Source organism: Pseudomonas sp. NBRC 111119, assembly GCF_001320125.1.
Lineage (GTDB): Bacteria > Pseudomonadota > Gammaproteobacteria > Pseudomonadales > Pseudomonadaceae > Aquipseudomonas > Aquipseudomonas parafulva.
Genome location: NZ_BCAV01000047.1, coordinates 1 through 57,040, shown reverse-complemented (window position 1 = coordinate 57,040; position 57,040 = coordinate 1). Strand labels below are relative to the sequence as shown.

53 protein-coding genes and 2 tRNA genes (1 of these 55 cut by a window edge) are annotated in these 57,040 nt (G+C 60.7%); 36 read left to right on the top strand and 19 right to left on the bottom strand.

The annotated features are described in order from the left end of the window. On the bottom strand, positions 1-765 hold the 5' portion of the coding sequence (locus APH25_RS17730) for a dipeptidase (RefSeq protein ID WP_028635289.1). It extends 213 nt beyond the left edge of the window; 765 of the gene's 978 nt are visible here — the first part of the coding sequence; it begins with the start codon at positions 763-765; the stop codon falls past the left edge of the window. Between the two features lie 283 nt (positions 766-1,048). On the opposite strand from APH25_RS17730, the gene APH25_RS17725 reads away from it, so the two are divergent. Then, on the top strand, positions 1,049-1,450 hold the full coding sequence (locus tag APH25_RS17725) for a lysozyme inhibitor LprI family protein (RefSeq protein ID WP_060482831.1): 402 nt from the start codon (positions 1,049-1,051) through the stop codon (positions 1,448-1,450). Between the two features lie 53 nt (positions 1,451-1,503). On the opposite strand, the gene APH25_RS17720 is transcribed toward APH25_RS17725, so the two are convergent. Further along, a complete protein-coding gene (locus APH25_RS17720) occupies positions 1,504-2,448 on the bottom strand; it encodes a GlxA family transcriptional regulator (protein ID WP_028635291.1) in 945 nt (314 codons plus the stop codon). Positions 2,449-2,595: 147 nt separating this feature from the next. Between APH25_RS17720 and choX the strand changes: the two genes are divergently transcribed. From choX to APH25_RS17695, 5 genes are all read left to right on the top strand, one after another. Beyond that, positions 2,596-3,540 carry a choline ABC transporter substrate-binding protein gene (gene choX, locus APH25_RS17715; RefSeq protein ID WP_028635292.1) on the top strand — a complete coding sequence of 315 codons (945 nt, stop codon included), beginning with the start codon at positions 2,596-2,598 and terminating at the stop codon, positions 3,538-3,540. Between the two features lie 123 nt (positions 3,541-3,663). Beyond that, positions 3,664-4,548, top strand: a complete 885-nt coding sequence (locus tag APH25_RS17710; RefSeq protein WP_028635293.1) for a 3-keto-5-aminohexanoate cleavage protein — start codon at positions 3,664-3,666, stop codon at positions 4,546-4,548. Positions 4,549-4,566: 18 nt separating this feature from the next. Then, positions 4,567-5,532: an L-carnitine dehydrogenase gene (locus APH25_RS17705; RefSeq protein WP_060482830.1), complete on the top strand. Its 966-nt coding sequence runs from the start codon at positions 4,567-4,569 to the stop codon at positions 5,530-5,532. Between the two features lie 10 nt (positions 5,533-5,542). Next, a complete protein-coding gene (locus APH25_RS17700) occupies positions 5,543-6,010 on the top strand; it encodes a thioesterase family protein (RefSeq protein WP_060482829.1) in 468 nt (155 codons plus the stop codon). A gap of 265 nt (positions 6,011-6,275) precedes the next feature. Next, a complete protein-coding gene (locus tag APH25_RS17695) occupies positions 6,276-6,533 on the top strand; it encodes a hypothetical protein (RefSeq protein WP_028635296.1) in 258 nt (85 codons plus the stop codon). Between the two features lie 60 nt (positions 6,534-6,593). Here the strand turns inward: APH25_RS17695 and APH25_RS17690 are convergent, their stop codons facing one another. Then, positions 6,594-7,700 (bottom strand): GlxA family transcriptional regulator, encoded by a 1,107-nt coding sequence (locus APH25_RS17690; protein ID WP_060482828.1) that lies wholly within the window; start codon positions 7,698-7,700, stop codon positions 6,594-6,596. Between the two features lie 450 nt (positions 7,701-8,150). After that, positions 8,151-9,527, bottom strand: coding sequence for an L-serine ammonia-lyase (locus tag APH25_RS17685; RefSeq protein WP_028635298.1), 1,377 nt, complete (start codon positions 9,525-9,527; stop codon positions 8,151-8,153). Between the two features lie 451 nt (positions 9,528-9,978). Between APH25_RS17685 and APH25_RS17680 the strand changes: the two genes are divergently transcribed. From APH25_RS17680 to choV, 3 genes are all read left to right on the top strand, one after another. Next, entirely contained in the window at positions 9,979-10,926 is a 948-nt protein-coding gene (locus tag APH25_RS17680) for a choline ABC transporter substrate-binding protein (RefSeq protein ID WP_060482827.1), read from the top strand. Positions 10,927-11,008: 82 nt separating this feature from the next. Then, entirely contained in the window at positions 11,009-11,857 is an 849-nt protein-coding gene (gene choW / locus APH25_RS17675; RefSeq protein WP_174435893.1) for a choline ABC transporter permease subunit, read from the top strand. Next, a complete protein-coding gene (choV, locus tag APH25_RS17670; protein ID WP_060482826.1) occupies positions 11,854-13,032 on the top strand; it encodes a choline ABC transporter ATP-binding protein in 1,179 nt (392 codons plus the stop codon). Before choW ends, choV begins: the two co-directional genes overlap by 4 nt. Before the next feature lie 79 nt (positions 13,033-13,111). Here choV and hisF read toward each other — a convergent pair whose 3' ends face one another. From hisF to APH25_RS17645, 5 genes are all read right to left on the bottom strand, one after another. Further along, the gene (hisF, locus tag APH25_RS17665) at positions 13,112-13,882 is read right to left on the bottom strand and encodes an imidazole glycerol phosphate synthase subunit HisF (protein ID WP_028635302.1); all 771 of its coding nucleotides are present in this window, start codon (positions 13,880-13,882) and stop codon (positions 13,112-13,114) included. 109 nt (positions 13,883-13,991) lie between these two features. Continuing rightward, positions 13,992-14,723 (bottom strand): 1-(5-phosphoribosyl)-5-[(5-phosphoribosylamino)methylideneamino]imidazole-4-carboxamide isomerase, encoded by a 732-nt coding sequence (hisA, locus tag APH25_RS17660; RefSeq protein ID WP_060482825.1) that lies wholly within the window; start codon positions 14,721-14,723, stop codon positions 13,992-13,994. 112 nt (positions 14,724-14,835) lie between these two features. Then, on the bottom strand, positions 14,836-15,474 hold the full coding sequence (hisH, locus tag APH25_RS17655; RefSeq protein WP_060482824.1) for an imidazole glycerol phosphate synthase subunit HisH: 639 nt from the start codon (positions 15,472-15,474) through the stop codon (positions 14,836-14,838). Next, a complete protein-coding gene (hisB, locus tag APH25_RS17650) occupies positions 15,475-16,068 on the bottom strand; it encodes an imidazoleglycerol-phosphate dehydratase HisB (RefSeq protein ID WP_028635305.1) in 594 nt (197 codons plus the stop codon). A gap of 205 nt (positions 16,069-16,273) precedes the next feature. Then, positions 16,274-17,935 (bottom strand): OFA family MFS transporter, encoded by a 1,662-nt coding sequence (locus APH25_RS17645; protein WP_028635306.1) that lies wholly within the window; start codon positions 17,933-17,935, stop codon positions 16,274-16,276. Between the two features lie 257 nt (positions 17,936-18,192). Here APH25_RS17645 and APH25_RS17640 point away from each other — a divergent pair, with 257 nt between their 5' ends. From APH25_RS17640 to ppk2, 5 genes are all read left to right on the top strand, one after another. After that, a complete protein-coding gene (locus APH25_RS17640) occupies positions 18,193-20,445 on the top strand; it encodes an AsmA family protein (protein WP_060482823.1) in 2,253 nt (750 codons plus the stop codon). Continuing rightward, positions 20,442-21,506 (top strand): A/G-specific adenine glycosylase, encoded by a 1,065-nt coding sequence (gene mutY, locus APH25_RS17635; protein WP_060482822.1) that lies wholly within the window; start codon positions 20,442-20,444, stop codon positions 21,504-21,506. The genes APH25_RS17640 and mutY overlap by 4 nt, the downstream gene beginning before the upstream one ends. Then, on the top strand, positions 21,506-21,778 hold the full coding sequence (locus APH25_RS17630) for an oxidative damage protection protein (RefSeq protein ID WP_028635309.1): 273 nt from the start codon (positions 21,506-21,508) through the stop codon (positions 21,776-21,778). The genes mutY and APH25_RS17630 overlap by 1 nt, the downstream gene beginning before the upstream one ends. 90 nt (positions 21,779-21,868) lie before the next feature. Then, positions 21,869-21,944 (top strand) — tRNA-Phe (locus tag APH25_RS17625). 221 nt (positions 21,945-22,165) lie between these two features. Further along, entirely contained in the window at positions 22,166-23,137 is a 972-nt protein-coding gene (ppk2, locus tag APH25_RS17620) for a polyphosphate kinase 2 (protein WP_060482821.1), read from the top strand. An 11-nt stretch (positions 23,138-23,148) separates the two neighbouring features. On the opposite strand, the gene APH25_RS17615 is transcribed toward ppk2, so the two are convergent. Beyond that, a complete protein-coding gene (locus APH25_RS17615; protein WP_028635312.1) occupies positions 23,149-23,685 on the bottom strand; it encodes a hypothetical protein in 537 nt (178 codons plus the stop codon). 126 nt (positions 23,686-23,811) lie between these two features. On the opposite strand from APH25_RS17615, the gene APH25_RS17610 reads away from it, so the two are divergent. Next, the gene (locus APH25_RS17610) at positions 23,812-24,255 is read left to right on the top strand and encodes a hypothetical protein (protein WP_028635313.1); all 444 of its coding nucleotides are present in this window, start codon (positions 23,812-23,814) and stop codon (positions 24,253-24,255) included. A gap of 120 nt (positions 24,256-24,375) precedes the next feature. On the opposite strand, the gene gabP is transcribed toward APH25_RS17610, so the two are convergent. Beyond that, positions 24,376-25,761: a GABA permease gene (gabP, locus tag APH25_RS17605; protein WP_028635314.1), complete on the bottom strand. Its 1,386-nt coding sequence runs from the start codon at positions 25,759-25,761 to the stop codon at positions 24,376-24,378. 639 nt (positions 25,762-26,400) lie between these two features. Between gabP and APH25_RS17600 the strand changes: the two genes are divergently transcribed. From APH25_RS17600 to APH25_RS17580, 5 genes are all read left to right on the top strand, one after another. After that, positions 26,401-27,174 (top strand): ABC transporter ATP-binding protein, encoded by a 774-nt coding sequence (locus APH25_RS17600; protein WP_028635315.1) that lies wholly within the window; start codon positions 26,401-26,403, stop codon positions 27,172-27,174. 11 nt (positions 27,175-27,185) lie between these two features. Continuing rightward, positions 27,186-27,941, top strand: a complete 756-nt coding sequence (locus APH25_RS17595) for an ABC transporter substrate-binding protein (protein ID WP_060482820.1) — start codon at positions 27,186-27,188, stop codon at positions 27,939-27,941. A 54-nt stretch (positions 27,942-27,995) separates the two neighbouring features. Beyond that, complete coding sequence (locus APH25_RS17590) at positions 27,996-28,691, top strand: ABC transporter permease (RefSeq protein ID WP_028635317.1); 696 nt, start codon at positions 27,996-27,998, stop codon at positions 28,689-28,691. Then, positions 28,688-29,377, top strand: coding sequence for an ABC transporter permease (locus APH25_RS17585; RefSeq protein ID WP_028635318.1), 690 nt, complete (start codon positions 28,688-28,690; stop codon positions 29,375-29,377). The genes APH25_RS17590 and APH25_RS17585 overlap by 4 nt, the downstream gene beginning before the upstream one ends. A gap of 126 nt (positions 29,378-29,503) precedes the next feature. Further along, the gene (locus APH25_RS17580) at positions 29,504-30,709 is read left to right on the top strand and encodes a methyltransferase (protein ID WP_060482819.1); all 1,206 of its coding nucleotides are present in this window, start codon (positions 29,504-29,506) and stop codon (positions 30,707-30,709) included. A 289-nt stretch (positions 30,710-30,998) separates the two neighbouring features. On the opposite strand, the gene APH25_RS17570 is transcribed toward APH25_RS17580, so the two are convergent. Beyond that, positions 30,999-31,295 (bottom strand): DUF3077 domain-containing protein, encoded by a 297-nt coding sequence (locus tag APH25_RS17570; RefSeq protein ID WP_060482817.1) that lies wholly within the window; start codon positions 31,293-31,295, stop codon positions 30,999-31,001. A 470-nt stretch (positions 31,296-31,765) separates the two neighbouring features. On the opposite strand from APH25_RS17570, the gene APH25_RS17565 reads away from it, so the two are divergent. From APH25_RS17565 to APH25_RS25070, 5 genes are all read left to right on the top strand, one after another. Further along, positions 31,766-32,014 carry a hypothetical protein gene (locus APH25_RS17565; RefSeq protein WP_028635322.1) on the top strand — a complete coding sequence of 83 codons (249 nt, stop codon included), beginning with the start codon at positions 31,766-31,768 and terminating at the stop codon, positions 32,012-32,014. 98 nt (positions 32,015-32,112) lie between these two features. Next, positions 32,113-32,188, top strand: a tRNA-Thr gene (locus tag APH25_RS17560). 162 nt (positions 32,189-32,350) lie between these two features. Beyond that, complete coding sequence (locus tag APH25_RS17555) at positions 32,351-33,670, top strand: integrase arm-type DNA-binding domain-containing protein (protein WP_023047074.1); 1,320 nt, start codon at positions 32,351-32,353, stop codon at positions 33,668-33,670. Positions 33,671-34,599: 929 nt separating this feature from the next. After that, positions 34,600-35,580, top strand: coding sequence for an integrase domain-containing protein (locus tag APH25_RS17550; RefSeq protein WP_031311649.1), 981 nt, complete (start codon positions 34,600-34,602; stop codon positions 35,578-35,580). Further along, complete coding sequence (locus tag APH25_RS25070) at positions 35,577-35,852, top strand: hypothetical protein (RefSeq protein ID WP_082428363.1); 276 nt, start codon at positions 35,577-35,579, stop codon at positions 35,850-35,852. Before APH25_RS17550 ends, APH25_RS25070 begins: the two co-directional genes overlap by 4 nt. A 118-nt stretch (positions 35,853-35,970) precedes the next feature. On the opposite strand, the gene APH25_RS25065 is transcribed toward APH25_RS25070, so the two are convergent. Genes APH25_RS25065 through tmk form a run of 3 tightly spaced genes read right to left on the bottom strand, consistent with a single transcriptional unit; the run spans position 35,971 to position 39,441 of the window. Then, complete coding sequence (locus APH25_RS25065; protein ID WP_082428362.1) at positions 35,971-36,657, bottom strand: HIT family protein; 687 nt, start codon at positions 36,655-36,657, stop codon at positions 35,971-35,973. After that, on the bottom strand, positions 36,644-38,362 hold the full coding sequence (locus tag APH25_RS25525; RefSeq protein WP_177331197.1) for a hypothetical protein: 1,719 nt from the start codon (positions 38,360-38,362) through the stop codon (positions 36,644-36,646). Before APH25_RS25525 ends, APH25_RS25065 begins: the two co-directional genes overlap by 14 nt. Before the next feature lie 32 nt (positions 38,363-38,394). Next, on the bottom strand, positions 38,395-39,441 hold the full coding sequence (tmk, locus tag APH25_RS17545) for a dTMP kinase (protein ID WP_023047072.1): 1,047 nt from the start codon (positions 39,439-39,441) through the stop codon (positions 38,395-38,397). Positions 39,442-40,278: 837 nt separating this feature from the next. Between tmk and APH25_RS17540 the strand changes: the two genes are divergently transcribed. The 4 genes from APH25_RS17540 to APH25_RS26010 all read left to right on the top strand — a co-directional run bounded on the left by APH25_RS17540 (position 40,279) and on the right by APH25_RS26010 (position 42,434). Then, the gene (locus APH25_RS17540; protein WP_060482816.1) at positions 40,279-40,602 is read left to right on the top strand and encodes a helix-turn-helix domain-containing protein; all 324 of its coding nucleotides are present in this window, start codon (positions 40,279-40,281) and stop codon (positions 40,600-40,602) included. Positions 40,603-40,763: 161 nt separating this feature from the next. Continuing rightward, positions 40,764-41,210 carry a GNAT family N-acetyltransferase gene (locus APH25_RS17535; protein WP_060482815.1) on the top strand — a complete coding sequence of 149 codons (447 nt, stop codon included), beginning with the start codon at positions 40,764-40,766 and terminating at the stop codon, positions 41,208-41,210. A gap of 123 nt (positions 41,211-41,333) precedes the next feature. Then, positions 41,334-42,110: a class I SAM-dependent methyltransferase gene (locus tag APH25_RS17530; protein WP_060482814.1), complete on the top strand. Its 777-nt coding sequence runs from the start codon at positions 41,334-41,336 to the stop codon at positions 42,108-42,110. A gap of 75 nt (positions 42,111-42,185) precedes the next feature. Continuing rightward, positions 42,186-42,434 carry a DUF3079 domain-containing protein gene (locus APH25_RS26010; protein WP_060482813.1) on the top strand — a complete coding sequence of 83 codons (249 nt, stop codon included), beginning with the start codon at positions 42,186-42,188 and terminating at the stop codon, positions 42,432-42,434. On the opposite strand, the gene APH25_RS17520 is transcribed toward APH25_RS26010, so the two are convergent. Further along, complete coding sequence (locus tag APH25_RS17520) at positions 42,431-44,728, bottom strand: TonB-dependent siderophore receptor (RefSeq protein WP_060482812.1); 2,298 nt, start codon at positions 44,726-44,728, stop codon at positions 42,431-42,433. The genes APH25_RS26010 and APH25_RS17520 overlap by 4 nt on opposite strands. Before the next feature lie 139 nt (positions 44,729-44,867). On the opposite strand from APH25_RS17520, the gene APH25_RS17515 reads away from it, so the two are divergent. Both APH25_RS17515 and APH25_RS17510 read left to right on the top strand, forming a co-directional pair. Next, positions 44,868-45,590, top strand: a complete 723-nt coding sequence (locus APH25_RS17515; protein ID WP_060482843.1) for a response regulator — start codon at positions 44,868-44,870, stop codon at positions 45,588-45,590. 1 nt (position 45,591) lies between these two features. Then, positions 45,592-46,959: an ATP-binding protein gene (locus APH25_RS17510; RefSeq protein WP_060482811.1), complete on the top strand. Its 1,368-nt coding sequence runs from the start codon at positions 45,592-45,594 to the stop codon at positions 46,957-46,959. Positions 46,960-47,029: 70 nt separating this feature from the next. Here the strand turns inward: APH25_RS17510 and APH25_RS17505 are convergent, their stop codons facing one another. After that, on the bottom strand, positions 47,030-48,349 hold the full coding sequence (locus APH25_RS17505) for an OprD family porin (RefSeq protein WP_028635332.1): 1,320 nt from the start codon (positions 48,347-48,349) through the stop codon (positions 47,030-47,032). A 468-nt stretch (positions 48,350-48,817) separates the two neighbouring features. Here APH25_RS17505 and APH25_RS17500 point away from each other — a divergent pair, with 468 nt between their 5' ends. Further along, on the top strand, positions 48,818-50,920 hold the full coding sequence (locus APH25_RS17500) for a TonB-dependent siderophore receptor (protein ID WP_060482810.1): 2,103 nt from the start codon (positions 48,818-48,820) through the stop codon (positions 50,918-50,920). Positions 50,921-51,024: 104 nt separating this feature from the next. Here the strand turns inward: APH25_RS17500 and APH25_RS26005 are convergent, their stop codons facing one another. After that, positions 51,025-51,222: a hypothetical protein gene (locus APH25_RS26005; RefSeq protein ID WP_060482809.1), complete on the bottom strand. Its 198-nt coding sequence runs from the start codon at positions 51,220-51,222 to the stop codon at positions 51,025-51,027. A gap of 145 nt (positions 51,223-51,367) precedes the next feature. Then, the gene (gene aguA / locus APH25_RS17490) at positions 51,368-52,474 is read right to left on the bottom strand and encodes an agmatine deiminase (RefSeq protein WP_060482808.1); all 1,107 of its coding nucleotides are present in this window, start codon (positions 52,472-52,474) and stop codon (positions 51,368-51,370) included. Between the two features lie 264 nt (positions 52,475-52,738). Between aguA and rfbC the strand changes: the two genes are divergently transcribed. The 4 genes from rfbC to APH25_RS17470 are packed head-to-tail and all read left to right on the top strand — an operon-like array spanning position 52,739 to position 56,999. Then, entirely contained in the window at positions 52,739-53,284 is a 546-nt protein-coding gene (rfbC, locus tag APH25_RS17485; protein WP_060482807.1) for a dTDP-4-dehydrorhamnose 3,5-epimerase, read from the top strand. 42 nt (positions 53,285-53,326) lie between these two features. Further along, on the top strand, positions 53,327-55,141 hold the full coding sequence (locus APH25_RS17480) for an ATP-binding protein (RefSeq protein ID WP_028635337.1): 1,815 nt from the start codon (positions 53,327-53,329) through the stop codon (positions 55,139-55,141). After that, the gene (locus tag APH25_RS17475; protein WP_060482806.1) at positions 55,138-56,544 is read left to right on the top strand and encodes a sigma-54 dependent transcriptional regulator; all 1,407 of its coding nucleotides are present in this window, start codon (positions 55,138-55,140) and stop codon (positions 56,542-56,544) included. Before APH25_RS17480 ends, APH25_RS17475 begins: the two co-directional genes overlap by 4 nt. After that, positions 56,544-56,999, top strand: coding sequence for a YiiD C-terminal domain-containing protein (locus tag APH25_RS17470; RefSeq protein ID WP_028635339.1), 456 nt, complete (start codon positions 56,544-56,546; stop codon positions 56,997-56,999). The genes APH25_RS17475 and APH25_RS17470 overlap by 1 nt, the downstream gene beginning before the upstream one ends. Positions 57,000-57,040 lie beyond the last annotated feature (41 nt).

Here is a 57,040-nt window from a genome sequence, read left to right as displayed (position 1 = left end):
GCCGTGACCCTGGGTGAAGTCGGTACCGATACCGATGGCATCTTCACCAACGATGTTCATGGTGTACTCGATGGCCTCGGCGTAGTCGTCGATGGTGGAATCGATACCCTTGGCCAGGAACGGTGCAAACATGGTCACACCCACGAAGCCGCCGTGGTCGGCGATGAACTTCAGCTCTTCATCGGACTTGTTGCGCGGGTGCTCCTTGAGCCCGGACGGCAGGCAGTGGGAGTAGCACACCGGCTTTTTCGATTCGAGGATGACTTCTTCGGAGGTTTTCGAGCCAACGTGGGACAGGTCGCACATGATGCCCACGCGGTTCATTTCGGCAACGATCTCGCGACCAAAGCCAGACAAGCCACCGTCACGCTCGTAGCAGCCGGTGCCTACCAGGTTCTGGGTGTTGTAGCACATCTGCACGATGCCCACGCCCAGCTGCTTGAAGATCTCGACGTAGCCAATCTGGTCTTCGAACGCATGGGCGTTCTGGAAGCCGAAGAGGATGCCGGTCTTGCCCAGTTCCTTGGCCTTGCGAATGTCGGCGGTGGTACGCACCGGCATCACCAGGTCGCTGTTCTCGCGGATGAGCTTCTGGCTGGCGGCAATCTGGTCGACGGTCGCCTTGAAGCCTTCCCAGACCGACACGGTGCAGTTGGCGGCGGTCAGGCCACCTTTGCGCATGTCCTCGAACAGCTCGCGGTTCCACTTGGCGATGATCAGGCCATCGATGACGATGCTGTCGGCGTGTAATTCGGCTGGGCTCATCAGGCGTCCCCTTTTATTGAATGGGTGGCGCCAAACCTTGTGCCGGCGCTTTGGGGCCAGCATATGCCTGCGGCCCGAGGCGCCCCGATGCAAAAACGACAGGGGGTTTGCCGAAAGCGTCAATGCGCGACAAGCCGCCCTCTGGCGGGGTTTTCGGCAATGAGAGACAGTCTCGATAACAACCTGGACAGCCCTGTTGATGAACATTTTGCCGAAGAGCTATCGCCCGGCGAGCGGCTGAGCGAGAATCCGGCCATTCATCAGTTTGGCGAGGAGAATACGGATGAAAGCAATGGCATGGATGGTACTGCTGGCGGCGGTGTCTGGCGCACACGCAGCGGAAGAAGAAAGCACCCCTTGCGACAACGTCGAAACCGACCAGCAGACCTACGCCTGTGCAGCCTTCAGCAAGCAGGCCGCCGAGCGGGAACTGCAAGCGGCTTACGATGACCTGATCCAGCGTGTGCGCGACCAGTACGCCGACCAGGGCACCCAGGTGAGCGCCTTGGTAGGGCAACTGGACGCGGCGCAGAAGCTATGGGCTCAGTTGCGCGATGCCGACTGCAAGGTGGAAACCTTTGCCGAGAAGAAGGGCAGCAAGGCGTTCCAGGCGGCGTGGGATACCTGTGTGGCGCAACGCAGCGATGACCGGTCAGAGTACCTGCAGTCCATTGGTCAGCAATGAGGCTGGTCTGACCTTATTGTGGATAAATCCGCGATGCGGCTCTCACGCGGAAATCACACTGCCCTGCCCGCCCGATCCGTGCGCGGGCAACGCTGGTACCGCGCCCGGTAACAGCGGGTAAAGTACGAAGCCGATTCAAACCCGCAAGCCACCCCCACCTCCAGCACGCTCATGTCGGTCTGGCGCAACAACTGCCGCGCTTTTTCCAAACGCAAACGCAGGTAGAAACCGCTGGGGGTATCGCCCAGATGCAGGCGAAACAGCCGCTCCAGTTGCCGACGCGTCACCTGGACGCTTTCAGCCAGCACCTGTGTATTGAGCGGCTGTTCGGTGTTGCGCTCCATTTCGCCGATCACCTTCACCAGCTTGCGGTTGCTGATGCCATAGCGGCTGGCAATCTGCATACGCTGGTGGTCCTGTCGCTGACGGATACGCCCGAGCACGAACTGTTCAGACACCTCCACCGCCAGCTCGGCACCATGGGCCTGTGCGATCAGGTCGAGCATCATGTCGATCGACGCCGTGCCGCCAGCGCAGGTGATGCGCCGCCGGTCGATCTCGAACAGCTCCTGGGTGGCTTGCAGGTCTGGGTAATTCTCGCGAAACGCATCCAGCGCCTCCCAGTGCACCGTGGCGCGATGCCCGTCGAGCAGGCCCGCCTGGGCCAGCACCACGGCGCCGGTATCAATACCGCCCAACACCACCCCGCCGTGGTCCAGGCGGCGCAGCGCCTGCTGCAGCGCCGTGCCATAGCGGGCCAAGGGTTCGAACCCGGCCACGATCAACAGCATGGCGCAGGGCTCACCTGCCCCCAGTGCTGCGTCGGCGTTCACCGACATGCCGTTGCTGGCCTGCACTGGCCCACCATCCAGGCTCAGCACCTGCCACCGGTACAACGGCCCGCGGAAGCGGTTGGCTACCCGCAGCGGCTCCAGCGCACTGATGAACCCCATGGCCGAGAAGCCGGGTAGCAATAGGAAATGAATGATTTGCGGCATTGCATGCTCCACGGCAAAGGTGGTCGCCTCCGTGCAACTGTTGGTCGCCAGGGTGCGATTTTCCACCCTGCCAGCAGCGTAGCGTGTTCACACCGCCCCAAAGAGGCCGGCCCCCATAAAAATATGCACTGCCGATGGAGAGCCACCATGCACAGCTTGATCCGCCGCAGCTTGTTAACACTCGCTCTGAGCAGCATCGCCGTTGCCCCCACTTACGCCGCTGACGCTGCAGCCTGCAAGAACGTGCGCCTGGGCGTGGTCAACTGGACCGACGTCATCGCCACCAGCGCCGTCGCCCAGGTGCTGCTCGACGGCCTTGGCTACCAGACCAAGCAGACCAGCGCGTCACAGCAGATCATCTTCGCCGGTATCCGCGACAAGCGCCTGGACATGTTCCTGGGTTACTGGAACCCGATCATGACCCAGACCATTACGCCTTTCATCGACGCCAACCAGGTGAAGGTACTGGCCAAGCCAAGCCTGGAGGATGCTCGCGCCACGCTGGCGGTGCCCAAGTACCTGTACGACAAGGGCCTGAAAACCTTCGCCGACATTCATAAATACGAGAAGGAACTGGGCGGCAAGCTCTACGGCATCGAGCCCGGCTCCGGCGCCAATACCCAGATCAAGGCGATGATCAGCAACAACCAGTTCGGCCTGGGCAAGTTCCAGCTGGTGGAGTCCAGCGAGGCCGGCATGCTCGCGGCGGTAGACCGCGCCGTGCGCCGCAAGGAAGCGGTGGTGTTCTTTGGCTGGACGCCCCACCCCATGAACGTGAACATCGACATGGCTTACCTGGGGGACAGCCAGGGCGCACTTGGGCCTGATGAAGGCCGCGCGACGGTATGGACCGTAACCGCACCCGACTACGCAGAGCGCTGCCCCAACGCCAACCGCCTGCTGGCCAACCTCACGTTCAGCGCCGAGGACGAGAGCCGCATGATGCAACCGCTGCTCGACCACAAGGACGCGCTCGAATCGGCCCGCCAGTGGCTCAAGGACCATCCCGAAGACAAGGCCCGCTGGCTTGAGGGGGTGACCACCTTCGACGGTAAGCCGGCTGCGGACAACCTCAAGCTTACCGCCAACTGATCCAGTCCCTTCGCGGCTAAACCCGCTCCTACAGGTTACGCATAGTCCAGGAGACCAAACGGCCCCCTGTGGGAGCGGGTTTACCCGCGAAAAGACCAGCACAGACAACACAAGGAACACGCCATGAATCACGACGTCATCATCACCTGCGCCCTCACCGGCGCGGGCGACACCGCCTCAAAAAGCCACCTGGTCCCCGTCACCCCGCAACAAATCGCCGCTGCTGCCGTGGAAGCCGCCAAAGCCGGCGCCACCGTCGTGCACTGCCACGTCCGCGACCCGCAAACGGGCCGCTTCAGCCGTGACGTGGCGCTGTACCGCGAAGTCATGGAGCGCATTCGCGAAGCGGATGTGGACATCATCGTCAACCTCACCGCCGGCATGGGCGGCGACCTGGAAATCGGCCCCGCTGAAAACCCCATGGCCTTCGGCCCGGGCACCGACCTGGTCGGCCCGCTGGAGCGCCTGGCCCACGTGGAAGCCCTGCTGCCGGAAATCTGCACCCTGGACTGCGGCACGCTCAACTTCGGCGACGGCAATTCGATCTACGTGTCCACCCCAGCCCAGTTGCGCGCCGGGGCCAAACGCATCACCGAGCTGGGGGTAAAAGCCGAGCTGGAGATCTTCGACACCGGCCACCTGTGGTTTGCCAAGCAAATGATGAAGGAAGGCCTGCTGCACGACCCGCTGTTCCAGCTGTGCCTGGGTATCCCATGGGGCGCGCCCGCAGACACCACCACCATGAAGGCGATGGTCGACAACCTGCCGGCCAACGTCACCTGGGCCGGATTCGGCATCGGCCGCATGCAGATGCCCATGGCGGCGCAGGCGGTGCTGCTGGGTGGCAACGTGCGGGTGGGGCTGGAAGACAACCTTTACCTCGACCGGGGCGTACTGGCCAGCAACGGCCAGTTGGTCGAGCGCGCGGTGGAGATCATCTCCCGCCTTGGCGCCCGCGTGCTGACCCCTGCCGAAGGCCGGGAAAAGATGAACCTCAAACGCCGCTGACTCTATTGGGAGACAACCATGACCTTCATCACCGAGATCAAGACGTTTGCCGCCTTGGGCAGCGGCGTAATCGGCAGCGGCTGGGTGGCCCGCGCCCTCGCCCACGGCCTGGATGTGGTCGCCTGGGACCCGGCGCCGGGTGCCGAGCAGGCCTTGCGCAAACGTATTGCCAATGCCTGGCCTGCATTACAGCAACAAGGCCTGGCGCCGGGCGCGTCACAGGCCCGCCTGCGATTTGTGAGCACTATCGAAGCGTGCGTGCGGGACGCTGACTTTATCCAGGAAAGCGCCCCCGAGCGCCTGGACCTCAAGCTAGACTTGCACGCCCAAATCAGCGCCGCCGCCAAACCCGATGCCATTATCGGCAGCAGCACATCGGGCCTGCTGCCCAGCGAATTCTATGAATCGGCCAGGCACCCCGAGCGCTGCCTGGTCGGCCACCCCTTCAACCCGGTCTACCTGCTGCCGCTGGTAGAAATCGTCGGCGGCAAGCACACCTCCCCTGCGGCCATCGACGCGGCGAAAACCATCTACACCGCCCTCGGCATGCGCCCCCTGCATGTGCGCAAAGAGGTGCCAGGCTTTATCGCCGACCGCTTGCTGGAGGCGCTATGGCGCGAAGCCCTGCACCTGGTCAATGACGGCGTGGCCACCACCGGGGAGATCGACGACGCCATACGCTTTGGCGCTGGCCTGCGCTGGTCGTTCATGGGCACCTTCCTCACTTACACCTTGGCGGGTGGCGACGCCGGCATGCGCCATTTCATGTCGCAGTTCGGCCCGGCACTCAAGCTGCCCTGGACCTACCTGCCAGCGCCAGAGCTCACCGACAAGCTGATCGACGATGTGGTGGAAGGCACCTCGGAGCAACTGGGCGAGCGCAGCATTGCAGCCCTCGAGCGTTACCGGGATGACACCCTGCTGGCGGTGCTGGGCGCCGTCCAGGCCAGCAAAGCCCGCCATGGCATGGCTTTTGGTGATTGAGGAGAATTCGATGCCGGCACTGATCACCTACCGCACCCAAGTCCGTGAGGAATGGGTCGATTACAACGGGCACCTGCGCGATGCGTTCTACCTGCTGATTTTCAGTTACGGCACCGATGCGTTGATGGAACGCATCGGGCTGGATGCCGACCACCGAGAACAGAGCGGTAATTCGCTGTTCACCCTTGAGGCCCATATCAATTATCTGCATGAGGTGAAGCTGGGCACAGAGGTGTGGGTGCAAACGCAGATCATCGCTTTTGATCGCAAGCGCCTGCATGTGTATCACAGCCTGCACCGATCAGGGTTCGATGAAGTGTTGGCGGCCAGTGAGCAGCTACTGCTGCATGTGGACTTGGCAGGCCCACGATCTGCACCTTTCAGTGAGCAGAGTATCGGGCTACTGCAGGGGCTCGCTCTAGGGCAGCAGGATCTGCCAGCCGCAGTCTACGTACAGCGGGTGATTGGCATTACATGACCAAAAAAATAACCCCGGAAAGCCGTGAGCATCCGGGGCCAAGAGCGAGCAACATCCACTGTGCACGTGTGAGGGTGACCAAACCCTCCGCTTCGGTAGATGGCTTGAGTGTGCGCACTTCATGGCGGGGGGATTTAGCCGGAAACGACCTGTTCTTAGCCAAAGCGGCCACCCCTGCATTCTGAGGTTGCGGGCGTGTCGTACCCGTCACAGAATCGGTCGTAAATCACGCAGCACTCTCTTCGCGATAAAAGGGATAACAGCCATGATGCATGCCGATTTGATTGACCAGGACGACCTTGCAGGCCACCTGCGCGCACGCGGGTTCGACATACCAGCCGGGGCTACCGCGGAGCAGGCTTGCGAAGCTGTGGTGCGCGGGCTCACGGAACCCAATGCACGGGCGTTGAAAGGGATGGTAGAGCAGATGTACACCGGGAGCGCGACCATTTTGCCGGCGGTGCGCCAGGCAATCGACAAGCAGCTGCTGCCGGCCTTGGCACAGTTCAGCAAGCGCGCCTGAGGGACCTTTTCTCCGTACTGGCCCATTCGCGGGCAAACCCGCGAAAGAGCCAGTGCCGTGTCAAAGCCTTACGCTGGCAAACGTCGACTCGTTGCGCGCCTGGCTCAAGGCAGCCATCGGCCCGCTGTGGGGCGACAGGGTAATCGCCTGCGGGATCGGCATCATCGCCACCTGTTGGGTGGTGTTGGAGCCCACACGCTCGTCACGCGGCGGAATGCCGAAGTACTCGCGGTAGCACTTGGAGAAGTGCGGCGTGGAAACGAAGCCACACACCGACGCCACCTCGATGATCGACATGGGCGTCTGCTTGAGCAGCTGCCGGGCGCGGATCAGGCGCAGCTTCAGGTAGTAGCGTGATGGCGAACAATGCAGGTACTTCTGGAACAGCCGCTCCAGCTGTCGCCGCGACACCGCCACGTAAACCGCCAGCTCGTCCAGGTCGATCGGCTCTTCGAGGTTGGCCTCCATCAGGGCGACAATTTCCTGCAGCTTCGGCTGGTTGGTACCCAGCATGTGCTTGAGCGGTACGCGCTGGTGGTCCTGCTCGTTACGAATACGTTCGTACACGAACATCTCGGAAATCGCCGCCGACAGCTCACGGCCATGATCGCGGCTGATCAGGTGCAGCATCATGTCCAGGGGCGCGGTACCGCCAGAGCTGGTGAAGCGGTTACGGTCGAGGGTGAACAGGCGGGTGCTCATGTTCACCCGTGGGTAGGCTTCCTGCATGGCGGCCAGGCATTCCCAGTGCACGCTGCAATCGAAACCATCGAGCAGGCCGGCACAGGCCAACGCCCAACTGCCGGTGCACACCGCACCCAGGCGGCGCGACTGGCGGGCCTGGGCTTGCAGCCAGGTGACATGCTCACGAGTAACAGTGCGCTGGATGCCCACGCCGCCGCAGACGATCACGGTGTCGATGGGGGGCGCGCTGTGCATGGCCGCGTCCGGGGTAATCTGCAAGCCATCGCTGGCCCAGACCTGGCCTCCGTCCACAGTGAGCGTGTGCCAGCGGTACAGCTCACGGCCAGACAGCTGGTTGGCCATGCGCAGCGGCTCTACCGCCGACGCCAGTGAAATCAGGGTGAAGTTGTCCAATAGAAGAAACCCGATGGACTGGGGTGCTGTGCGGTTCTGGGCTGGGTTCCCGGAGGTGTACGACGTCATCGCGGTTTCTCCTCACACAAATGCAGGGTGTGCCTCAGGCGGGCACTGATTTCTTGTTATTGCCCCGCTTGATGGTGTGCAGGGCCTGTTGACCAATATCTACGCAAACGCCGTGCCTGAAATTGAACGGCTATTCGAAAAAACCTGAAAACGACCTATTGAGTCGGCAAAATCAGGCGTTTCCTACAAGTTGGCGGCTGCGCCAAAAGCGGCGAGCTAGGCGCCATGCGTGTAACCCCTGAGCAGTTTGGTGACACGGAATGTGCAGGCTGCCCAGAAACGACACTTTTAAGTGTCACCGACAATGCCAACATCGATTGCGACATCTGACGATCGGTAGGGGTAGCGCCGCGCCGAAATGGGGCAGGAAGGGTGCTTTTGCACCTTGTTAAAACGCTTTGGGTCCATTGCGGACTTGCCCGCAATGGCCCGTAACGCCAGGCTGGATACTCAGCACTCGATTGCGCTGACCGCCAGGCCACCGCGCGAGGTTTCCTTGTACTTGTCGTGCATGTCGGCGCCTGTATCGCGCATGGTGCGTATAACCTGGTCCAGCGAAATGAAGTGCTCACCGTCGCCGCGCAGGGCCATTTGCACCGCATTGATGGCCTTGACCGCAGCAATGGCATTGCGCTCGATGCACGGCACCTGCACCAGCCCCCCCACCGGGTCACATGTGAGGCCCAGGTTATGCTCCAGGGCGATTTCTGCAGCGTTCTCCACTTGCGGAGGGGTGGCGCCCAGCACTTCGGCAAGGCCCGCCGCCGCCATGGCGCAGGCCGAGCCCACTTCGCCCTGGCAGCCCACTTCGGCGCCCGAGATGGACGCGTTTTTCTTGCACAGGATGCCCACCGCTGCCGCTGCCAGGAAGAAGTCGACAACGTTGGACTCGTTCACTTCATCGCTAAAGCGCATGTAGTAGTGCAACACCGCCGGGATGATACCGGCGGCACCGTTGGTGGGTGCCGTAACCATACGCCCGCCAGCGGCGTTCTCTTCGTTGACCGCCAGGGCGAACAGGTTCACCCACTCCATGGCGCTCATGGTGGAGCCAATCACATTGGGCTTGCCGATTTCCTGCAGGCTGCGGTGCAGCTTGGCGGCACGGCGGCGGACGTTCAGGCCACCGGGCAACGTGCCTTCGTACTTCAGGCCATTGTTCACGCATTCCTGCATGGCAGCCCACAGCTTGTGCAGGCCCGCGTGGATCTCTGCCTCGCTGCGCCACACCTTCTCGTTGGCCATCATCAATTGCGACACGCTGAGGTCGTTTTGCTTGCACAGGCTGAGCAGTTCGGCAGCGCTGTTGAAATCGTACGGCAGCACCGTCTGGTCGGCGTCCAGCACGCCGCTGGCAGCCTGGGCCGCATCCACCACAAAGCCGCCGCCTACCGAGTAGTAGGTGTCGCGGTGCAGCTCGCCCTGCTCACCTTCGGCGACCAGGGTCATGGCATTGGGATGGTAGGGCAGGTTCTCGTCCAGCAGCAGCATGTCCCGGGCCCAGACGAATTCGATGGGGCGGCCATTGTCGAGCTGCAGGGTATTGGTTTCACGCAGGTCGGCGATGCGCGGGGCAATCTGGGTAGGGTCGATTGCATCGGGCCATTCGCCCATCAGCCCCATGATGGTGGCGCTGTCGGTGCCGTGCCCCACACCGGTGGCCGACAGTGAGCCATACAGGCGCACCTCGATCCGTTTCACGTGGTCCAGCTCGCCACGCTCGCGCAGCCCCTGGACGAACAGGGCGCCGGCACGCATGGGGCCGACGGTGTGCGAGCTGGAAGGCCCGACACCGATCTTGAACAGGTCGAACACGCTGATGGCCATTGTTGAATCACCTCTTGCTGGGCTTGTCTCTGCGCGCCATGCGCAGGGTGGGGCAACTGCTAGGCTCAAACAGCGGCCCACCTTGAATGCACGCATCATCGGGCTTTTACCGCCCCCCTCGCCGTCTGCAACCGACGTAGTTTTGTCCGCCAGCGCCGCGCTGTTCTGGCCTGGTAACAGCGCCCGCTACGCCGTTTTCCAGCGGCCTGGTGACGCAAAAATACGGCTGGAGGGGGAGAAGAACCTATAAGCGACATCGCCAATACTGGATACGACCCGTTGCGTACTGGATACGACCCCACCAGTAGGCGATTGCCCGGCGCTGGAGGATTATCGAAAGCGACTCGTAAAGCACGGCCACGCAACCTGCCCTCTGCAGGCCTGATCGACCGGTCCCTCAGAAGCCCGGCGAAACACGCGAACCCGAAGACAAAATCACAGGAGTCCATCCATGAAAGGTTCACCCTCGCTGTTGCTGGTGGCGTTGCTGTCCGCACCACTGCTGGCCCAGGCTGCAGAGCCCGAACAGTGTCAGACGGTCAGGTTTTCGGATGTCGGCTGGACCGACATCACGGTAACCACGGCTACCACCAGCGCTGTGCTCGAAGCCCTGGGTTACAAGACCCACACCACGATGATTTCGGTGCCGGTGACATACAAGTCGCTGGCAGCCGGCAAAGACCTGGACGTGTTTCTCGGCAACTGGATGCCGACCATGGAAAACGACATCAAGCAGTACCGCGATGCCGGTACCGTCGAGACCGTGCGCGCCAACCTGGAAAACGCCAAATACACCCTGGCCGTGCCGCAAGCCCTGTATGACAAGGGCCTGAAGGACTTCAGCGACATTCCCAAATTCAAGGATGAGCTCAAGGGCAAGATCTACGGCATCGAACCGGGCAACGATGGCAACCGCACCATCCAGAGCATGATCGACAAGAATGCCTTCGGCCTGAAGGACGCCGGCTTCACCATCGTCCAGTCCAGCGAAGCCGGCATGCTGTCCCAGGTCGACCGTTCGCAGAAGCGCGGCGAGGCCATCGTGTTCCTGGGCTGGGAACCCCACCCCATGAACACCCGCTTCAAGATGCAGTACCTCACCGGTGGGGACGACTTCTTCGGCCCTGAATTCGGCAAGGCAACGGTGTACACCAACACCCGCAAGGGCTACGTGCAGGAATGCAGCAACGTGGGCCAGTTGCTGAAGAACCTGGCTTTCGACCTGAAGGACGAGAGCACCATGATGGGCTACGTGCTAGACGACAAGATGAAGCCCGATGCAGCCGCCAAGAAGTGGATCAAGGACAACCCCGGCAAGCTGGATACCTGGCTGGCGGGCGTGACCACCGTGGATGGCAAGCCTGGCCTGGAGGCGGCCAAGGCAAAACTCACTCAATAGAAGAACTACGCAGTAGCGCTACCTCGGGGCAGGACCGTGCCCGCCCCGGGTTGATTTCAATCTACGCAGGTGGAAGCTCGCTATCATGCTTATTGATCAAAAAATACCGCTGGGCCAGTACATGTCCTCGTTCGTCGAGTGGCTGACCCAGCATGGCGCGAATTATTTCGACGCCATTGCGCAGGGCCTGGAATTCATGATCCATGGCGTCACCAGTGCCCTGACCTGGTTCAACCCGCTCGTTCTCATCGCCCTGTTCGCCGCCCTGGCCCACCTGATCCAGCGCAAGTGGTCGCTGACTGCATTCGTTGCCCTGTCGTTCCTGCTGATCCTCAACTTGGGCTACTGGCAAGAAACCATGGAAACACTGGCACAGGTCTCGTTCGCCACGGTGGTGTGCGTGGCCATCGGCGTGCCGCTGGGCATCGTCGCGGCGCACAAGCCGATGTTCTACACCGCCATGCGCCCGGTCCTGGACCTGATGCAGACGGTACCCACCTTCGTCTACCTGATCCCTACCCTGACCCTGTTTGGCCTGGGCGTTGTGCCGGGGCTGATCTCCACCGTGGTGTTCGCCATCGCGGCGCCCATCCGCCTTACCTACCTCGGCATCTGCGACGTCCCGCAGGAGCTGATGGATGCCGGCAAGGCATTTGGCTGCTCGCGCCGCCAACTGCTCACCCGTATCGAACTGCCGCACGCGATGCCGAGCATCGCCGCTGGCGTCACCCAGTGCATCATGCTGTCGCTGTCGATGGTGGTGATCGCCGCCCTGGTGGGCGCGGACGGGCTGGGCAAACCTGTGGTCAACGCACTGAACACCGCTGATATCTCCCTGGGCTTCGAAGCGGGCCTGGCGATCGTGCTGCTGGCAATCATGCTCGACCGTATCTGCAAGCAACCGGAACTGCCGGCAAGGGGTGAAGCATGAGTATCATTCGGTTCGAAGACGTCGACGTCATCTTCTCCAACAAGCCGCGCGAAGCGCTGTCGCTGCTGGACCAGGGCAAAACCCGCGAAGAGATCCTCAAGCAGACCGGCCTGGTGGTAGGCGTGGAAAAGGCCAACCTGGATATCCAGAAAGGCGAGATCTGCGTACTGATGGGGTTGTCCGGCTCGGGTAAATCCAGCCTGCTGCGCTGCATCAACGGCCTGAACACGGTAAGCCGCGGCAAGCTGTTCGTGGAGCACGAAGGCAAGCACATCGATATTGCCCACTGCACACCGGCCGAGCTGAAGATGATGCGCACCAAGCGCATCGCCATGGTGTTCCAGAAGTTCGCCCTGATGCCCTGGCTGACGGTGCGCGAGAACATCAGCTTCGGCCTGGAAATGCAGGGCCGCCCGGAAAAGGAACGGCGCAAGCTGGTAGACGAGAAGCTGGAGCTGGTGGGCCTGGCCCAGTGGCGCAACAAGAAGCCGGACGAGCTTTCCGGTGGCATGCAGCAGCGCGTGGGCCTGGCCCGGGCGCTGGCGATGGACGCCGACATCCTGCTGATGGACGAACCGTTCTCGGCACTCGACCCGCTGATCCGCCAGGGCCTGCAGGATGAGCTGCTGACCCTGCAGAGCAAACTGAACAAAACCATCGTGTTCGTCAGCCACGACCTGGACGAAGCCCTGAAGCTGGGTAGCCGTATTGCGATCATGAAAGATGGCCGCATCATCCAGTACAGCAAGCCGGAAGAGATCGTGCTGAACCCGGCCGACGAATACGTGCGTACCTTCGTCGCCCACACCAACCCGCTGAACGTACTGTGCGGCCGCAGCCTGATGCGTAGCCTGGACAACTGCAAACGGGTCAACGGCTCGGTTTGCCTGGACCCGAGCGGCGATTCGTGGCTGGACCTGGGCGAAGGCAATTCCATCACCCGTGCCCGCCAAGGGCAGAACGGGCTGGAAATGCAGAACTGGGCGCCAGGTCAGGCGGTGGAAGGGCTGGGCCGCAGGCCGACTTTGGTGCATGCAGATATCGGCATGCGTGAAGCGCTGCAGATTCGTTACCACACCGGTAACAAGCTGGTGTTGCAGGAGAACGACAAGGTGGTCGGGATTCTGGGGGATACCGAGCTGTATCACGCTTTGCTTGGCAAGAACCACGGTTGATTTGATTGGGGCCGCCTGGCGGCCCATCGCGAGCTTTGCTCGCTCCTACGGGAATTGCGCAGCAGCCCCAATCAATGGCTCAACGAACAACGATCCCGCGCGAAGCCATGTAGGCCTTGGCCTCAGGCACCGTGTATTCGCCAAAGTGGAAGATACTGGCCGCCAGCACCGCACTGGCGTGCCCTTCCAGAATGCCATCGGCCAGGTGTTGCAGGTTACCCACACCCCCCGAGGCAATCACCGGGATGCTCAGCGCATCGCTGATGGCCCGGGTAACGCCCAGGTCGAAACCGTTTTTCATGCCGTCCTGGTCCATGCTGGTCAGCAGGATTTCACCGGCCCCCAGCGCTTCCATCTTCATCGCCCACTGCACGGCATCCAGCCCGGTCGGCTTGCGCCCGCCATGGGTGAAGATCTCCCAACGGGGTTGTTCACCAGGGCCAGACACCTGCTTGGCATCGATTGCCACCACGATGCACTGGGAACCAAAACGGTCCGCCGCCTCGCCAACGAACTCCGGGTTGAACACCGCAGCCGTGTTGATCGAAACCTTGTCGGCACCGGCATTGAGCAGGTTGCGGATGTCCTGCACGGTACGCACGCCGCCGCCCACGGTCAGCGGGATGAACACCTGGCTGGCCATGCGCTCCACGGTATGCAAGGTGGTGTCACGCCCATCGACGCTGGCGGTGATGTCGAGGAAGGTGATTTCGTCGGCACCCTGCTCGTTGTAGCGACGGGCGATTTCCACCGGGTCGCCGGCATCACGGATGTTCTCGAACTTGACGCCCTTGACCACGCGGCCGTTGTCCACGTCCAGGCAAGGGATTATGCGTTTGGCTAAAGCCATGGGTCAGGCTCCTGACGGCAGCTGCAAGCGGCAAGCTTCAAGCTTCAAGTGAAGAGCGGCTGGTATAGCGCTCACCCTCTTGCAGCTTACCGCTTGCCGCTTGCCGCTCTTAGTGGTTGTCGCAGAAGGCCTGGGCCTCGGCGACGTCGAGGGTGCCTTCGTAGATGGCACGGCCAGTGATGGCGCCGATGATACCCGGGGCCTTGGCGTCCAGCAGGGCCTTGATGTCGCCCAGGTTGTGGATGCCGCCCGAGGCGATTACCGGGATCGAAGTCGCTTCGGCCAAGGCCTTGGTGAAGGGCACGTTGCAGCCCTGCATCATGCCGTCCTTGGCGATGTCGGTATAGACGATCGCCGAGACGCCGTCGGCCTCGAAGCGCTTGGCCAGGTCGATCACCTGCACCGAGCTGACTTCGGCCCAGCCATCGGTAGCGACGAAGCCGTCCTTGGCATCCAGGCCCACGATGACCTTGCCAGGGAACGCCTTGCACGCCTCGGCAACGAATTCAGGTTGCTTTACCGCCTTGGTGCCGATGATGACGTAGCTGACGCCCGCCCTGACATAGTGCTCGATGGTTTCCAGCGAGCGGATGCCGCCGCCGATCTGGATCGGCAGGGTGGGGTAACGCTTGGCGATGGCAGTGACCACCTCACCGTTGACCGGCTGGCCTTCGAAGGCGCCGTTGAGGTCGACCAGGTGCAGGCGGCGGCAGCCACCTTCGACCCACTTGGCGGCCATGCTTACCGGGTCGTCGGAGAATACCGTGGAGTCTTCCATGCGGCCCTGGCGCAGGCGCACGCAGGCGCCGTCCTTCAGATCGATAGCGGGGATAATCAGCATGTGTGTTCCTCAAAATTCACAAGCTGCAAGCCTCAAGCTACAAGCTTGCACGCGGTTGTTCGAGCTGCGCGCTCCTGCTTGGCGCTTGCAGCTCGAAGCTTGAAGCTGGGGTTTAAAAGCGCCCGTCCCAGGCAACGAAGTTCTGCAGCAGCTGCAGGCCATGGGTATGGCTTTTTTCCGGGTGGAACTGCACGGCGAAGCGTGAGCCATCGGCCAGGGCAGCGGCGAAGTCGACGCCGTAGTGGCCACGGCCGACTACCTGCCCCGGCTTGCCGGCGTTAATGTAGTAGCTGTGCACGAAGTAGAAGCGCGCCCGGTCAGGGATGTCGTGCCACAGCGGGTGGTCGATGCTCTGGCTGACTTCGTTCCAGCCCATGTGCGGCACCTTCAGGTGCTCGCCGTCTTCTTGCAGGCCTTTGCCAAAGAACCGCACCTGCCCAGGGAACATGCCGATGCAGTCGACACCATCGTTTTCTTCGCTGTGCTCCAGCAGGGCCTGCATGCCTACGCAGATACCCAGGAACGGGCGGTCCTGGCTGACTTCGCGCACCAGGCTGTCAAAGCCCAGGCGGCGGATTTCGGCCATGCAGTCGCGGATGGCGCCCACACCGGGGAACACCACGCGGTCAGCCTCACGGATGACCGCGGCGTCGCTGGTTACCACTACCTTGCCGGCACCGACGTGCTCCAGCGCCTTGGCCACCGAGTGCAGGTTGCCCATGCCATAGTCGATTACGGCTACCGTCTGCATTTACAGGCACCCTTTGGTGGATGGCATCTGCCCGGCCATGCGCTCGTCGAGGGTGATGGCCATGCGCAGCGCGCGGCCGAAAGCCTTGAACACGGTTTCGATCTGGTGGTGGGTGTTGTGGCCACGCAGGTTGTCGATGTGCAGCGTCACCAGGGCGTGGTTGACGAAGCCCTGGAAGAATTCCTGGAACAGGTCGACATCGAAGCCACCGACGCTGGCACGGGTATACGGCACATGCATCTGCAGGCCCGGGCGCCCGGAGAAGTCGATGACCACCCGCGACAGGGCTTCATCCAGCGGCACATAAGCGTGGCCATAGCGGAAGATGCCTTTCTTGTCGCCGATGGCCTGGGCGAACGCCATGCCCAGGGTGATACCGACGTCTTCGACGGTATGGTGATCGTCGATATGCAGGTCGCCCTTGCACTCGATATCCAGATCGATCAGCCCGTGGCGGGCGATCTGGTCCAGCATGTGTTCAAGGAAAGGCACACCGATATCGAATCGGGCCTTGCCACTGCCATCGAGGTTGATCGAGCACTTGACCTGGGTTTCCAGGGTGTTGCGCTCGACGGAAGCCTTACGTTCGACCATCACCAGCTCCGCAAAAATCATGGGGCGAAAAGGGCTCCATTATAGGCCCAGATGGCGCCGGCTTGGAACGCGCATGACATATGGCAGAGCCAGTAATTGCGGGGGATGGATGGCGTTACAGGTCTATACAAGCTGGGATGTGAGCATCGCGAGCAAGCTCGCTCCCACCGCAACCTACCCGGTGGGAACGCAGCCCGCGATCAGGTCAATGGAACAACACGGCAGTCTTCTGCAAGGTGATCCACACGCCCCACGCCAGCGGCACAACCACCACCGCCCACGCCAGCAACACCAACGGCAGGCTGCCCGGTGCTGGCTTCCACTCCAGCGAGCGTGCCTCATCGGCGCCCTTGTCGTGGCTGAGCGCACGCTCGGCGGCGAGTTCGGCATCGGTCATGAAGTGCTTGTCTGCCACCGGGCGTACCAGCATGTTGCAGATAAAGCCCAGCACCAGCAGGCCGGCCAGGATGTACAGCGTCATGTCGTAAGCCGCCGCCCGCGCCACGCCCGCCGCCAGCTGCGACTCGCGCAGGTAGGTAATGAGCACTGGCCCCAGTACACCCGCCGCCGCCCAGGCAGTCAGCAGGCGACCATGGATGGCACCGACCATCTGCGTACCAAACAGGTCAGCCAAGTAAGCCGGCACGGTGGCAAAGCCACCACCGTACATCGACAGGATGATGCAGAAGGCCGCGACGAACAGTGCCACGTTGCCCAGGTGCCCCATGTTCGGCACCAGGCTGTACAAGCCCACGCCCAGGGCAAAGAAGGCGAAGTAGGTGTTCTTGCGGCCGATGTAGTCCGAGAACGATGCCCAGAAGAACCGCCCACCAATGTTGAACAGGCTTAGCAAACCGGTGAAGCCCGCAGCGATGGCTGCAATCTGCGCCAGTTGCGCGGCGTTCAGTTCGCTGAAGGTAAGCTCGTTGCCCAGCAGCTTGCCCGCGAACACTTCCTGCAGCAGGGGCGAAGCCATGCCGATAATGCCGATACCGGCCGACACGTTCAGGCACAGCACTAGCCAGATCAACGCGAACTGCGGCGTTTTCCAGGCCACGCTGACGTGCACGTGGCGGTCGGTGACCATGCTGTTGCCTGCTTTCTTCGCAGGGGCAACCCAGCCTTCGGGCTTCCAGCCGGTTGGCGGCACCCGGTACGCCAGGGCGCCGGCGGTCATGAACACAAAGTAGATCGCCGCCATGGCCACGAAGCTCTGCCACACGCCCACTTCATGCGCGTTGCCGAAGTGGCCCATCAGCGCAGTGGCCAAGGGTGCACCCACCATCGCGCCGCCGCCAAAGCCCATGATCGCCATGCCGGTGGCCATGCCGCGTTTGTCCGGGAACCACTTGATCAGCGTCGAAACCGGCGAAATATAGCCCAGGCCCAGGCCGATACCGCCAATAACCCCAGAGCCCAGCCACATCAGCCACAGTTGATGGGTTTTCACGCCAATGGCAGAGATGAGCATGCCGCCGCACCAGCACAGGGCCGATACCAGGCCGGCTTTACGCGGACCCGCGTGCTCCAGCCAACCACCCAGCACGGCCGCCGAGCAGCCCAGGAAGACGAAGAACAGGGTGTAGATCCAGCTGAGCATCGAAATCGGCCAGTCGCAGTCGGCACTGAACAGCTTGGCGATGAAGCTCATGTCCGGGGCACACGCCACCGGTGCGCTGATTCCCAGGGCCTGGGACAGCGGCAGCCAGAACACCGAAAAGCCATAGGCCATGCCGATGCACAGGTGGATGGCCAGCGCCGCCGGCGGTACCAGCCAGCGGTTGAAGCCCGGCCGGGCGATAATGCGCTCCTTGGACAGGAAGCCTGGCGCGCTGGCCGGTGCCCCCGTCGAGACAGTACTACTCATGGACGTGATCCTTTTTTTATAGGTAAGTGCAGGCAAAGCGGCGCAAGGGTAGCAGCATCAGCGCTGGATGAAAGCAATCTGATATCGCTTATTGTGGCGCAGCTGAACCGGTCCTGCCTGGCAAGATCCAAACACTCCTCTGCTTGCCATAGCGGCAGTGCCGATTGAAGCCGTCCTATCCGATGCATGCGTAGGATAGGCGCTGCGGCGCTATACTCTGCCGCTTGAATTCAAAATCGGACTACAAGGACTCGCCCATGAAAGCGTTCGGCAAAATCCTGGGCCTCGGGCTTCTCGGGTTGTTGCTGATCATCGTGGCGCTGGGCTTCGCCCTGACCCACCTCTTCGATCCCAACGACTACAAAGACGAGATTCGCCAGCTGGCACGCGACAAGGCTCATGTGGAGCTGACCCTCAACGGGGACATCGGCTGGAGCCTGTTCCCATGGCTTGGGCTGGAGCTGCATGAAGCCAGCATCGCCACCCTGAACACGCCCAAGGAGCCCTTCGCCGACTTGCAGATGCTCGGCCTGTCTGTGCGCGTGCTGCCTTTGCTGCGTCGCGAAGTGCAGATGAGCGACGTGCGCGTCGAAGGCTTGAACCTGACCCTAGCACGCGACGAACAGGGCCATGGCAACTGGGAAGATATCGGCAAGCCGCTGCCGGCCCAGGGCGAGCCGGGCAAGGCTGCGCAAGCCGACGCCACACCTGCGGCCGGCGACCAACCTCGGCCTGCCGACGGCAACGAGCGCCCGGTGAAGCTGGATATCGACAGCCTCACCGTGAACAACGCCCGCGTGCAGTACACCGACGCGCGCACCGGCAACAGCTACAACGCCGAAAGCATCCAGCTGAGCACCGGCCCCGTGCATGAAGGCGTGAACATCCCGCTCAAGGCCAGCGCCTTCATCAGCGCCAGCCAGCCGAACATCAAGGCCCGCACCGAGCTTGCCGGCGAGCTGCGGTTTGACCGCAAGCTCAAGCGCTACAACCTGGAGGACATGCGCCTGTCGGGCGAAACCTCGGGTGAGCCTACCGGCGGCAAGACCGTAACCTTTGCCGCCCAGGGCCAACTGCTGCTGGACCAGGGCGCCAACGTCGCCTCGTGGAACGGCCTGAAGGTGTCGGCCAACCAGCTGCGCGCCCTTGGCGAGTTGAACCTGCGTGACCTGGACAAGGCGCCGCAAGTGAGCGGCGGCCTGTCCATCGCCCAGTTCGACCTGCGCGCGTTCATGGACAGCATCGGCCATCCGCTGCCGGCCACCAATGACGCCACGGCACTCACCAAGCTGGAGCTGGTGACCCGCCTGCAAGGCACGCAAGACAGCCTGGCCCTTGAAGACCTGGCAGTGAAGCTGGACGCCAGCGCCTTCACCGGCCGCGTAGCCATCGAGGACTTCGCCAAGCAAGCCCTGCGGGTGCAATTGAAGGGCGACACCTTCGACGCCGACCGCTATCTGCCGGCCAAAAGCCAGGAGGCCAAAGGCGCCACCGCCGCGCGCCAGGCCGAAGTGCAGCAGCAGGAGGCCAGTGCCGTGGCCGGTGCCGGCAGCACACCGCTGCCCAACGCCCCCACCCAGGTTGCCTGGAGCAGTGACAAGCTGCTGCCGGTGGACCGCCTGCGGGCCCTGGACCTGCAGGCCGACCTGAGCTTCGGCGCCTTGACCCTGGACAAGCTGCCGATCAGCAATGCCCGCCTTACCGCCAACGGCCAGGGCGGCCTGCTGACCCTGCAAACCCTGCGCGGTGACCTGTACAACGGCAGCTTCGAGGCCAAGGGCACGGTAGACGTGCGCCCTGCTGTGCCGCAACTGGGGGTGAACACCCGTATCCAGCGGGTGCCGGTGGAGCACTTCATCAAGACCGACGGCAAGCAGCAGACCCCGCCGCTGAAAGGCCTGCTGACCCTGTCCAGCGACCTGACGGCCACCGGCAACAGCCAGAAGGCGCTGGTGGACACCCTCAACGGCAACGCCAACTTCACCATCAATGACGGCGTGCTGGTCAATGCCAACCTGGAACAGCAGCTGTGCCAGGCCATCGCCACGCTCAACCGCAAGTCGCTCAGTGGCGAACCACGCGGCAAGGACACCCCGTTCCAGGAGCTGCGCGGCAGCGTGGTGGTGCGCAACGGTGTGGCCAGCAACCCCGACCTGAAGGTGCGTATCCCTGGCCTTACCGTGAACGGCCACGGTGACGTGGACCTGCGCGTGCTGGGCATGGACTACAACGTGGGCGTGATCGTGGAAGGCGACCAGCGCGCCATGCCCGACCCTGCCTGCCAGGTGAACGAACGCTACGTGGGTGTGGAACTGCCGCTGCGCTGCCGTGGCCCGCTGGAGCTGGGCGCCAAGGCCTGCCGCCTGGACCAGGAAGGCATGGGCAAGGTCGCGGCCAAGCTGGCCGGCAACCGCCTGAAGGACAAGATTGATGAAAAGCTCGATGAAAAACTCGGAGACAAAGTGAGCCCGGAACTTAAAGACGCGCTCAAGGGGCTGTTCAAGCGATGACCCCCGAGCAGTTCTCCAGCGCTGTGCTGGGCTGGTATGACCAGCACGGCCGCCACGACTTGCCCTGGCAACAGGGCATCAACCCGTACCGGGTGTGGGTGTCCGAAATCATGCTGCAACAAACCCAGGTGAGCACCGTGCTCAACTACTTCGACCGCTTCATGCAGGCGCTGCCGACCGTGCAGGCGCTGGCCGAAGCCCCAGAAGACGAAGTGCTGCACCTGTGGACGGGCCTGGGCTACTACACCCGCGCCCGCAACCTGCAGAAGGCCGCCAGAATGGTGGTAGAGCAGCACGGCGGCGAGTTCCCGCGCAGCGTCGAACAGCTCACCGAGCTGCCCGGCATCGGCCGCTCCACCGCCGGGGCCATCGCCAGCATCAGCATGGGCATCCGTGCGCCGATCCTGGACGGTAACGTGAAGCGCGTACTGGCGCGCTTCACCGCCCAGGCCGGCTACCCAGGCGAGCCCAAGGTCGCCAACCAGCTGTGGGCAACGGCCGAGCGCTTCACCCCGCAGCAGCGCGCCAACCACTACACCCAGGCGATGATGGACCTGGGGGCCACCCTGTGTACCCGCAGCAAGCCCAGTTGCCTGATCTGCCCGGTGCGCCGTGGCTGCGAGGCACACCTGCATGGTGAAGAAACCCGCTACCCCGAGCCCAAGCCACGCAAGGCGTTGCCGCAGCGGCGCACGCTGATGCCGCTGCTGGCCAATGCCAAGGGCGACATCCTGCTGTACCGCCGCCCCTCCAGCGGCCTGTGGGGCGGGTTGTGGAGCCTGCCGGAGCTGGACGACATCGCCCAGCTCGACGACCTGGCCTACCAGCACGGCCTGCGCCTGGCGGGTAGCCGCGCCCTGGGCGGCCTTACCCACACGTTCAGCCACTTCCAGCTGGCCATCGAGCCTTGGCTGGTGCGCGTCGACCCGGTCGGCGAGCACGTGGCCGAGGCCGACTGGCTCTGGTATAACCTCGCCACCCCACCCCGCCTGGGCCTCGCTGCCCCGGTGAAGAAGCTGCTGAAACGTGCAGCCGACGAACTGATTGCAGGAGATGCCTGATGACCCGCACCGTGATGTGCCGCAAGTACAACGAAGAACTGCCCGGCCTGGACCGCCCGCCCTACCCCGGCGCCAAGGGCCAGGACATCTTCGATCACATCTCGCAGAAGGCCTGGGCCGACTGGCAGAAACACCAGACCATGCTGATCAACGAAAAGCGCCTGAACATGATGAACGCCGAGGACCGCAAATTCCTCCAGGCCGAGATGGACAAGTTTTTCGCCGGCGAAGAGTACGCCCAGGCCGAAGGCTACGTGCCACCCTCGGAATGACCCCAAGGAACGTAAGCGACGGAATTGATTTAAAATTTTTTCAAAAAGTCGTTGACGAGCGGTCTGAAAGTCTATTTAATTCACCTCGTCGCCCAGATAGCTCAGTCGGTAGAGCAGAGGATTGAAAATCCTCGTGTCGGCGGTTCGACTCCGTCTCTGGGCACCACCTTCAGCTTCTGGTGGTTGCAAAGTTACCCGAAGCGACAACAAAAAACCCGCCTAGTGCGGGTTTTTTGTTGTCCGTGAAAAATGATTGCCGTGTTCGCAGACGTTTAATGGCCACCCCTCGCAGATACCAGTGGCCTGTCTTGACCAACATCAAAAAGCCATCCCTTCCTCACCCTTAGCATGTCTTGTGGAACCCGTACCGACTGCGCAAGGACCTCCATGAGCGAAGACGCCCCCCTGCAACTCCCCGCCCCCGCCCCATCCGCCGCCACCCCCACACGCACGCGCCGCCCTCGTCAGCGCAAGCCTGAACCTGCCATCACCCAGGTCAGCCAGGCACCCGCCGCGCTTGAAGTGGCCAGCGCGCCCAAGGGCAGCACCGAAGACAGCACCTCGGCCCGGCTACCGGCGAGCTACCCGTACCGCACGCGGCTGCGACGCCAGGATTACGAAAAGGCCAAGCACGCCCTGCAAATCGAACTGCTGAAGGTACAGAGCTGGGTGAAGGACACCGGGCAGCGGGTAGTGATTCTGTTCGAAGGGCGCGACGCGGCTGGCAAGGGCGGGACCATCAAGCGCTTCATGGAACACCTGAACCCGAGGGGTGCGCGCATCGTTGCCCTGGAAAAGCCCTCGGAACAGGAAAAGGGCCAGTGGTACTTCCAGCGCTATGTGCAGCATTTGCCCACGGCCGGGGAAATGGTGTTCTTCGACCGCTCCTGGTACAACCGCGCCGGGGTCGAGCGGGTGATGGACTTCTGCACGCCGCTGCAGTACCTGGAATTCATGCGCCAGGCGCCAGACCTGGAGCGCATGCTGTGCAACAGCGGCATTCTGCTGTTCAAGTACTGGTTCTCGGTAAACCGCGAAGAGCAGCTGCGCCGCTTCATCTCGCGCCGCGACGACCCGCTGAAGCACTGGAAGCTGTCGCCCATCGACATCAAGTCGCTGGACAAGTGGGAAGACTACACCGCCGCCAAGGAGGCCATGTTCTTCCACACCGACACCGCAGATGCGCCCTGGACGGTGATCAAGTCCGATGACAAGAAACGCGCGCGCATCAACTGCATCCGCCACTTCCTGCACTCGCTGGACTACCCCGGCAAAGACCACCGCGTGGCCCACGCGCCGGATGCCCTGCTGGTAGGCCGGGCATCACGCGGTTTCGAGGAAGATGAAGCGGTGGCGTAACCCGCCTGGCCTTAGAAGTTGGCGATGGCGCTGCAGTATTCGGCTTTGTGCCGGGGCACCTGATCGGTGCTGCCCAGGCGCTTGAGCGTGCCGCCACAGGCGCTGTAACCACGCAGTACCAGCTCGTAGTCGGCGCCTTTTTCCGGCACGAACCAGAACATGCCCAGGCAGTTTTCCACGGTGCCGTATGCCGGGGAACTGCCGCCGTCCAGAAAGTGCAAGGTGAAGGGCTTGCCGGCCGGCACCAGCACTTCGCTAACAGCATCCCCCCTGCCCACAGCCGCGCCGGCAGGCATGCCCAGGGTTTCGCCGTTACGGTCGGCGAAGCCCTTTTTCGGTACAGCAATCACGCCTGCACCGGGGCTGTACCAATCCACGCAATCCTTCTCGGGCACCGCCCGCACCATGCCATTGGCGATGACGCGCAGGCGTGCGGTGTCCCCGGCAGTGGGTGAGCCATAGGGCGTGTTGAACGATTTGACGGCAGCAATGTTGCCACAGCCGGCCAGGGCAACGGCCAGCAGGCCGGCTAATACGGGTACTTTCATCCGTGAAGGTCCAGGGAGGTGATGAAGTGTGGGTAGTGTGTCTGAGACCTGCCGAAGCTGCTTGGGTTTCGCAGGCATCTGCGCTTCAATACGCACTTTTCACGGCACCCCCAAAGGACTCCACTCATGGCCACCTCCACCAAGCAACAGAAACGCGCCAAGCGCGCTGCCACCAAGGCCAAGCAGAACCGCATGGTCCGCAGCGGCCAGGCGGTCAAGGCCAGTGCCGGCGACAGCGCCAGTGTTCAGCAGGTGTACGACAAGGCCATGGAGTCGGGCAGTTACGAGCCGCTGTTCAAGAAGATGAAGGAAGCCCAGGAGGACGGCCTGGTCCCGATGATTTCGGTGTTCCTGGTAGACCCGTTGCTGGCCCTGGTGCTCAAGGGGCACAAGGAAGAACACGCCACCGACTACATCGTGCTGGTGTTCAGCGCCTACCGTAAGTGGCTCGACGGTGCTGATGAAGACACCACCATGGCATGGCTGGAAAGTGATGAGTTCCAGAATGCCTATATCACCGCTTCCGAGCTTGTGGCCAAACAGCAGCAACAGCAGAAGCAGTTCGGCTGACAGCGCCCCAACAGCCCCGCCCACCCTGTGGGAGCGGGTTCACCCGCGAAGAAGCCAGCACAGGCAAAAAAAGGCCGCACCCTCAACAGGGCGCGGCCTTTTCGTTGCAGCCAGCGCGGGTCAGTTATCCAGCGCCACCCGCCCTGCAGCTTCACGCTTGCGATGCACCAGCAGCCCCGCCGCCACTACCGCAATGCTCAGCAATGCGGTGGCGATGATTTCGATACGGTGGTCTTCACGCAGCGCCATCACGCCCAGTACCGCAACGATGAAGGCAATGGTGGCCCAGGTCAGCCCCGGGAACAGCCACATCTTGAAGGCGATCTTCTCGCCACGGGCTTCACGCTGGGCCCGCATGCGCAGTTGCGACACGGCAATCACCAGGTACACCAGCAGCGCGATGGCGCCAGAACTGGCCAGCAGGAACTCGAACACCTGCGCCGGGGCCAGGAAGTTGGCGAACACACACAGGAAAGCCGCAGCCGTGGACAGCAATACCGCCACATGCGGGGTCGCTGCCTTGGTGGTGCGCTGAGCCATGGCCGGTGCGTCGCCGCGCTTGCTCAGGGAGAACAGCATGCGCGAAGAGGTGTACAGCGCCGAGTTGAGGCAGCTGGTCACCGCGATCAGTACCACGATATCGACGATCAGCTTGGCATTCGGCACACCGATACGGCTGAGCACGGTCTGGTACGAACCGGTTTCTGCCAGGGCCGGGTCGTTCCACGGCACAAGGGCAACAACCAGGAAGATGGACACCAGGTAGAACAGGCAGATACGCCAGATCACCGAGTTGGTGGCACGGCTGATCTGCTTGCCCGGGTCCTTGGACTCGGCCGCCGCGATGGTGACGATTTCAGTACCCATGAACGAGAACATGGTGGTCAGCATGGCTGCCAGCACCGCGCCCAGGCCATTGGGCATGAAGCCCTGGGTGTCGAACAGGTGGCTGATACCGCTGACCTGGCTGCTGGGCACCAGGCCGAACATGGCCACGCAGCCCACCACGATGAAGCCGATGATGGCCAGCACTTTCAGCAGCGCGAACCAGAATTCGAACTCGCCGTAGTTCTTCACGCTGAACAGGTTGGTGACGGTGAGTGCCAGGGTAATGATCAGCGAGAACGCCCACAGGTCTACCGCAGGGAACCAGGCATGCAGAATGGCCGCCGCCGCGTTGGCTTCCAGCGGGATCACCAGCACCCAGAACCACCAGTACAGCCAGCCGATGGTGAAGCCCGCCCAACGCCCGATGGCGCGGTCGGCATAGGTGGAAAACGAACCCGTGTCGGGTGAGGCGACCGCCATTTCACCCAGCATGCGCATCACCAGCACCACCAGCGTACCGGCAGCCGCATAGGCCAGCAGTACGGCGGGGCCGGCAGCGGCAATGGCATGGCCGGAGCCGACGAAGAGGCCGGCACCGATGACGCCAGCGATAGACAGCATGGTCACATGCCGTTGTTTGAGCCCCTGAGCGAGGTCGTTGGAATTGTTACCGCTCATAAAACTACCTTTGTAAGGAGTGGACCACATCGATTGCGAGTCAGGCGTGCCCTGGGTTGAGGTGGGCAACGCTGCAATCTGCGGTTTCGTACTGGCAATAAGCGCGCCATGTGCCAACCCACCGCACCAAGATTGTGCGTAAGCCTTGATTGACGCGGGATGGAGCGCATTCGGCCAGCCCGTGACCGAATCATCGCCGAATCATCGGATTACGGAAATACCCACTTACAAATGCACCACGGGTGCCCCTCGGTAACACCCACGCACCATAGCGAGGCAAAAAAGTGCAACCGGGAGGTACAACCACGACGCCGTTTTACACGCTTGCCAGGTGCAGCCCTGCATCAGTGGAGCGCTGCCCGCGTGGTCAGGTTTACTCAGCAAACGGTCCGAAAGCGCTTCCCTGAGCCGGCCAAAACTGGCACCATCGCGCCTTTTTTCATCAAGGCTCAGGTGCCGGGCGACAACGCGGGTGGACATCCGCGCGACGTTGCGCTGCAACGATGCGACAAACTGCCCCACCAAGGCCCAGACTGCCCGGCAACCCTGTTGGCCGTCATAATGCCGCTATGCTAGCTTGGCGCACGCCAGGAAGGCCGCCAACAGCTGGGAACGCACCCGAACACATGAGGACCGCACATGGCTCAGGCCACGCCCGCGCTGGAAATCCGCAACCTGCACAAACGCTACGGCGAGCAGGAAATTCTCAAGGGCATTTCGCTGACCGCACGCGACGGTGACGTGATCTCCATCCTGGGGTCGTCCGGCTCCGGCAAGTCCACCCTGCTGCGCTGCATCAACCTGCTGGAAAACCCGCACCAGGGGGAAATCCTGGTTGCCGGTGAAGCACTCAAGCTCAAGGCCGCGAAAAACGGCGACCTGATCGCTGCCGACAACCGCCAGATCAACCGCCTGCGCAGCGAAATCGGCTTCGTCTTCCAGAACTTCAACCTGTGGCCACACATGTCCATCCTCGACAACATCATCGAGGCCCCACGCCGCGTCCTCGGCCAGAGCAAGGCCGAAGCCGTGGAGGCAGCCGAAGCGCTGCTGAACAAGGTGGGTATCTACGACAAGCGCCACAGCTACCCCGCCCAGCTTTCCGGTGGCCAGCAACAGCGCGCCGCCATTGCCCGTACCCTGGCCATGAAACCCAAGGTGATCCTGTTCGACGAGCCCACGTCGGCCCTCGACCCGGAAATGGTCCAGGAAGTGCTAAACGTTATCCGCGCATTGGCCGAAGAAGGCCGTACCATGCTGCTGGTGACGCACGAGATGAACTTTGCCCGCCAGGTGTCCAGTGAAGTGGTCTTCCTGCACCAGGGCCTGGTCGAAGAGCAGGGATCGCCGCAGCAGGTCTTCGAAAACCCGACCTCGGCGCGTTGCAAGCAATTCATGTCCAGCCACCGCTAACGGAGCAATACATGCAAACCTACAAGAAGTTTCTCCTGGCCGCTGCAGCCACCCTGGTGATGTCGGCCAACGCCCTGGCCGCAGAAAAACTGCGCATGGGTATCGAAGCGGCCTACCCGCCGTTCAACAACAAGGACGCCAGCGGCAACGTCGTGGGCTTCGACAAGGACATCGGCGACGCCCTGTGCGCCAAGATGAAGGTCGAGTGCTCGGTGGTCACCTCCGACTGGGACGGCATCATCCCGGCCCTGAACGCCAAGAAGTTCGACTTCCTGGTGTCGTCGCTGTCGATCACCGACGAGCGCAAGCAGGCTGTGGACTTCACCGACCCCTACTACTCCAACAAGCTGCAGTTCATCGCGCCGAAAAACGTCGACTTCAAAACCGACAAGGCCTACCTGAAGGGCAAGACCATCGGCACCCAGCGCGCCACCCTGGCGGGCACCTGGCTTGAAGACAACTACGGCAGCGACCTGGACATCAAGCTGTACGACACCCAGGAAAACGCCTACCTCGACCTGGTCGCCGGCCGCATCGACAGCATCCTGGCCGACAAGTACGTGCAGTACGAGTGGCTGAAAAGCAAGGACGGCTCCAACTTCGAGTTCAAGGGCGAGCCGGTGGTGGACAGCGACAAGATCGGCATCGCCGTGCGCAAGGGTGACACCAAGCTGCGCGACGACCTGAACAAGGCCCTGGCCGAAATCAAGGCCGACGGCACGTACAAGAAGATCAACGACAAGTACTTCCCGTTCAGCATCGAATGACCCGCCCCGACCGGCGCGCCCTTGCGGCGCGCCAGTCCCTAAAATGACCTGCCCATGAATATCGACCTGCACGGATTCGGCCCGGCCATGATGGCCGGCACCCTGATGACCGTAAAACTGGCGCTTTGCGCCTTGCTGCTGGGGCTGGTGCTGGGCCTGCTCGGCGCCCTGGCCAAGACTTCCTCGATCAAGCCGCTGCAGTGGCTTGGCGGCTTCTACTCCACCCTGGTACGTGGCATACCCGAACTGCTGTGGGTGCTGCTGATCTATTTCGGCACCGTCGGCCTGATGAGCAGCCTGGGCGATGCCCTGAACATGCCGGGCCTGGAGCTGAGTGCATTTGCCGCCGGCGTCATCGCCCTGGGCCTGTGCTTTGGCGCCTATGCCACCGAGGTGTTCCGCGGCGCCATCCTGGCCATCCCCAAAGGGCACCGCGAGGCCGGCCTGGCCTTGGGCATGACCAAGGGGCGTATCCTGTCGCGCATCATCCTGCCGCAGATGTGGCGCATCGCCCTGCCCGGCCTGGGCAACCTGTTCATGATCCTGATGAAGGACACCGCCCTGGTGTCGGTGATCGGCCTTGAAGAAATCATGCGCCACGCGCAAATCGGCGTGACCGTGACCAAGGAGCCCTTCACCTTCTACATGGTCGCCGCCTGCATCTACCTGGGCCTGACCATCATTGCCATGACCGGCATGCACTTCATGGAAAAACGCGCCGCTCGCGGCTTCGCGAGGGCCGAACAATGAATTGGGAAGTGATCATCAAGTGGCTGCCCCGCCTGGCACAGGGCGCCACGCTCACGCTGGAGCTGGTGGCCATTGCCGTGGTGGCCGGGCTGATTCTGGCCATCCCGCTGGGCATCGCCCGCTCTTCGCGCCACTGGTACGTGCGCGCCGTGCCGTTCAGCTACATCTTCTTCTTCCGCGGCACACCGCTGCTGGTGCAGCTGTTTCTGGTGTACTACGGCCTGGCCCAGTTCGACGCCGTGCGCAGCAGTTCGCTGTGGCCGTACCTGCGCGACCCGTTCTGGTGCACGGTGCTGACCATGACCCTGCACACTGCTGCCTACATCGCCGAGATCCTGCGCGGCGCGCTGCAGTCCATCCCCAAGGGTGAGATCGAGGCGGCGCGGGCGCTGGGCATGTCGCGGGGCAAGACCCTGTTCTACATCATGCTGCCCCGGGCCGCGCGCATCGGCCTGCCGGCGTACAGCAACGAAGTGATCCTGATGCTCAAGGCCAGCGCCCTGGCCAGTACGGTGACCCTGCTGGAACTGACCGGCATGGCCCGTACCATCATCGCCCGCACCTACCTGCCGGTGGAAATCTTCTTTGCTGCCGGCCTGTTCTACCTGCTGATCTCGTTCCTGCTGGTGCAGGGCTTCAAGTTGCTGGAGCGCTGGTTGCGGGTGGACGCCTGCCAAGGTCGCTGACCCCGCACCGCCCCTTTCGCGGGTGAACCCGCTCCCACAGGCCCCTCACAGGCTTCCAACCTGTGCCAACCCTGTGGGAGCGGGTTCACCCGCGAAAAGGCCCTCAAACCCTACAACCATCTCCCCATGCCCAACCACCTCCACAGCCACCACCTAAGCACCCGCTTCCTGGCCCTCGACCAGTTCCTGGTGGAGCACCAACAGCTGTGGAAACCGCGCCCCTTCACTACCCTGCAACTAGGCTGGGAGGCCGCCCACCCAGAACTGGCCGCCCACCTGCGTCAATGTTCCCTGGCAGACGCCGAAGCCGACAGCACCTCTGGCCGCATGCCCGCCCCCTTCCCGCAACTGGCCGAGCAAGCCCAACAGCTCGCCACGCTCGGCAGCCTGCCCAAGGCCGAACTGCCGCCAGCCGCCCACCGCCTGGACGTCGCCGTTCCCGGCCGCAAATGGCAGCAGATCGAAGCCTTCGCCAGCCACCTGGCCTTCAGCGCCCAGCCCCACCGGTGGCTGGACTGGTGCGCAGGCAAAGGCCACCTCGGCCGCCGCCTGCTGCAACCCGGCCAGCAACTGACGTGCCTGGAATACGACGCCGAACTGGTCGCAGCCGGCCAGGCACTGAGCACCCATCACCATTTGCCCGCGCAACACCTGCATCAGGATGTGATGGCACCCGAAAGCGCCAGGCATCTGCATTCGGACACCAGCGTGGTCGCTCTACATGCCTGCGGCGACCTGCACGTGCGCCTGCTGCGGCTGGCCAGCGAGCAAGGCTGCCGGCAGCTGGCCGTAGCCCCATGCTGCTACAACCGTATCGCCACACCGAGTTACCAGACGTTATCCACAGCTGCACGCGCTTCCAGCCTGCACCTGTCGCTGGACGACCTGGGTTTGCCCCTGAGTGAAACCGTCACCGCAGGTGCCCGCGTGCGCCGCCAGCGTGATACCTCCATGGCGCGCCGGCTCGGTTTCGACCTGCTTCAACGCCAGCAACGCGGGGCGGATGAGTACCTGCCGACGCCATCGCTGCCCGTGGCCTGGCTGAGCAAACCGTTCGAGCAGTATTGCCGTGATCTGGCGGCACTCAAGCACGTACCCATTCACGTTGAACCGAACTGGGTCGCGCTGGAAGCGGCGGGCTGGCAGCGCCTGGCCGAGGTTCGCAACCTGGAGCGCGTACGCAACCTGTTCCGCCGCCCGTTGGAGCTGTGGCTGGTACTGGACCGCGCCCTGTACCTGGCAGAACAGGGTTACGACGTACGCGTAGGGTTGTTTTGCGACCATCCCTTGACCCCGCGCAACCTTCTGATCCTTGCCGAGCGCGGCAGATAGCCGCAGAAAAACCTGTGGATAACTCTGTGAACAAGCTTGTGATTACCTGTTGGAGCCAAGCGCTATTTCCAGCACGTGGCTTATTCCTTCAGGTACCGCAAGGCCAGCAAAAACAGGCATTTGCGCAAAGACAAGTGGCACAGCAAGGCGGCATGCATTTCGCGCAGGTAGGTGATGCCGCTTGTGCATAAGCGATTTTGGCGGTAGCCCAATTGGGTAACGGCTGCAAGGTGTTCGACGCGGGGAATGCAGCGCTCGATCTCACGGCAAACATCGGCGGCCCCCCGTCTCAATGCACCCGCCCCTTGGCAATCTCGATATCGTTCATCAACGCCTTCGCCATATCACACAGATAATCAGCCGCCCCCAAAAACTTGTGGTCATCCTCCATATCGCCCTCGCGTACCAGGTGCTTGATATACCCCATCAAAATCGACACATGCTCATAGGCGGCGTCCACAGGTACGCCGGGCTGTACACGCAAGAGGTTGATAGACGGGCTACCTGCGGGGAGGAAGGTTTCGATGCCTGCGGTGGTGACGGTATCGGAAACAGCAGCAGGTGAATCAGGAAGGATCTTTTTCATGTGCAACTCCCTACGTTCATGAGGAGTCGCCACATCCATGCCTTCTCACTGGATAGAGGTGGCAACCGTGCACGGGGTGAGAAACCGAGTGAACATAGGAAGCTCGGCCAGGCCAAAGCCTGCCCGTGCCGGTCGCCATAAAGCAGCCGCTACGTTCTAAAGCGGGTTCTCACACCCGGTCGCCTGAGCGACCCGGAAAAGGTATCCGTGAGCCATTTCCCCGACAACAGCGATACTTCGGCGGCACGCGTAGGATAGGTCCGAAGCAACCATCCTGAAACACTTTCCCAGCCTTTCCAGAATTCCCTTACACCCCCACCACCACCGGTTTCAGCCGCGATCACCCCCAACATAACCGCAAAAACCGTGTATCATCCGCCGCCCAAATCATTAAAAAGTGACGTCGCGCGCTGCCTGCCAGCCCTGCGGCCATCTGGCGTTGCGCCAGATTCGACAATGGACCAGACCCCGTGACCTTATCCAAACCCCTCGCCCTGCTCGCCTTCGCCCTGGCCCTGACCGCCTGCAGCAGCGGCCCGTCGCATCACAAATCCAGCAACCTCGGCTGGAACCACCCTGGTATGCAACTGGGCGGCGACAAAGGCCTGCCCCTGCGCGCCGAAACCCCGTGCCGCAAGCGCGGCTGCGACAACGACAAGCTGGTCTTCAACCCCGCCAAGACCGAGCCAAACATCAACACCATCCACCGCGGCTGGTAAGAAATTTCTCCTTTTGGGCCGGTGACTTAGGTTATTTGCGAACAATCGCAACTAAGTGGTTTACAGGCCCAAAACGATCGTTATAATGACGCCCCATTGCCGGTATAGCTCAGATGGTAGAGCAACTGACTTGTAATCAGTAGGTCCCGGGTTCGATTCCTGGTGCCGGCACCATTCAAGGTTCCATAGAAAGCTTTCAAAATCTCTGGAACCCCCGAAAAACCCGCCTTCTGGCGGGTTTTTTCGTTTTGGCGTTCCGTCGGATTCCGAGGGTAGCCAGCGCTAATAAGGGTACTTTTAAGGATACCTACCAATTCGACATTGGAAAGTACCCTTATGGCTCGCACAACGGCTCCCCTTACCGACAACGCCTGCCGCACTGCAAAGGCTCGCGAACGTGAGTACAAGCTTTTTGACGGCGATGGCCTTTACCTGCTCGTGAAGCCCAACGGTCGCAAAGGCTGGCGGCTCAGGTACGTGAAGCCCGATGGTCGCGAGGGCCTGACCTCACTCGGCAATTACCCGGTGGTCGGGCTGGCTGACGCTCGCCACAAGCGCTTCGAGCTCAAACAGCAGCTCGCCAACGGCATTGACCCCATCCAATCCAAGCAGCAGGCCAAGGTGCAAGCCGTAATCAATAGCCGTACCTTCGAAAGCGTCGCGCTCGATTGGTATGCCGGGATGGTGCCCAAGTGGGCGCCGGGCCACGCCAAGACTGTGCTCAGCCGGTTGAAGACTCACGTATTTCCTTTGCTCGGTGCCAGGGCAATCGTCGAGCTCGATACCCACGACCTCATGCAGCCTCTAGAAGCCGTGACGAAACGCGGCACCATCGACGTGGCGCTTAGGATCAAGAACTACCTTCAAAGCATCATGCGCGAAGCCAAACGGCTGCGGCTGATCACCGCGAACCCGGCTCACGACCTCGACGGCTCGATCAGAGCACCACGGGTTACACATCGACCCGCACTACCCTTATCGCGTCTGCCAGAGCTGCAAGCACGCATCGACGACTACAAAGGTCGTCCACTCACACGCCTTACCGTGATGCTGTCGCTGCACGTGTTCGTACGCTCCAGTGAGCTGCGCTTCGCTCGCTGGAATGAGTTCGACCTCAAGCGCGGAATCTGGGAAATCCCCGACACCCGCCCGGCGCTGGACGGCGTGCCGTTTTCCACAAGAGGTACGAAGATGGCTGGGGACATACACGTTGTACCCTTATCGCCGCAGGCAGTGGCCTTGCTTGAGCAGATTCACGCGATCACCGGCAAGTTCGACCTGGTGTTCGCGGGGGATGCCAAACCGTGGAAACCGATGTCCGAGAACACGGTGAACGCGGCGCTCAGGACGATGGGTTACGACACCAAGGTGGATATCTGCGGCCACGGGTTCCGCGCCATGGCGTGCAGTGCGTTGGTCGAGTCTGGCCTATGGTCGGAGACGGCTATCGAGCGGCAGATGAGCCACAAGGAACGCAACAACGTGCGGGCCGCTTATACCCACAAGGCTGAGTTCCTCGAAGAGCGCCGGATGATCATGACCTGGTGGAGCCGGTTTCTGGAGGCAAACCGCGAGGACCATGTGACGCCGCATGAGTTTGCCAAGCAGACGGGCGAGAACGTCACGCGGCTTCGCAGTGCCAAGAGGACCGAGTAACCCGCCGCACCACCACCTCAACTCGCTGTGAAGTTACCCACAGCACCGCATGAAGCTCCTCCGCGCGGGTCCTTTCAAACGGGGCTGCAAAGCAGCCCCGTTTGAAAGGACCATACCTAAGAAAAAAACTGCTGGCACAGCTTACGTCTGTGGAAAACCAGTGATGTCCACCGGGGGATAGTTTTATCCACAGGCGCTAAATCCCTGATATCGCTCTGCTTGACGAATATTGTCCACAAGTGTAGACCGGGAGTCGCAAGAGCTGTCGATGACAGCACCCCAGGTGACCCGAACCTTTGAGGTCACGCCGCTCCCGCGGTGGTTCACCCGCAAGTACGATTCGCGTCCGGCAGCTCGTACGGTCACTACCCATGTGATGGATGCCAACTCAATATCGTTGCCCCTGCGGCAACCACCCTATCCATCTGCTCAGCAGCAGCCTATCCGCTTGGCCATTTCGCGTGCGCCAACCTGCGCCCGTCTCTTTCACTGGAAAGAGACGGGCGCTTCTAGCACTGCTGCAGCCCTCATCGCACCTGGCTCTGCGGCAACTCCACTCGTGACAATCGGCGTGACAAACGCCGAAGTCACCAGCAACAGCGCTGTAGATGATGGTGCCGCAGACCAAGGAATGGACTGCACCTGACTGACAGTCAGGCATGCCCCGGTCATCGCATCGCTGCGTTCACCCGGCTCAGGATCTCGCGGCACTGGTCTCGTCAGCCAATGCAGCCTCCACCCGCCCACCGGTAACGGTGCTCAGGAGGCCAGATCATGAGATGCCCTTGCTCCCGGACGTAAGGAGCCGCCAGTCCCGCGTTAGAGGACATCCCCACAGGTCGCAGGGGCCTTGATCCCTGATAACACTCAACATTCTTGGCGGGATGACGTGGGGCGAGGTTCGGAGAACGGTAGATGAGGTGACTGACATGGCATTGGTGGGTAGACGCGATGGCCGCAATTTCGGTTACGGCAGACAATTGAGCTACGCAGGGCCGCAGGCGCTGAAAGACATGTTTGGCGGTGGCCATTACGGCACGGTCAAAGCGCACTGCGACCGGTGGTTGGCATTCGTGAAATGGTGCCGCTCCGAACACGGACCTGGTCTCAATGATGCGCGGCAGATCGATCGCAAAGTGTTGGCAGACTACGCGGCATATCTGCGCGACCTGGTTCGGCGCGGTGACCTCGCCGTCAGCACCGCGCATAACCGGCTATCCAGTGTTAACAGGACCATGGCGGCGCTTCGCGGTGATCAGTGCGTGAAATTGCCAAGTCCGAGCAAGGCATTGGGTATGCAGCGCACCGGGGTTCGTCACTCAGTGCCGCAGGGACAAGATCGCGAACAGATTAAACAGATCGTCAATGCGCTTTGTCGGCATCATCAGCTACGAGCAGCCGCGATTGTCCTGTTGGCGCGAGCCACTGGCATGCGCTTGCGTGAAGCCATATTGGCTGACCTGCAACGGCTTAGCCGGCAGGCTGAAGCCTGCGGCAAGATCAACATCCAGGAAGGCACCAAAGGTGGCCGCGCCGGCGCTTCGGCGCCTCGTTGGATAGCAGTGGATGATCATATTCGTGATGCTCTTGGATTCGCATCGCAAGCGTCACCTGCAGGTAGCCGCAACCTGATTGCGCCAAATGAGAGCTACCTGAATCTTCTGCAAGAAAGCATCCGCTCTGCGCGGGATATCCTGCATGCGCACAACCTGAAGGGCTTCCATGAGCTACGAGCGGCGTACGCATGTGAGCGTTACGAGCAGCTCACCCAACACCCCGCGCCAATCAACGGCGGCCAATGGTGCCAGATAGATAGGAACCTTGATCGTGAGGCCCGGTGGCAAATCAGCTGCGAACTGGGGCACGGGCGGATCGACGTGGTCGCCGCCTACATTGGTGGCCGGGCATGAGTAAGCCATTCGATATGGAGCTGTTTTTGGCTGGAGTTCTGACCGGCTCGCGTACAACGCAGCAACGCCACGTTCGCCAGGCGAAAATCATTCAAGCTGAAATTACAGAACGCTGGCAGCGAGAAACGCCTTGGACTTGGCAGAGTAAGCACTTAAATTGGTTTCTTCAGCATTGCCTAAGCCGACGTAGCGAGACCACACGGTACTACTATTTACTGACTGTTAAGCTGCTCGTTCGCCGCTTAGAAAAATCATGGACATTCAATCTTTGACTAAGAAGCCTGATCATCAAGTCCATTCTATCTTGAACGAAATGCAGCAAACGACTTTAAAGTTTTAATATAGAAACAAATGCAGAGAAAAAAAGCCCGCGCTTCGCGGGCTTTGTCACTATTTACTGCAAAACCGTATAGCATTAAACCTTTTCTCTCCAGATTGCCCCATAATAAAACTATCCATGCAGTCTAGCCAAGACTTAATATTAGCGGTCTGTGAGTCACTTCGCCAGTTCCAGTGATTTTGCAATTTAAGTTGTTCGTGTACAGCTTTACGAAGATACTGAGCATGCTTATCTTGATCAAAAGATATGCATGACTTATTGGGATCTCCAAAGAAAATGTAATCAGGAGTGGAAGCTTCTATACCTGGCAAGTCAGAAACACTTAAAAACCTCGTATCCTTAAAGTCCAAGCAGCTCGCTTCAATGGCTACTGGAAGTATATGTAAGTGAGCATGATCAACACAGTTGATCAAAGACCTACCAACATCCAATATACCATGTTCAAAGTAAAAAATAGAAGCCGAATTCAGTACGGACTTATAGATTGCCTGCAAGTCACTGATCACTAATTCAAGTTCGGCAATCTCATCTTTTGTAGCCATACTAAAGGCTGTGTAATGCCTTTTTGGAACAATAAGTAAATGACCAGAGATCAGCGACCCGACGCTGGGAAAAATGTAAAAATATAGGCTTTCCAGCCTCAACCTGCTCACCCCAATGTTGGGCAAGACATTTTTTAGGTAGTAGCTATTATCCACATCCCCGGAAAACTCTGCGCAATAACTACACTTGTCCATGTAAAGCTATTCCTTTAACAAAATCACAGATAGACCTGAATAGAACCACCGTTTTATCAGACGGCTTACAAATTTCTGTATGGGATGCATCGATCAAAATATGGTCGCAGTTTGGCAAGTTTGGATTCGATGATCTTTTGTTGACTATTGTAAAGTTTGAGTTCTCCCCATAACTCCTGTGAGAAATTTTGTGATCCGTAGCAAGTTTGTGATAGTCACGATTCAGAATAGTTAACTCTTTATTGTTATAAAACAAATCTTTTACTGAATCGGGACTTAAGAGAAACTGTGAAAGGGACAAGAAGTTAGCAAGCCTTGATCCGATATGAGGTGTAGCTAGAAAAACAACCCCAACTATATTTTTAAAGCTATCTTGATTACTCCGCAGCTTAAGCGACAGGAGAATTTTCTTTGTTATAAGACCACCAAAACTGTGACCTACAAGTACAGTTTTTCTTTTGAAAATATCATTACTCTCGAGAAGGTGAAGAAGATTATTAGTCCTGTCTTCAAGAGACATACCCTTCCCCATCACTCGCACTGGTGGATTTGCATATCCCAGCGAAAATACTCTTGTCTTAGTTTCTTCGGAAATTTTAGTTGGAAGGTAAAACCCAGTGTTTCCGTTGAGCCAAGTTTGCCTTGCATCTCCTCCTAACCCGTGAACAAATACCACATCAATTTCTGAATGGTTATCTTCTGACACCTGATATAGCTGCGGGTACTTTGCGGGATTTATATCGTCATATTTATAATAACTTTTTATGAACGACGCAAAATATTCAGTTTTTTTATTAAGCTCCGCAATTGCCATAATGGTGTCGTGGGCACCATAGCTGGTATCTTTGCCGTAATCAGTGGTATCGCCGACAAAATGACTTCCACCAGTCGCTCTTTTGACGTATTCCTCAACAATTTTGCTAGGGAGCTTTTTCACATGGTCATTAGCAACGATGGCGCGCACGAATAAGTGCGTCAGAGGGTAATGGAAAGTTATTCTTCTAGGACTACCCTCTTCACTCACAGAGACCTCTTCGCGATTCAAACACTTATCCCATGAGGTAGCATCCCCAATGGCACGCAGAGCAAAATCGATAGCATTTGAAACAATACTAGAGCTTCTATACCCAGTCTCGGATAGTAAAATTAAAGCATATGCCGTAGAGCCCAAGCACTCTCTACCATTTAGATCGGGCCAGCCGCCCGACTGCATAGCGCTTCCCAATACATGCCTAACACCACGATGAAGAGCAGTGTCGAGCTCCGAAGTTCTTGAGCCTACGCTCGAAATCGCCCTCAATGCAACGGTCGTACTTACTACTCTTGAAGGACTATTTTTGATAAGCCCCCACCCGCCGTCATCATTTTGAGAGTCAACCAGCCATGTCAATGCGTTGTTGATGGTCTCGTCAAAGTTGGCCATCTCAGTATTGCACTTTGAAAGAGCAAGACAGGACCATGCGGTCGCGTCAACCACGCCAACTTTATTGACGTTAGACACGAAAGGAAAACTTCCATCTGGAAGTGCAAATGATACCAGCGTGTTTAGCGCCCGGTATAGCTTCCCAAGGTCGAATCCATTTTCCCTAAGCGCAATCAATACATGCGCTGTTGCAACAATTCCTATTGTCTTGTTTGATCTTAGCTCTCGATACCAACCTTCCTGGCCGTCATATATAACCCTATTACTATAAAGTTCTTGCATCTTGCTTTCGAGAGTTAGTAACATACTAGACCTTATTCACCAATCACTTGTCTGAAATATCTATCCATGGGCACAACTGAGTCTTGTGTCGCATCTAGCCTTGCGCAGTACTCTTTTATAGCTGATTTTTTTATTTCGTTCGTAGTCTCAAACATCAAAGAAATATATCTCTTCGCATTACTGCATGCAAACAAATAGGATGAGGCAACATTATTCGGCAACGAATCGTTCGCAGATTGAAGCACACCGATCATTTTCCCTGTTTCGCTTTCCTTTAAGTTTTTAGCTAAATCTCTCAAAGCATCTAGCTGCTCTGCTGGTAGAGTCTTAGTATACTCGATCACCTCATCGACATCCAAAATTCTGGCAGCAATACATTTTTGAATATGCTCTCGAATACACGATTTTTGAACCAGGTTGTAGTTGTTGGCACTAGCTTGCTCTATGCATTTAGTAATCTCGTCGGCGATATCGTCCTTTGCCTTAAATTTGTCGCCAACCATACAATCAATTATAACTTTAGGAACGCCGCCTGTATCCAACGTACAATACATGTCCTGAGCTTTCTTCAGCAGATCTAAGTCTTGTTCGTAAACATCATGCCCGTCTACATAATTTCGCTTTCCTTTCGAACCAACATTTTCATGAGCGCTTGTCATACTACCTTTTAGCACAATGTATAAGTCCGGCTTAGGGAGACCCAATGCACCGTGTTCCATTTCATACACCCACGATGAAATATCTTCACCGCTGCGTATACTCTGAAAAGTGGCATTCGACAAGCTGTATCGATTTGAAATAACAATATGACCTGAAGCTATAGATGCTTTAATTCTCTCAACGAACTGCATCCTATCTAGGCTAAAAAGCATTGCCATCAGTTTCCCTGGAAGGCTTTTAGCATTTATGTCCTTGTCATGCCCCGCTAGTAATTGCCCTAGCTCTTTACCTATAAAAGAATCATACGCTGGAAAATCATACGTATCTACAAGGTTCCCGAGAGCTGCAAATCTCTCCTTAAGTAAGGATAACTGTGTTGCTTTACCTGTACCATCAATGCCTTCAATCACAATAAACATATTATTGACCTCGCCTGATATGTTTTAGAGGCCTGAAAATCTAGGCCTTAAGGCCTATTATCGCATCAAGCTAAATTTTGTGCATTATGAAAATTATTACCGTTCGCTAAGGACTGTAAAAAATATCAGATCAATTAGATACTGATAGCATGCCAGCAAGGTGTTTAAAAAGCACAGATTGATTTACGAAAACACACACCAAAGATCTTTCCAAGCATACGCAATCTGATTGCCGATTGAATTAGCACATAGCATTAACTATTGACTATTTACTCGGAAACCAACGACTGCTGTGCCTTCGAAACTACATCCTGGATTCATCATAAGTCTATTCGATGCATAATTTAATACGGCTAAAACCGGGCAAGAAGTTGGCTTACCGCTCTCGTTCATGCGGTAAATTTCAGAGCCGCACCCATCCACGGCCATGAGTGATGCTCATAGATATGGATCTACATATTCTGACTTAGCTTTCTCATATAAAGGACTACTGGACTTTCGTCTAAGGATATTTTTAGAGATACCAGAATTTTAATCAATCAATATAAATCAGTAAATTCATATAGTTATGTTTATTTTCGACTCTTGGTGCCGCACCATATGCAGTATCAAAAAAGGCTCACCGAAAGGTGGGCCTTTTTTGTTCGTGTCCCATATGCCTTTCTGCGTCGAAGCTGGCTGGCACGTGCGGGCAGCGCTGCGGTCCAGTAATCCCAAACCTGATCAACGACACAGCTTAATAACCGTCACTTCTTCAGAAAAAAACGCTTCAACTTGCTGATCGAACCTCGATACGATTTTATCGTAAATTTTAGATAAACCCTGCGAGGTGAAGCAATGGCACTTCAATTATACGAGAGCCCCTTCCACGTCATCCACGATCAGGACACACCCAGCAAAATAGCGTTGAAGATGGACCTCTCCATTTTCATCGCTGGCTGCATAAAGCAAATGGGCCTCAAACAACACGAGGCTGCTGCCAGGCTCAACGTGACCCAATCCCGGCTATCCGAGCTGGCAAACGGCAAGATCGAGGAGTTCACGCTGGACGCCATGATGGATATGCTCGACAAGCTCGGCTTCCGCACCAGCCTTGTCTTGCACTCGAACGATGCTGGGGCCCTACCGCAGATTGTTATCTCGCAAGTACGCGGTAGCTAGACCCTGTAACCCATGTCTCTATTGCCACCAGATCCAGTATCCGCTCCCATGCCATGGTGTTCCACCAACTATGATCGGACAGCTCACAACCAACGCGGACACCAAGCCCCCTTGGGCAACACTGCCATAAAGGCCGCTCCCCAAATCACCGGCTGACACCCATGAACCTCAATCTGAGACTCGCATCAGTTACCGACCTGCCAGCAATCTACCTGGGCGAACAAGACTATATCCGCACCTGGGAACCCGCCCACGAAGCAGCCTGGCGAGCAGATTTCAGCCGTCATCTGACCCGTTGGGTAACTCATTTCGACAAGTTCACTGTCGCAACCATAAGCACAGATTTCGCGGGGTATTCGCTGTGGATGCCGGACGGTGACTGTGCAGAGTTGTGCACCATTAACGTGTTGGAAACCTGTAGGCGCAACGGTGTGGGCTCTGCGCTGTTAGATGCCTACATCTCAACCGCAAGATCACTGCGCTTTGCGAGACTGCGATTGAGCGTAAGGCCCGATAATCCCGCACGATTCATGTATTCGAAAGCTGGGTTCGTGCTTACTGGAATCGGGCCGCAGGGTTATGAGGTGTTTGAGCGAGCAATCGATTGACCCACACAGGTTGTATGTTCACCGAAGTGATCTAGCGTTGCAGGGGGTGTGGGGTTATTGGGGCTGCGGGGCAGCCCATCGCGACCTTCGGTCGCTCCTACGGGTGTTGGATCTGGGGGAAATATGGCCATCGATTTTCATTCTGAAGACAACCGCAACACCTACGCCAGCCGTGAAGCCGACAGTGGCTGGGCTGCGGCTATAAAGGCTATCGTCAACCCGGTAAACAGGCGGGTAGCCGACATTGGCTGCGGAGGCGGGATCTATTCAGTTGCCTGGCACCGCCTAGGCGCCGAGCACGTCACCGGTGTGGATTTCTCGGCGCAGATGCTGGAGGCAGCACGCAATAATGCAGCGAGCCTGGAGGGGCTGACGTTCCAGGCCGGCGAAGCGACGGGAACCGGCCTGTCAGACGCCTGCGTAGATATCGTTTTCGAACGGGCACTCATTCACCACCTGCCCACCTATGACGCCTGCTTCGCCGAGGCCTTCAGGGTTCTGCGAGACAACGGCCACGTACTGATTCAAGACCGCACCCCTGAAGATGTAACGCTCGCCGGCTCACCTGAGCATATTCGCGGCTACTTCTTCGAGCGCTTCCCTCGTTTACTGGAAGTCGAACTGGCTCGCCGGCCGAGACACGACGAGGTGGTGCAGGCGCTGACCGGAGCGGGCTTTACCCATATCCGCTCGATGCAACTCTGGGAAACACGCAAAACGTACACCCACATCGAGGCCCTGCAACAGGACCTGGCACAGCGCACCGGGCGCTCCATTCTGCATGAGTTGAACGACGCGGAGCTGGCAGACCTGATCGGGTTTATCAGCACGCAAGTGGGTGATGCCTTGCCGATGGAAGAGCAAGACAGGTGGACGCTCTGGTACGCCACCAAAGCCTGAGTTTGATCCCGGTCAACGCGTACGCCAGGGGCAGGCATAGGCTGAGGTCTGGCAACCGGACCCAGGACCCTCACCATGGCCAAGAAATTTCCCAAGAACCCAAGCCACCCCGAGCGTATCTGCTGGGGGTGTGATGTGTACTGCCCGGCCAAGGCGCTCGCCTGCGGCAATGGCGCAGACAGGACCATGCACCCGGTGGAGCTGTTCGGGGAGGACTGGGACAGTTGGGACGCGGGGGAGGGAGAAAAAATGAGGCTGCCGGGCAGCCCATTCGCGGGTGAACCCGCTCCCACAGGGGCTATGGGAGCGGGCTGCCGGGGTTAGAAGTTGGTGCTAACGGTCAGTGACAGGCTGCGTGGGTCGCCATAAATGGCACCGGCGTAGAACCCGTACCGGGTGTAGTAATGCTTGTCGAACAGGTTGTTCGCGTTCAGCGTGACGCTGGTGTCATCGGTAACCTGGTACTTGGCCATGGCATTCCAGATGGCGTAACCCGACCAGTTCACGTCGGTGGCGCCGGTGCTTACGCCGTTGGCGGGCTGGCCGGCCGGGGTGGAGATGGCGCGGATGTTGGTTTGCGCGGTTACGCCGGCACCTACGGTCAGGCGGTCGAGCGGGCCACTGAGGTGGTAGGTGGTGGAGGCCTTGAACAGGTGCGACGGGTCGCTGCGGCCGTCGCTGTCCACGCGGCGGAAGTGCAGGTAGGTGTAGCCGGCATACACGTTCCAGGCCGGGGTGAGCGCGCCGGCGATTTCAAGGTCGATGCCGTCGGTTTCCTGGCCAGAGCCGGCCTTGTAAGCGTCGTTGCCAGTTGGCGTTGGCACGCCGCCATCGAGCACGGCCTTGTTTTCCTGCTTGTTGCGGAAGTACGCCGCCGAGGCGTTCAGGCGGCCGTCGAACCACTCCCCCTTGATGCCCGTCTCGTAGCTTTGCCCACGGATCGGCTCCACCTTGGCGCCGCTGCTGGTTTCCTGGGTTTGTGGGGTGAAGACGTCGGTGTAGCTGGCGTACAGCGAGTAGTTTTCGTTCAGGTCGTACACCGCGCCCAGGTAGGGGGTGACGATGCCGCTTTCTTCCTGGCTGGTGCGGGCGCCGTTGACGCTGCGGGTGATGGCTGAATAGTCGGTGGTGCGCACCCCGGCGATGACCGACAGCGGGTCGGTGATGCTCAGGCGGGTGGCGGCGTACAGACCCTGCAGGCGGGTGGTGGTTTTGGTGTGGCGGCCGGTTTGCGAGGCGAGCATGTCGTAGTCGGCGTTCACGCCGTTACGCCAGTCGCTGATCGGCAGGCCGTTGTTGGCGCGGAACAGGCAGCCGACCACCGGGGCGCCGATTCGGCCGTTGCCGACCATGTTGCAGCGGTACTCGGGCGACCAGGCCACGGTGCGGCTGTCGTTGTAGCCCACCATGGCCTGGTGGGTGCGGCCAGACAGCTGGAACGGGCCAGAGAGGTCGATCTGCGCAGACTGCTGGGTGGTATCGCTGGAGCTGTGCAGGCCGTTCAGCACTGCGCCGCTGCCGTCCTGGTCCCAGTAACCGCCAAAGCGGCCGCGCCCAGCGGAGTTCACCTTGCCCAGGCCCCGGTGGTTAAGGGCGTCGGTGGTGCTCTGGGCCACTTTCAGGTCCAGCGCCCAGTCGTTGTCGAAGCGGTGTGCCAGCGAGCCGAACGCGGTGCGGGTGGTGTATTCGCCAAAGCTCCAGCTGGGTACCAGGTTGTTGCTGCGCGGCAGGTCGGTTTTGCTGCCGTCGCGGTACCAGATAGGGATGTTCGCGCCCCAGCCGCCACCCACCACCTTGTTGTACTCGTACTGGTAGCCGGCACCCAATGTGGTGGCGTCGTCCAGGTCGAACTCGAAATTGGCCAGGGCGGCGCGGGAGCGCTCGGACTGGTTGTCGCGGAACGAGTTGGCGTCCTGCTGAGTCATCACAAAGCGTGAACGCAAGCGGCCGTCTTCCGACAGCGGCAGGTTCAGGTCGGCGCCCAAGCGGCGTTTGTCCCAGCTGCCGTAGGTGGCGTAGGCGCTGCCGCCAAAGGTTTTGGTGGGCGCCTTGCGGATCAGGTTGACCGTGGCCGAGGGGTCGCCGGTGCCGCCCAGCAGGCCGTTGGCGCCGCGCACAATGTCGATGCGCTCGTACAGGTCCATGTTCAGGGCGTTGCCGCTGCCGTTGAAGTCGGAAGCGCCGGGCGTTTGCAGGCCGTCGATTTTCCAGTTGGTGATGGCGTAGCCACGGGCGCGGTATTCGGTGCGGCCACCCACTTCAAGCTTGCTGGCGGTAACGCCGGGCGTGGTTTCCAGCGCCTGCTCGATGCTGTGGATGGCGCGGTCATCCATTTGCTGGCGGGTGATGGTGGTGACCGATTGCGGGGTCTGCCGCGGGGTCAAGTCCAGGCCGGTGGAGCTGCGGGTGCTCTCGACGGTGTAACCCAGCTGGCCCGCTTCATCGCCGGGCAGCATGGCGCTGTCTTCGATGTTGGTGGCGTCCAGCACCAGTGGGGCACTGTCGGCGGCCATGGCGCTGCCACTGATGGCCAGGGCGACCAGCAATGCGACAGGGGTAATGCGGGTGCCGGCGCAGGTGAACGAGGTGAGGGATTTCGATGTGCTCAAGGGATTCATTTGGGAAGGCTTCGTATTTGCAGATGATTTTTTGTTAGGATTCTAGGGATCGGCCCTCCGGGCTCTACACCCGACATGTATGGGGTTGTAATTGAACGTAATGAGCGCCGCTGGCCCTCACCTGAAAGGTGTCCTGCACATGAGCACAACCCTGCTGGTTGTCGACGATGACGACGAGATTCGCGAACTTCTCTGCGACTACCTCAAGGACGCTGGCTACACCGTACTGGCCGCCGCCGATGGCAAGCAGATGCGCGAGCAGCTGGCCCGCCAGCCGGTGGCACTGGTGGTGCTGGACCTGATGCTGCCCGGCGAAGACGGTTTGAGCCTGTGCCGCCAGTTGCAGGCCACCCCGGGGCTGGCAGTGATCATGCTGTCGGCCAAGGGCAGCGCGCTGGACCGCATCATCGGCCTGGAGGTGGGTGCCGACGATTACCTGGCCAAACCTTTTGAACCACGTGAACTGATCGCCCGCATCAAAGCAGTGCTGCGCAGGCCGCACCGGTTGCACACCGCCGTGCAGGAACCCGCCCAGGTGGAGGCCCATGCCTTTGCGGGCTTCCGCTTGGAGCACGTGAAACGCCTGCTCACCCGCCCCGATGGCGAAACCCTCACCCTGCCCCGCTCCGATTACCGCGTGCTGCGTGAGTTGCTGGAAGCCAACAACCGTGTGGTGTCGCGCGACCAGCTCACCCGCAGTGCCTTCAGCCGCGACCACCTGCCCGACGACCGCTCGGTGGACATGTGCGTCAGCCGCCTGCGCCAGCACCTGCGCCACGCACCGGGCGGTGTTGCGCAGATACTCACCATCCGCAACGAAGGCTACCTGCTGAGCATTGCCAGCACCCAGGCCGACGCCTGAAATGCGCTGGGCCCGTCGGCTGTGGCCGCGCACGCTGTTCGGCCAGCTGCTGCTGATCATGGTGGGCGGCACGCTGGCCATTCAGTTGATGTCCAGCAGCATCTGGTTCGACGTGCGCTTCGCCCAGGTGCTCGAAGCCCCGGTGCGCCTGATTGCCGCCCGTAGCGCCCCCTTGATCGCCCAGGCGCAGTGCCATGCCGGTGCCGTGAAGGTACCCGCCCACTATCAACTGCGCTGCGCAGAACAGCTGCCGCCGCTGGAAGCGGACGAACGACGCGGGCGCAAGCGCGTGGAACTGCTACTGCACCAGGCCCTGAAGTACGAGCTGGGGCGCGAGCCGAACGTGCGCCTGATGAAGGTGCAACTGACCGACGAACTCGGGCGCCCCATCGTCTGGCGCAGCCTGTTCGGGCTGCGTACCGCCCAGGCGCATATCCAGTTTGCGGTAGCGCTGGCCGATGGGCACTGGCTGACCATCGACGGCCAGGAACTGCAGGGCTGGAGCGGCGAGTCGGCCTGGTTGCTGATCAGCGACTACTTGCTGCGGGTGTATGCGCTGCGCATCGTCGCCGTGCTGCTGGTGTGCCTGATTGCCGTACGCCTGTGCCTGCGCCCGCTGCGCCGCCTGGCCGATGCGGCGCGGGGGCTGGGTGGCAACCTGGAGCAACCACCACTGGCACTGGACGGGCCCGAAGAAGTGCGCCAGGCGGCGCAGGCCTTCAACGCCATGCAGCAGCGCCTGATCGCCATGGTCAACGACAAGGCGTACTTTCTGGCCGCCGTGTCCCACGACCTGCGCACCCCGCTGACGCGCATGCGCCTGCGCCTGGAGCGCATGCCCGACGACGAACACCGCCAGCGGCTGCGGCAGAACATCGCCCAGATGGACGACATGATCGGCCAGGTGCTGGACTACCTGCGGGCGGGTGAACAGCTGAACCTGCAACACGTGGACATCGACCGGCTGGTTGCACGCCAGTGCGCAGAGCTGGCCACCGTTGAGGAGCCACTCCCGGTGCACGGCCAGGTAGGCAGTGTGAAGGTGGATGCCTTGCTGCTGCAGCGTTGCCTGCAGAACCTGCTGGTGAATGCACTGCGTTACGCCAATGGCGTAAGCGTCACGCTGGAGCGTGTGGGATCACAGGTGGTGATTCACGTGGATGACCGGGGGCCGGGTATTGCACCTGAACTGCTGGCGACCATCACCGAGCCGTTCGTGCGGGTTGAAGGCTCACGTAACCAAGGGTCTGGCGGGTACGGGTTGGGGATGAGCATTGCCCAGCGCATTGCGAACAGCCATGGGGGCGAGCTGACGGTGGTAAACCTCGAGGGGGGCGGGCTGCGGGTGAGTATCGGGTTGCCGGCCTGACGCCGGGCAACCCTGGCTGCGCAAGGCGCCCCCCAATGGCATGGGGGGTAGCCTTTGGCTCAGCAGCGGATCAGAAGATGCTGATCGGGTACTCGACGAACACGCGCACTTCGTTGCCGTCGTCGTTGTAACCGTTCTGGCGCACGGCGTCGTTGGTACGCACGAACGAGCTGCGCAGCTTGATCGACAGGTCCTTGGCCGGGCCTTCCTGCACCACGTAACGGACCTGGTTGAAGATCTCGCGCTCCTTGCCCTCGCCGTAGCCCTGCGGGTTGGCGACGGTGCGGGTGTTGATGTTGTCACCCACCACGTAGGCCAGCTTGTAGGTCAGGCCCGGGATGCCGTAGGCGCTGAAGTCCAGGCCGTAGCCCAGCTGCCACGAACGCTCGTCTTCGGCGTTGAAGTCCGACCAGTAGGAGTTGGCCAGGAAGATGGTGGAACCACCGTCACCCACGCCGCCCTTGTTCTGGTACCAGCCGTAGTTGTAGCCGGTGCTGCCGGTGCTGCGCTGGTGGGCGATGGTGAACGAGTGGGCGCCATAGGCGTAAGTGGCGGCCAGGCTCCAGATGGTGTTGGAGTCGCCGTTGAGGCCGGCTGCCTGCACGTACTTGTTGTCGATGTTCGACTTGTAGCCGTTGAAGTCCAGAGTCAGGGACTGGTCATTGGCGATGGCATGAACGTAGTTCAGGCCCAGGTAGTGCTTCTTCATCACGTCTTCGTTGTCGGCGGTGTACAGCGACGCGGTGAAGTTGTCGGTGAACTTGTAGCTGCCGCCGAACACGTTGATCGACTTCAGGCCGCCGCCGTCACGGCGCTCGGCGCTCTTGCGGGCTTCCTGGGTGAAGCGACCGGCGTTCAGCTCCAGGCCTTCGATTTCCTTGGAAGTGATCAAGGTGCCGGTGAAGCTTTCTGGCAGCAGGCGCGCGTCGTCGTATTGCAGCACGGGCAGGGCTGGCATCTGGTCACCGTACTTGAGCACGGTGTTGGAGATGCGGAACTTAACGGCGGCACCGGCGCGGGTCAGGTTGTGCGGCGAGCTGGCGTTGCCATCGGCGTTGGTGGTGTCGTGCGGCTTGAAGAAGTCCACGCCACCGCCACCGTTGTGGCCTTTGCCGCCATCCAGGCGCAAGGCGTACAGGCCAAATGCGTCCACGCCGACACCCACGGTGCCCTGGGTGAAGCCGGAGGAGAAGTTACCGATGAAAGCCTGGCCCCATTCGATCTGGTCGTCGGTGCCGTGCTTCTTGTCGCGGTTGATGTAGGCGTTGCGCAGAAGGACGTTGGCGTGGCTGTCCTCGATGAAGCCCTTGCTGGCGGCCTGGTCATTGGCCTGTGCCTGGGTCGCGGCGATCATCGCCAGGGCGACCAGGCTGATCCTGGTATTCAACATGTTGTTTTCCTTATTTCTAGATCAAGAACGCTCTGCAATATGGCGCCAGGAACCAACGCCCCTTCGTAGGTTCGACGCTATGCGGGTCCAGCCTGGGAGCCATGCCGGTGAGTACACGGCGGCTTGAGGCAACAGCACGGCCAATGGGATTGGCCAGCAGGCGTTGGCCGAATCCTAGCGGTGGGTGAGCGCGAATGTCAAAAAAACGTGAAATGCAGGTCGATATAACCAAAAATCAGGTATGGAACGAGGCATTTTTCTACGGCTTTGGGCTATAGGTAGTGATTCCATCTCAAGCGGGATTAGCCAACCTGACCATTAGGACAATTCTCCTTGAGCCCGTGAGACAGATGGATTAGTTACAAAGTGATACATATGTAATGGGAACTCTTTACAAATAGCCAGGCAACAGTAAATGGTAGGCATTACCATTCGCACCTCCATTAATGCCTGGTCTGGATACGCTCCATGCTTGCCCCCAAACGCCTATCTCCCCTCTCGCTTTCCCTTTCGTTGCTGTTCACTGCAGGCTTTGCCAGCGCTGCGACCACCACCCTGCCTGAGCTGTCGGTGACCGCCGACAGCGAGCGCGATAAAGACAACCCCCGCGTGAAGGAAGTGAGCACGGCCACCCGTACCGCTACGCCTGTGCGCTATGTGCCCCAAGCGATCGATACGGTGAAGGCTGCGCAGGTGCTGGATTACGGCAGCAATACCTTGGGCAAGGCACTGGAAGGCATCCCCAACGTGAGCAGCGGCGCCGATACGCGCTTCGACAGCGTGCGCATTCGCGGTTTCGAGGCCAGCAACGACTTCTACCTCGATGGCATCCGCGATGACAGCCAGTACATCCGCGACCTGCACAATATCGAACGGGTCGAGGTGCTGAAGGGGCCGGCAGCGGTGCTGTACGGGCGCGGCAGCCAGGGCGGCATCGTCAACCGGGTGAGCAAGGCACCGGAGGCTGGCCGGCGCTCCACCGTCGAAGCGCAGGCCGGCAGCGAAGACCTGCGCAGCCTCTATGCCGACTTGAGCGCCGACCCCAGCGACACCGTGAGCCTGCGGTTGAACATGGGTAACCAGGACAACAACAGCTTCCGGGACGGCATCGATGGCAGCCGCCAGCTGTTCGCGCCCTCGGTAAGCTGGCAGGTCACCCCCGACCTGAACTGGCTGGTGCAGTACGAATACAGCCGCTTCAACCGCACCCCCGACCGCGGCATCCCGGGTGTCAACGGCCGCCCGGCCGATGTGAACCGCAGCACCACGTATGGCGATACCCACCGTGACTACATTGACGACCGCGCCCAGTCGCTGCGCTCGCGCCTCAACTACCAGCTGAACGAAACCTGGCAGCTGCGCCACACCCTGGGCCTGTTCAAGCTGGACAGCGAGTTCGACAACACCTACCCCACCGCCTACAACGCCACCACGGCAACGGTGACCCGCCAGCGCTGGCAGCAGGACCTGAACACCCGCAACCTGTTCAACAACCTGGAAGCCGAGGGTGACTTCGACACCCTGGGCCTGGAGCATAAATTGCTGCTGGGCCTGGAGTTCGGCAACCAGCGCCGCGACCCCACCCTATATACCGCCGCAGCGGTGTCTGCCGGCGGCAGGCCGGTGCCGGCGCTGTCCCTGAACAACCCGGATCGCAGCCGGCAGCACAACGGCCGCATGGTGGTGTCGAGCAACAACCACACCGTGGTCGATAGCCGGGGGGTGTACCTGCAGGACCAGGTTCGCCTCAATGACCAATGGCAGGTGTTGGCCGGCGTGCGCTTCGACCAGTTCGAAGTGGAGACCACCAACAAGGTGCGCAACCTGGCTGAGAAGCAGGACAGCCGCACCACCAGCCCGCGCCTGGGCGTGGTGTACACGCCGTGGCGGGATCACTCCTTCTATGCCTCGTGGAGCAAGACGTTTGCACCTGTGGGTGGCGGGCTGATCGGCATTACCCCAGGCGCGGCGGGCAACACCAACGATACCGGCCCGGAGCTGACCCGGCAGAAAGAGATCGGTTTAAAAAGCGACTGGTTCGATCAGCGCCTGACCACCACCCTGGCGGTGTATGAGCTGGAGCTGTACAACCGCCGCACCCGCGACCCGATCAACCCGGAAATCACCCTGCTCAGCGGCCTGCAGCGTTCACGGGGCATTGAGCTGACTGCCACGGGGAATGTGATCGGCAACTGGTACGTGCGCGGGGGTGTCGGCCTGCAGGACGCCACCGTAGTCAAGGACAACAACGGCCTGGAAGGCAACCGCATCAATGATGTGGCCAAGCGCAACGCCAGCCTGTTCGTCACCTGGAAGCCGGAGCTGGGCTGGTATGCCGAAACCGGCCTAACGCTGGTGGGTGAGCGTTATGCAGACAACCAGAACACCACGGTACTGCCGGGGTATGGGCGCTGGGATGCATTGGCGGGGTATCGCACCCATGACTGGGACGTGCGCGCTGCGTTGAGCAACATTGCCGACAAGACCTACTACAGTTCGGCGACCAGTGCTGCGCAGATTCAGGTGGGTGACCCGCGTAGTCTGGTGGTGACAGGGAGTTACAGTTTCTGAAGGGACCGCTGTAATTGCCAGTTTGACCCGCGAAAAACCCCACCCCATAGCCCTGCATTCAGAGCATATGGGGTGGGGTGGCGCATGCCCTCAAAGGCTGACGATCAGTGCCACACCGCCATCAACGCCTGCATCTCTGCATCGCTGATCAGCCCCTGGGGGTAGCGCCCGGCAAGTAGACGTCGTGGGTCGGTCGTCCTGACCCTGATGCTTCCATGGTGTTTCAACCACCTCGCCAACACCTTCAGCGCTGAGTGATCCACTGCCATTGGGCGCAAAGCCGACTCACTTGCTGCATTCATGTCTACACGTACTCCTGGCCCGTGAGCAGCTAACTTACGTAGGTATTGTTACAAACGGATAACCCAACCCAGCCGGGCTATCTGCTTGATAAACAATACAAAACGTATGCCAGCCACCGCGCCGGGCGTCGGGCGGCGCAGAACCCTAGCGGTGCAGCGGCGCAGGCTGCTGCTGCGTCAGGCAATGAATGTTGCCTCCGCCCAGCAGCAATTCACGGCCCGGGATCATCACCACTTCGTGGTCCGGGAAGATCTTCGCCAGAATGGCCTTGGCCTCGGCATCTGCAGGGTCATCGAAGCTCGGTGCAATAATGCCGCCGTTGACGATCAGGAAGTTCACATACGAGCCCGCCAGGCGCACCGAAGGGTCGCGCTCCTGGCTGCCAGCCACCTGGTCGACGCCAGCGCATTCTTCAGCGGTGGCATACAGCGGCCCCGGGATCGGCATCTTGTGCACGATGAATTCACGGCCCTTGGCATCGCGGGTGTTTTGCAGCACCTGCAGCGCGGCATGGCAACGTGCATAGTTGGGGTCGTTGGAATCATCGGTCCAGGCCAGTAACACTTCACCCGGCCGCACGTAACAGCAGAAATTGTCGACGTGGCCATCCGTTTCGTCGTTGTACAGGCCATCTGGCAGCCACACCACGGTGTCGACAGCCAGGTTGTCGCGCAGCACCACTTCGATCTGCTCGCGGTTCAGGTGCGGGTTGCGGTTACGGTTGAGCAGGCACTCTTCGGTGGTAATCACGGTGCCTTCACCGTCCACGTGAATAGACCCACCCTCCAGCACGAACCCTTCGGTGCGGTAGCGCTGGCAGCGCTCCATTTCAAGCACCTTGGTGGCCAGCTCTTCGTCATGGTTCCACGGCGCATACAGGCCGCCATCGAAGCCGCCCCAGGCATTGAAACCCCAGTCCACGCCCCGCACTTCGCCCTGGTCGTTGATAACGAAGGTTGGGCCGGTATCACGCACCCAGGCGTCATCGCTGCTCATTTCCACGACCCGGATGTTCGGCTGGTCCAGCTGGCGACGGGCGTTTTCGTACTGGCCGGCAGACACGGCAACGGTGACGGGTTCGAAGCGGGCGATGGCCTTGGCCAAGGTCACATGGGCGGCCTGGACAGGCTTGCCACCCAAACGCCAGTTGTCGGGGCGCTCTGGCCAAACCATCCATACCTGGGTTTGCGGGGCCCATTCGGCGGGCATGTGGAAACCATCGGCACGGGGCGTGGAATTGAGGGTTTTCATCGTTGACCTCTGCAATGGCCCTGACCGAACGAGGCGGGCGTTGGGGAATTTATAATCGATATATATCTATAATTAAACCGGTGAAAAGATTATTACATTGCCTTAACAACCACAATAACCGATAAGAATCGGTAAGCGCTGTCCTGTCCAAGCCATCACATCTAGCACAAGGCTCCCCCAGGCATCCAGCCAAGATTGTTTCATGAGAAAAAAGCACGCACGCCAGCTAGGGTCATTACTGAACAGCAGCCAGGGCCGTCCCCGATGAACATCATTCCCACTGCAATCCCCGAGGTACTGATCATCGAGCCCAAGGTCTTCGGTGACAGCCGCGGCTTTTTTTTCGAATCGTTCAACGCGCGCGAGTTTGCCCGCCACACCGGCACGAACGTCGAGTTCGTTCAGGACAACCATTCCCGCTCAGTGGCCGGGGTGCTGCGCGGCCTGCATTACCAGGTGCAGAACACCCAGGGTAAGCTGGTGCGCGTGGTGCAGGGGGAGATCCGTGACGTAGCCGTTGATGTGCGCAAGCACTCCCCTACCTTCGGCCGCTGGGTGGCCGTGCACCTTTCTGCCGAAAACCATCGCCAGCTCTGGATACCTGCAGGGTTCGCCCATGGGTTTGCGGTGATGAGCGAGTCGGTGGAGTTCCTTTACAAGACCACCGACTACTACAACCCCGGCGCCGACCGCTGCATCCGCTGGGACGACCCCACCCTGGCCATCGACTGGGGCTTGAAGCAACCGCCGGTGCTTTCCGAAAAGGACAAGCTGGGGGTGTCGCTGACCGAGGCGGAACTGCTGCCTTAAGTAGCGCATAATTGCGTCAGACTTATCTGGCGCACTTACCCGATGATTGCAAAGCCCACGCCCCCTCGTCGTCCCCGCTGGCGCAGCCTGGCCCTGCTGGCCCTGTGCCTGGTGCCACTGCTGTGGCCCCTGCATCACCTGGCCGAGCGGTACTACCAGCAGGAGCTGGCATCGCAAAACCGCCAGACCCTGGACCTGTACGTCGCCAACCTGCTAGGCACCCTGCACCGCTACGAAACCCTGCCGCAGATACTCGGCGACCTGCCCGCACTGCGCGGCGTGCTGGCCGACCCGTTCCGCCTGGAGGCCGTCACCAACGCCAACCGGCTGCTGAAGAACATCGTGCAGCAGACCGGCGCCGAAGTGATGTACCTGATGGACGTGAGCGGCAACACCCTGGCGGCGTCGAACTGGGACAAGCAAGACAGCTTCGTGGGCCGCAACTTCGCCTTCCGCCCGTACTTCAACGAAGCCATGGCCGGGCACCTGGGGCGCTTCTTCGGCCAGGGCACCACCTCGGCCAAACGCGGCTACTTCTTTGCCGCCGCCGTGCGCGATGGCGAGCGCATCGTTGGGGTGCTGGTGGTGAAAGTGGACTTGGACCACACCGAAACCCTGTGGGGCCGTACCCCCGAGCAGCTGCTGCTGACCGACCACAACGGCGTGGTCATTCTCACCTCGCGCCCCGACTGGCGGTTCCGTGCCACCCGACCGCTGACCGAAGCAGAACGCCAGGCCATCATCGCCATCCAGCCCTACCCCACCCAGGCGCCACAGCCGTTGGTGATCAACCCTGACGCGTGGATCACGCAAACCCGCGACATCACGCAAACCGGCTGGCAGGTCAGCATCCTTGCCCCACGCATCTTGGTGGACCGCTCGGTGCAAACGGTTACCGCCATCGGCGCTGGCGCCCTGCTGGTGGTGATGCTGCTGACCGGCCTGGTGATGCAGCGCCGTCGCCACTACATCGACCGTATCGACTTTGAGGCGCACGGCCGCCAGCAGTTGGAAAAGCGCGTAGCCGAGCGTACCGCCGACCTGGAAGGCCTCAACACGCGGCTGAAAAGTGCGGTGCTGGAGCGCGAGAATGCCCAGCAGGAGGCGGTGCGTGCGCAGGATGAACTGGTGCAGGCCGGCAAGCTGTCGGTGCTGGGCACCATGTCGGCCAGCATCAGCCACGAGCTGAACCAGCCCCTGGCGGCCATCCGCAGCTACGCCGAAAACGCCGAGATCTTGCTGGACCACCAACGCATCGAGGACGCCCGTGGCAACCTCAAGCTGATCGGCGAACTGACCGGGCGCATGGCCTCGATCATCGCCCACCTCCGCGCGTTCGCCCGGCGCGACCGGCATGCCCCGGAAAGCGTGGCCCTGCAGCCGGCCCTGGATGATGCCCTGGCCCTGCTGGCCAAGCGCCGCCGCGCCATGGCGGTGGAGCTGGTCCGCGACCTGCCAGAAGCCACCCTGTGGGTACAAGCCGGCGAAACCCGCCTTCGCCAGGTGCTCAGCAACCTGCTGGCCAATGCCCTGGATGCCCTGACCGAAAAAGCCAACCCGCGCCGGCTGTGGATAAGTGCCGAACAGCACGATGACTGCGTCTACCTGTACATTCGCGACAACGGCCCGGGGTTCAGCCGCCAGGCCCTGGAGCACGCCAAGGAGCCGTTCTTCACCACCAAGACACGCACCCAGGGCCTGGGCCTGGGCCTTGCCATCTGCGAAAGCCTGATGCGCGCCCTGGGTGGGGAACTGCTGCTGGCCAACCACCCTGAAGGCGGCGCACTGCTCACTTTGGAAATGCGTGTAGCCCCACCTGGCGCGACCTTGCCCAATTCGGAGGATTCCTCGGCATGAGCCCCGAGACACAGATCGACAGCCACGCTCAGGTGATCCTGGTCGATGATGACCCGCACCTGCGCCAGGCCCTGAGCCAGACCCTCGACCTGGCCGGGCTGAAGGTGGTGACCCTGGCCGAGGCCCAGGGCCTGGCCGAGCGCATCGAGGCCGACTGGCCGGGCGTGGTGGTCAGCGACATCCGCATGCCCGGTATCGATGGCCTGCAACTGCTTGAGCAATTGCGCGGCCTGGACAGCGAGCTGCCGGTGCTGCTGATCACCGGCCACGGTGATGTGCCGCTGGCGGTGCAGGCCATGCGCGCCGGTGCCTACGATTTTCTGGAAAAACCCTTTGCCAGCGATGCCCTGCTGGACAGCGTACGCCGTGCCCTGGCGCTGCGCCGCCTGGTGCTGGACAACCGCAGCCTGCGCCTGGCCCTGAGCGATCGCCAGCAACTGGCTACCCGGCTGGTGGGCCAGTCCCCCTCCATGCTGCGCCTGCGCGAGCAGATCGCAGCGCTGGCCGCCACCCGCGCAGATGTACTGATCCTGGGCGAAACCGGGGCTGGCAAGGAGGTGGTAGCCCGCGCGCTGCACGACCTTTCCAGCCGCCGGGATGGCCCGTTCGTGGCCATCAACGCCGGCGCACTGGCGGAGTCGGTGGTGGAGAGCGAGCTGTTTGGCCACGAGCCCGGCGCCTTCACCGGCGCGCAGAAGCGCCGCATCGGCAAGTTCGAATTCGCCAATGGCGGCACGCTGTTCCTGGACGAAATCGAGAGCATGAGCCTGGATGTGCAGGTGAAACTGCTGCGCATGCTGCAGGAACGGGTGGTAGAGCGCGTGGGCGGCAACCAGCTTATCCCGCTGGATATCCGCGTCATCGCCGCCACCAAGGAAGACCTGCGCCAGGCTGCCGACCAGGGCCGCTTCCGAGCCGACCTGTATTACCGCCTGAATGTGGCACCGCTGCGCATTCCGCCACTGCGCGAGCGGGGCGACGACATTCTGCTGCTGTTCCAGCACTATGCCGACGCCGCTACCCAGCGCCACGGCCTGGGCCCACACGCCCTGCAACCTGCGCAGCGCGCCTTGCTGCTACGCCATGACTGGCCGGGCAACGTGCGCGAACTGCAGAATGCTGCCGAGCGCTTTGCCCTTGGCCTGGAATTGGCCTTGGACGGCCAGGCCGCGCCTTCGGCCGCTGCTGCACCCAGCGTGGTCACGGGTAACCTGAGTGAACAGGTGGAGCACTTCGAGCGCTCGCTGATCACTGCCGAGCTGGCCAAGCCCCACAGTTCGATGCGCAGCCTGGCCGAAGCCTTGGGCATCCCGCGCAAAACCCTGCACGACAAGCTGCGCAAGCATGGCCTGCATTTCGAAGGCGGCAGCGGTGGCCATGACGACCATGAGGAAACCCGTTGATGAGTAACGAGAGCCAGTACCTGCAGGCGGTGCTGCACCGCGATATTCCGCTGACGCAGGAGATGGGCCTGGAAGTGGTGGGCTGGCAGCAGCAGGTGCTGCAGCTGCAATTGCCGCTGGCGGCCAACGTCAACCACAAGAGCACCATGTTCGGTGGCAGCCTTTATTGCGCAGCGGTGTTGGCGGGTTGGGGGTGGCTGCACCTGCGTTTGCGTGAGCTGGGTATCGATGACGGGCATATCGTCATTCATGAAGGCCAGATCAGCTACCCGCTACCGGTAACTGGCGCGGCGGTAGCGCGCTGTGCGGCCCCGGATGAAAAGGCTTGGGAACGGTTTCTAGCGCTCTACCAGCGCCGCGGCAGAGCGCGCCTGACGCTGGAAACGACCGTCAGCAACGTGGGGAGTGATGAAGCCGCAGTACTTTTCAGCGGCCAGTACGTGCTGCACCGCTAGAGGCCAGGGCGTAAACAAACCAAGGCCCAGCCCACCTCATA

Coding starts and splice junctions, on each gene's coding strand:
- APH25_RS17475 (WP_060482806.1), top strand. CDS start 55,138: ATGAGCCCCGAGACACAGATCGACAGCCACGCTCAGGTGATCCTGGTC.
- hisB (WP_028635305.1), bottom strand. CDS start 16,068: ATGGTCGAACGTAAGGCTTCCGTCGAGCGCAACACCCTGGAAACCCAG.
- APH25_RS17470 (WP_028635339.1), top strand. CDS start 56,544: ATGAGTAACGAGAGCCAGTACCTGCAGGCGGTGCTGCACCGCGATATT.
- APH25_RS17550 (WP_031311649.1), top strand. CDS start 34,600: ATGGCATTGGTGGGTAGACGCGATGGCCGCAATTTCGGTTACGGCAGA.
- APH25_RS25070 (WP_082428363.1), top strand. CDS start 35,577: ATGAGTAAGCCATTCGATATGGAGCTGTTTTTGGCTGGAGTTCTGACC.
- APH25_RS17480 (WP_028635337.1), top strand. CDS start 53,327: ATGATTGCAAAGCCCACGCCCCCTCGTCGTCCCCGCTGGCGCAGCCTG.
- choV (WP_060482826.1), top strand. CDS start 11,854: ATGAGTATCATTCGGTTCGAAGACGTCGACGTCATCTTCTCCAACAAG.
- APH25_RS17520 (WP_060482812.1), bottom strand. CDS start 44,728: ATGAATCCCTTGAGCACATCGAAATCCCTCACCTCGTTCACCTGCGCC.
- tmk (WP_023047072.1), bottom strand. CDS start 39,441: ATGTTTATTGTGATTGAAGGCATTGATGGTACAGGTAAAGCAACACAG.
- APH25_RS17535 (WP_060482815.1), top strand. CDS start 40,764: ATGAACCTCAATCTGAGACTCGCATCAGTTACCGACCTGCCAGCAATC.
- APH25_RS17570 (WP_060482817.1), bottom strand. CDS start 31,295: ATGAAAAAGATCCTTCCTGATTCACCTGCTGCTGTTTCCGATACCGTC.
- APH25_RS26005 (WP_060482809.1), bottom strand. CDS start 51,222: ATGAATGCAGCAAGTGAGTCGGCTTTGCGCCCAATGGCAGTGGATCAC.
- APH25_RS17710 (WP_028635293.1), top strand. CDS start 3,664: ATGAATCACGACGTCATCATCACCTGCGCCCTCACCGGCGCGGGCGAC.
- APH25_RS17700 (WP_060482829.1), top strand. CDS start 5,543: ATGCCGGCACTGATCACCTACCGCACCCAAGTCCGTGAGGAATGGGTC.
- APH25_RS17725 (WP_060482831.1), top strand. CDS start 1,049: ATGAAAGCAATGGCATGGATGGTACTGCTGGCGGCGGTGTCTGGCGCA.
- APH25_RS17720 (WP_028635291.1), bottom strand. CDS start 2,448: ATGCCGCAAATCATTCATTTCCTATTGCTACCCGGCTTCTCGGCCATG.
- APH25_RS17510 (WP_060482811.1), top strand. CDS start 45,592: ATGCGCTGGGCCCGTCGGCTGTGGCCGCGCACGCTGTTCGGCCAGCTG.
- gabP (WP_028635314.1), bottom strand. CDS start 25,761: ATGAGCGGTAACAATTCCAACGACCTCGCTCAGGGGCTCAAACAACGG.
- APH25_RS25065 (WP_082428362.1), bottom strand. CDS start 36,657: ATGGACAAGTGTAGTTATTGCGCAGAGTTTTCCGGGGATGTGGATAAT.
- hisF (WP_028635302.1), bottom strand. CDS start 13,882: ATGGCTTTAGCCAAACGCATAATCCCTTGCCTGGACGTGGACAACGGC.
- APH25_RS17505 (WP_028635332.1), bottom strand. CDS start 48,349: ATGTTGAATACCAGGATCAGCCTGGTCGCCCTGGCGATGATCGCCGCG.
- APH25_RS17590 (WP_028635317.1), top strand. CDS start 27,996: ATGAATATCGACCTGCACGGATTCGGCCCGGCCATGATGGCCGGCACC.
- APH25_RS17640 (WP_060482823.1), top strand. CDS start 18,193: ATGAAAGCGTTCGGCAAAATCCTGGGCCTCGGGCTTCTCGGGTTGTTG.
- ppk2 (WP_060482821.1), top strand. CDS start 22,166: ATGAGCGAAGACGCCCCCCTGCAACTCCCCGCCCCCGCCCCATCCGCC.
- APH25_RS25525 (WP_177331197.1), bottom strand. CDS start 38,362: ATGCAAGAACTTTATAGTAATAGGGTTATATATGACGGCCAGGAAGGT.
- hisH (WP_060482824.1), bottom strand. CDS start 15,474: ATGCAGACGGTAGCCGTAATCGACTATGGCATGGGCAACCTGCACTCG.
- APH25_RS17690 (WP_060482828.1), bottom strand. CDS start 7,700: ATGACGTCGTACACCTCCGGGAACCCAGCCCAGAACCGCACAGCACCC.
- APH25_RS17500 (WP_060482810.1), top strand. CDS start 48,818: ATGCTTGCCCCCAAACGCCTATCTCCCCTCTCGCTTTCCCTTTCGTTG.
- APH25_RS17555 (WP_023047074.1), top strand. CDS start 32,351: ATGGCTCGCACAACGGCTCCCCTTACCGACAACGCCTGCCGCACTGCA.
- aguA (WP_060482808.1), bottom strand. CDS start 52,474: ATGAAAACCCTCAATTCCACGCCCCGTGCCGATGGTTTCCACATGCCC.
- APH25_RS17645 (WP_028635306.1), bottom strand. CDS start 17,935: ATGAGTAGTACTGTCTCGACGGGGGCACCGGCCAGCGCGCCAGGCTTC.
- APH25_RS17685 (WP_028635298.1), bottom strand. CDS start 9,527: ATGGCCATCAGCGTGTTCGACCTGTTCAAGATCGGTGTCGGGCCTTCC.
- APH25_RS17705 (WP_060482830.1), top strand. CDS start 4,567: ATGACCTTCATCACCGAGATCAAGACGTTTGCCGCCTTGGGCAGCGGC.
- mutY (WP_060482822.1), top strand. CDS start 20,442: ATGACCCCCGAGCAGTTCTCCAGCGCTGTGCTGGGCTGGTATGACCAG.
- rfbC (WP_060482807.1), top strand. CDS start 52,739: ATGAACATCATTCCCACTGCAATCCCCGAGGTACTGATCATCGAGCCC.
- APH25_RS17695 (WP_028635296.1), top strand. CDS start 6,276: ATGATGCATGCCGATTTGATTGACCAGGACGACCTTGCAGGCCACCTG.
- choX (WP_028635292.1), top strand. CDS start 2,596: ATGCACAGCTTGATCCGCCGCAGCTTGTTAACACTCGCTCTGAGCAGC.
- APH25_RS17585 (WP_028635318.1), top strand. CDS start 28,688: ATGAATTGGGAAGTGATCATCAAGTGGCTGCCCCGCCTGGCACAGGGC.
- APH25_RS26010 (WP_060482813.1), top strand. CDS start 42,186: ATGGCCAAGAAATTTCCCAAGAACCCAAGCCACCCCGAGCGTATCTGC.
- APH25_RS17580 (WP_060482819.1), top strand. CDS start 29,504: ATGCCCAACCACCTCCACAGCCACCACCTAAGCACCCGCTTCCTGGCC.
- APH25_RS17540 (WP_060482816.1), top strand. CDS start 40,279: ATGGCACTTCAATTATACGAGAGCCCCTTCCACGTCATCCACGATCAG.
- APH25_RS17630 (WP_028635309.1), top strand. CDS start 21,506: ATGACCCGCACCGTGATGTGCCGCAAGTACAACGAAGAACTGCCCGGC.
- APH25_RS17680 (WP_060482827.1), top strand. CDS start 9,979: ATGAAAGGTTCACCCTCGCTGTTGCTGGTGGCGTTGCTGTCCGCACCA.
- APH25_RS17600 (WP_028635315.1), top strand. CDS start 26,401: ATGGCTCAGGCCACGCCCGCGCTGGAAATCCGCAACCTGCACAAACGC.
- hisA (WP_060482825.1), bottom strand. CDS start 14,723: ATGCTGATTATCCCCGCTATCGATCTGAAGGACGGCGCCTGCGTGCGC.
- APH25_RS17595 (WP_060482820.1), top strand. CDS start 27,186: ATGCAAACCTACAAGAAGTTTCTCCTGGCCGCTGCAGCCACCCTGGTG.
- APH25_RS17530 (WP_060482814.1), top strand. CDS start 41,334: ATGGCCATCGATTTTCATTCTGAAGACAACCGCAACACCTACGCCAGC.
- APH25_RS17615 (WP_028635312.1), bottom strand. CDS start 23,685: ATGAAAGTACCCGTATTAGCCGGCCTGCTGGCCGTTGCCCTGGCCGGC.
- APH25_RS17515 (WP_060482843.1), top strand. CDS start 44,868: ATGAGCACAACCCTGCTGGTTGTCGACGATGACGACGAGATTCGCGAA.
- APH25_RS17610 (WP_028635313.1), top strand. CDS start 23,812: ATGGCCACCTCCACCAAGCAACAGAAACGCGCCAAGCGCGCTGCCACC.